General features: G+C 60.4%; 52 protein-coding genes and 1 pseudogene (1 of these 53 cut by a window edge). 27 read left to right on the forward strand and 26 right to left on the reverse strand.

The annotated features are described in order from the left end of the window. Window positions 1-24 precede the first annotated feature (24 nt). Window positions 25-1,641 (reverse strand): hypothetical protein, encoded by a 1,617-nt coding sequence (locus HB633_RS03995; RefSeq protein ID WP_346730258.1) that lies wholly within the window; start codon window positions 1,639-1,641, stop codon window positions 25-27. Window positions 1,642-1,672: 31 nt separating this feature from the next. Here HB633_RS03995 and HB633_RS30765 point away from each other — a divergent pair, with 31 nt between their 5' ends. After that, window positions 1,673-2,011, forward strand: a complete 339-nt coding sequence (locus tag HB633_RS30765) for a hypothetical protein (RefSeq protein ID WP_255580776.1) — start codon at window positions 1,673-1,675, stop codon at window positions 2,009-2,011. A gap of 1,206 nt (window positions 2,012-3,217) precedes the next feature. On the opposite strand, the gene HB633_RS04000 is transcribed toward HB633_RS30765, so the two are convergent. Both HB633_RS04000 and HB633_RS04005 read right to left on the reverse strand, forming a co-directional pair. Beyond that, the gene (locus HB633_RS04000) at window positions 3,218-3,817 is read right to left on the reverse strand and encodes a GNAT family N-acetyltransferase (protein ID WP_213776775.1); all 600 of its coding nucleotides are present in this window, start codon (window positions 3,815-3,817) and stop codon (window positions 3,218-3,220) included. A gap of 81 nt (window positions 3,818-3,898) precedes the next feature. Continuing rightward, a complete protein-coding gene (locus HB633_RS04005; RefSeq protein ID WP_213776776.1) occupies window positions 3,899-4,969 on the reverse strand; it encodes a hypothetical protein in 1,071 nt (356 codons plus the stop codon). Window positions 4,970-5,279: 310 nt separating this feature from the next. On the opposite strand from HB633_RS04005, the gene HB633_RS04010 reads away from it, so the two are divergent. Together HB633_RS04010 and HB633_RS04015 are read left to right on the forward strand one after the other, a co-directional pair. Then, window positions 5,280-6,374 carry a glycosyltransferase family 4 protein gene (locus tag HB633_RS04010; RefSeq protein ID WP_213776777.1) on the forward strand — a complete coding sequence of 365 codons (1,095 nt, stop codon included), beginning with the start codon at window positions 5,280-5,282 and terminating at the stop codon, window positions 6,372-6,374. Continuing rightward, on the forward strand, window positions 6,371-7,201 hold the full coding sequence (locus HB633_RS04015) for a polysaccharide deacetylase family protein (RefSeq protein WP_346730259.1): 831 nt from the start codon (window positions 6,371-6,373) through the stop codon (window positions 7,199-7,201). Before HB633_RS04010 ends, HB633_RS04015 begins: the two co-directional genes overlap by 4 nt. 27 nt (window positions 7,202-7,228) lie before the next feature. On the opposite strand, the gene HB633_RS04020 is transcribed toward HB633_RS04015, so the two are convergent. Together HB633_RS04020 and HB633_RS04025 are read right to left on the reverse strand one after the other, a co-directional pair. Further along, entirely contained in the window at window positions 7,229-9,331 is a 2,103-nt protein-coding gene (locus tag HB633_RS04020) for a DUF6600 domain-containing protein (RefSeq protein ID WP_213776778.1), read from the reverse strand. A 243-nt stretch (window positions 9,332-9,574) separates the two neighbouring features. Then, the gene (locus HB633_RS04025) at window positions 9,575-11,038 is read right to left on the reverse strand and encodes an MFS transporter (protein ID WP_213776779.1); all 1,464 of its coding nucleotides are present in this window, start codon (window positions 11,036-11,038) and stop codon (window positions 9,575-9,577) included. A 127-nt stretch (window positions 11,039-11,165) separates the two neighbouring features. Between HB633_RS04025 and HB633_RS04030 the strand changes: the two genes are divergently transcribed. Both HB633_RS04030 and HB633_RS04035 read left to right on the forward strand, forming a co-directional pair. Beyond that, window positions 11,166-11,768, forward strand: coding sequence for a helix-turn-helix domain-containing protein (locus HB633_RS04030; protein ID WP_213776780.1), 603 nt, complete (start codon window positions 11,166-11,168; stop codon window positions 11,766-11,768). A gap of 8 nt (window positions 11,769-11,776) precedes the next feature. Beyond that, the gene (locus HB633_RS04035) at window positions 11,777-12,193 is read left to right on the forward strand and encodes a VOC family protein (protein ID WP_213776781.1); all 417 of its coding nucleotides are present in this window, start codon (window positions 11,777-11,779) and stop codon (window positions 12,191-12,193) included. On the opposite strand, the pseudogene HB633_RS04040 reads toward HB633_RS04035, so the two are convergent. Then, a pseudogene (locus tag HB633_RS04040) lies at window positions 12,193-12,591 on the reverse strand (TIGR02594 family protein); the annotation flags it as partial. The gene HB633_RS04035 and the pseudogene HB633_RS04040 overlap by 1 nt on opposite strands. 43 nt (window positions 12,592-12,634) lie before the next feature. Further along, window positions 12,635-14,089, reverse strand: a complete 1,455-nt coding sequence (locus tag HB633_RS04045; RefSeq protein WP_213776782.1) for an MFS transporter — start codon at window positions 14,087-14,089, stop codon at window positions 12,635-12,637. Between the two features lie 270 nt (window positions 14,090-14,359). On the opposite strand from HB633_RS04045, the gene HB633_RS04050 reads away from it, so the two are divergent. Beyond that, window positions 14,360-15,187, forward strand: a complete 828-nt coding sequence (locus HB633_RS04050) for an IclR family transcriptional regulator (RefSeq protein WP_213776783.1) — start codon at window positions 14,360-14,362, stop codon at window positions 15,185-15,187. 50 nt (window positions 15,188-15,237) lie between these two features. On the opposite strand, the gene HB633_RS04055 is transcribed toward HB633_RS04050, so the two are convergent. Beyond that, on the reverse strand, window positions 15,238-16,374 hold the full coding sequence (locus HB633_RS04055; protein WP_213776784.1) for a porin: 1,137 nt from the start codon (window positions 16,372-16,374) through the stop codon (window positions 15,238-15,240). Between the two features lie 330 nt (window positions 16,375-16,704). Between HB633_RS04055 and HB633_RS04060 the strand changes: the two genes are divergently transcribed. Then, window positions 16,705-16,959 carry a hypothetical protein gene (locus tag HB633_RS04060; RefSeq protein ID WP_213776785.1) on the forward strand — a complete coding sequence of 85 codons (255 nt, stop codon included), beginning with the start codon at window positions 16,705-16,707 and terminating at the stop codon, window positions 16,957-16,959. 11 nt (window positions 16,960-16,970) lie between these two features. Here HB633_RS04060 and HB633_RS04065 read toward each other — a convergent pair whose 3' ends face one another. Continuing rightward, window positions 16,971-18,086: a porin gene (locus HB633_RS04065; RefSeq protein ID WP_255580765.1), complete on the reverse strand. Its 1,116-nt coding sequence runs from the start codon at window positions 18,084-18,086 to the stop codon at window positions 16,971-16,973. A gap of 302 nt (window positions 18,087-18,388) precedes the next feature. Between HB633_RS04065 and HB633_RS04070 the strand changes: the two genes are divergently transcribed. Then, entirely contained in the window at window positions 18,389-19,108 is a 720-nt protein-coding gene (locus HB633_RS04070; RefSeq protein WP_213776786.1) for a response regulator, read from the forward strand. An 11-nt stretch (window positions 19,109-19,119) separates the two neighbouring features. Continuing rightward, entirely contained in the window at window positions 19,120-20,505 is a 1,386-nt protein-coding gene (locus tag HB633_RS04075; protein WP_213776787.1) for an ATP-binding protein, read from the forward strand. Here HB633_RS04075 and HB633_RS04080 read toward each other — a convergent pair. Next, window positions 20,485-21,423 (reverse strand): LysR family transcriptional regulator, encoded by a 939-nt coding sequence (locus HB633_RS04080; RefSeq protein WP_213776788.1) that lies wholly within the window; start codon window positions 21,421-21,423, stop codon window positions 20,485-20,487. The two genes, HB633_RS04075 and HB633_RS04080, sit on opposite strands and share 21 nt — an antisense overlap. 105 nt (window positions 21,424-21,528) lie before the next feature. Here HB633_RS04080 and HB633_RS04085 point away from each other — a divergent pair, with 105 nt between their 5' ends. After that, window positions 21,529-22,311 carry a class I SAM-dependent methyltransferase gene (locus HB633_RS04085; protein ID WP_218626663.1) on the forward strand — a complete coding sequence of 261 codons (783 nt, stop codon included), beginning with the start codon at window positions 21,529-21,531 and terminating at the stop codon, window positions 22,309-22,311. A 10-nt stretch (window positions 22,312-22,321) separates the two neighbouring features. Here HB633_RS04085 and HB633_RS04090 read toward each other — a convergent pair whose 3' ends face one another. Further along, entirely contained in the window at window positions 22,322-22,597 is a 276-nt protein-coding gene (locus tag HB633_RS04090) for a DUF3253 domain-containing protein (protein ID WP_213776789.1), read from the reverse strand. Between the two features lie 95 nt (window positions 22,598-22,692). Here HB633_RS04090 and HB633_RS04095 point away from each other — a divergent pair, with 95 nt between their 5' ends. From HB633_RS04095 to HB633_RS04105, 3 genes are read left to right on the forward strand one after another with little or no spacing between them, the layout of a single operon-like run. After that, a complete protein-coding gene (locus HB633_RS04095) occupies window positions 22,693-23,406 on the forward strand; it encodes an ABC transporter ATP-binding protein (RefSeq protein WP_213777185.1) in 714 nt (237 codons plus the stop codon). Further along, window positions 23,399-25,969 carry an ABC transporter permease gene (locus tag HB633_RS04100; RefSeq protein WP_213776790.1) on the forward strand — a complete coding sequence of 857 codons (2,571 nt, stop codon included), beginning with the start codon at window positions 23,399-23,401 and terminating at the stop codon, window positions 25,967-25,969. Before HB633_RS04095 ends, HB633_RS04100 begins: the two co-directional genes overlap by 8 nt. Next, the gene (locus HB633_RS04105) at window positions 25,969-27,069 is read left to right on the forward strand and encodes a carotenoid 1,2-hydratase (protein WP_213776791.1); all 1,101 of its coding nucleotides are present in this window, start codon (window positions 25,969-25,971) and stop codon (window positions 27,067-27,069) included. The genes HB633_RS04100 and HB633_RS04105 overlap by 1 nt, the downstream gene beginning before the upstream one ends. Before the next feature lie 76 nt (window positions 27,070-27,145). On the opposite strand, the gene HB633_RS04110 is transcribed toward HB633_RS04105, so the two are convergent. Beyond that, window positions 27,146-27,541: a DUF3597 domain-containing protein gene (locus HB633_RS04110; protein ID WP_213776792.1), complete on the reverse strand. Its 396-nt coding sequence runs from the start codon at window positions 27,539-27,541 to the stop codon at window positions 27,146-27,148. Window positions 27,542-27,888: 347 nt separating this feature from the next. Here HB633_RS04110 and HB633_RS04115 point away from each other — a divergent pair, with 347 nt between their 5' ends. From HB633_RS04115 to maiA, 3 genes are all read left to right on the forward strand, one after another. Further along, window positions 27,889-29,322, forward strand: a complete 1,434-nt coding sequence (locus HB633_RS04115; protein ID WP_346730260.1) for an MATE family efflux transporter — start codon at window positions 27,889-27,891, stop codon at window positions 29,320-29,322. A 178-nt stretch (window positions 29,323-29,500) separates the two neighbouring features. Then, complete coding sequence (locus HB633_RS04120) at window positions 29,501-29,776, forward strand: hypothetical protein (RefSeq protein ID WP_213776794.1); 276 nt, start codon at window positions 29,501-29,503, stop codon at window positions 29,774-29,776. Window positions 29,777-29,919: 143 nt separating this feature from the next. Then, complete coding sequence (gene maiA, locus HB633_RS04125) at window positions 29,920-30,582, forward strand: maleylacetoacetate isomerase (protein WP_213776795.1); 663 nt, start codon at window positions 29,920-29,922, stop codon at window positions 30,580-30,582. Window positions 30,583-30,586: 4 nt separating this feature from the next. On the opposite strand, the gene HB633_RS04130 is transcribed toward maiA, so the two are convergent. After that, window positions 30,587-31,495: a LysR substrate-binding domain-containing protein gene (locus tag HB633_RS04130; protein WP_213776796.1), complete on the reverse strand. Its 909-nt coding sequence runs from the start codon at window positions 31,493-31,495 to the stop codon at window positions 30,587-30,589. Window positions 31,496-31,659: 164 nt separating this feature from the next. On the opposite strand from HB633_RS04130, the gene HB633_RS04135 reads away from it, so the two are divergent. The 5 genes from HB633_RS04135 to HB633_RS04155 all read left to right on the forward strand — a co-directional run bounded on the left by HB633_RS04135 (window position 31,660) and on the right by HB633_RS04155 (window position 36,752). Further along, the gene (locus HB633_RS04135; RefSeq protein ID WP_213776797.1) at window positions 31,660-32,982 is read left to right on the forward strand and encodes an FAD-binding oxidoreductase; all 1,323 of its coding nucleotides are present in this window, start codon (window positions 31,660-31,662) and stop codon (window positions 32,980-32,982) included. Between the two features lie 112 nt (window positions 32,983-33,094). Beyond that, window positions 33,095-33,859: a transporter substrate-binding domain-containing protein gene (locus HB633_RS04140; protein WP_346730273.1), complete on the forward strand. Its 765-nt coding sequence runs from the start codon at window positions 33,095-33,097 to the stop codon at window positions 33,857-33,859. Between the two features lie 32 nt (window positions 33,860-33,891). Beyond that, window positions 33,892-34,680: an amino acid ABC transporter permease gene (locus HB633_RS04145; RefSeq protein ID WP_213776799.1), complete on the forward strand. Its 789-nt coding sequence runs from the start codon at window positions 33,892-33,894 to the stop codon at window positions 34,678-34,680. A 35-nt stretch (window positions 34,681-34,715) separates the two neighbouring features. Beyond that, entirely contained in the window at window positions 34,716-36,056 is a 1,341-nt protein-coding gene (locus HB633_RS04150) for an FAD-binding oxidoreductase (protein ID WP_213776800.1), read from the forward strand. A gap of 12 nt (window positions 36,057-36,068) precedes the next feature. Further along, window positions 36,069-36,752 (forward strand): SDR family NAD(P)-dependent oxidoreductase, encoded by a 684-nt coding sequence (locus HB633_RS04155; RefSeq protein WP_213776801.1) that lies wholly within the window; start codon window positions 36,069-36,071, stop codon window positions 36,750-36,752. On the opposite strand, the gene HB633_RS04160 is transcribed toward HB633_RS04155, so the two are convergent. The 3 genes from HB633_RS04160 to HB633_RS04170 form a co-directional block, all read right to left on the reverse strand. Continuing rightward, window positions 36,749-37,345, reverse strand: coding sequence for a histidine phosphatase family protein (locus HB633_RS04160; RefSeq protein ID WP_213776802.1), 597 nt, complete (start codon window positions 37,343-37,345; stop codon window positions 36,749-36,751). The genes HB633_RS04155 and HB633_RS04160 overlap by 4 nt on opposite strands. A 76-nt stretch (window positions 37,346-37,421) precedes the next feature. After that, window positions 37,422-38,669 carry an FAD-binding oxidoreductase gene (locus tag HB633_RS04165; protein ID WP_213776803.1) on the reverse strand — a complete coding sequence of 416 codons (1,248 nt, stop codon included), beginning with the start codon at window positions 38,667-38,669 and terminating at the stop codon, window positions 37,422-37,424. 180 nt (window positions 38,670-38,849) lie between these two features. After that, window positions 38,850-39,626 carry an SDR family oxidoreductase gene (locus HB633_RS04170; protein ID WP_213777186.1) on the reverse strand — a complete coding sequence of 259 codons (777 nt, stop codon included), beginning with the start codon at window positions 39,624-39,626 and terminating at the stop codon, window positions 38,850-38,852. A 125-nt stretch (window positions 39,627-39,751) separates the two neighbouring features. Between HB633_RS04170 and HB633_RS04175 the strand changes: the two genes are divergently transcribed. After that, on the forward strand, window positions 39,752-40,330 hold the full coding sequence (locus HB633_RS04175) for a TetR/AcrR family transcriptional regulator (RefSeq protein WP_213776804.1): 579 nt from the start codon (window positions 39,752-39,754) through the stop codon (window positions 40,328-40,330). 25 nt (window positions 40,331-40,355) lie between these two features. Here HB633_RS04175 and HB633_RS04180 read toward each other — a convergent pair whose 3' ends face one another. Beyond that, window positions 40,356-41,234, reverse strand: a complete 879-nt coding sequence (locus HB633_RS04180) for an SDR family NAD(P)-dependent oxidoreductase (protein WP_213776805.1) — start codon at window positions 41,232-41,234, stop codon at window positions 40,356-40,358. Window positions 41,235-41,337: 103 nt separating this feature from the next. Here HB633_RS04180 and HB633_RS04185 point away from each other — a divergent pair, with 103 nt between their 5' ends. Continuing rightward, window positions 41,338-42,201, forward strand: a complete 864-nt coding sequence (locus HB633_RS04185; RefSeq protein ID WP_213776806.1) for a LysR substrate-binding domain-containing protein — start codon at window positions 41,338-41,340, stop codon at window positions 42,199-42,201. On the opposite strand, the gene HB633_RS04190 is transcribed toward HB633_RS04185, so the two are convergent. From HB633_RS04190 to HB633_RS04205, 4 genes are all read right to left on the reverse strand, one after another. Continuing rightward, window positions 42,198-42,521 (reverse strand): AzlD domain-containing protein, encoded by a 324-nt coding sequence (locus HB633_RS04190; RefSeq protein WP_213776807.1) that lies wholly within the window; start codon window positions 42,519-42,521, stop codon window positions 42,198-42,200. The two genes, HB633_RS04185 and HB633_RS04190, sit on opposite strands and share 4 nt — an antisense overlap. Next, entirely contained in the window at window positions 42,518-43,192 is a 675-nt protein-coding gene (locus tag HB633_RS04195) for an AzlC family ABC transporter permease (protein WP_213777187.1), read from the reverse strand. Before HB633_RS04195 ends, HB633_RS04190 begins: the two co-directional genes overlap by 4 nt. Window positions 43,193-43,343: 151 nt before the next feature. Continuing rightward, window positions 43,344-44,180: an AraC family transcriptional regulator gene (locus HB633_RS04200; protein ID WP_213776808.1), complete on the reverse strand. Its 837-nt coding sequence runs from the start codon at window positions 44,178-44,180 to the stop codon at window positions 43,344-43,346. 86 nt (window positions 44,181-44,266) lie between these two features. Next, the gene (locus tag HB633_RS04205) at window positions 44,267-45,346 is read right to left on the reverse strand and encodes an acyltransferase (RefSeq protein WP_213776809.1); all 1,080 of its coding nucleotides are present in this window, start codon (window positions 45,344-45,346) and stop codon (window positions 44,267-44,269) included. 353 nt (window positions 45,347-45,699) lie between these two features. On the opposite strand from HB633_RS04205, the gene HB633_RS04210 reads away from it, so the two are divergent. Together HB633_RS04210 and HB633_RS04215 are read left to right on the forward strand one after the other, a co-directional pair. Beyond that, window positions 45,700-46,512, forward strand: a complete 813-nt coding sequence (locus tag HB633_RS04210; RefSeq protein WP_213776810.1) for a transporter substrate-binding domain-containing protein — start codon at window positions 45,700-45,702, stop codon at window positions 46,510-46,512. Between the two features lie 449 nt (window positions 46,513-46,961). Continuing rightward, window positions 46,962-48,704 (forward strand): CocE/NonD family hydrolase, encoded by a 1,743-nt coding sequence (locus HB633_RS04215; protein ID WP_213776811.1) that lies wholly within the window; start codon window positions 46,962-46,964, stop codon window positions 48,702-48,704. Window positions 48,705-48,771: 67 nt separating this feature from the next. Here the strand turns inward: HB633_RS04215 and HB633_RS04220 are convergent, their stop codons facing one another. Further along, a complete protein-coding gene (locus HB633_RS04220; RefSeq protein WP_213776812.1) occupies window positions 48,772-49,827 on the reverse strand; it encodes an AraC family transcriptional regulator in 1,056 nt (351 codons plus the stop codon). 295 nt (window positions 49,828-50,122) lie between these two features. Here HB633_RS04220 and HB633_RS04225 point away from each other — a divergent pair, with 295 nt between their 5' ends. Continuing rightward, the gene (locus tag HB633_RS04225; RefSeq protein WP_218626664.1) at window positions 50,123-52,084 is read left to right on the forward strand and encodes a glycoside hydrolase family 3 N-terminal domain-containing protein; all 1,962 of its coding nucleotides are present in this window, start codon (window positions 50,123-50,125) and stop codon (window positions 52,082-52,084) included. A 53-nt stretch (window positions 52,085-52,137) separates the two neighbouring features. Here the strand turns inward: HB633_RS04225 and HB633_RS04230 are convergent, their stop codons facing one another. The 4 genes from HB633_RS04230 to HB633_RS04245 form a co-directional block, all read right to left on the reverse strand. Next, entirely contained in the window at window positions 52,138-53,739 is a 1,602-nt protein-coding gene (locus HB633_RS04230) for a peptide chain release factor 3 (protein WP_056366970.1), read from the reverse strand. Window positions 53,740-54,120: 381 nt separating this feature from the next. Next, window positions 54,121-54,339 carry a hypothetical protein gene (locus HB633_RS04235; RefSeq protein ID WP_213776814.1) on the reverse strand — a complete coding sequence of 73 codons (219 nt, stop codon included), beginning with the start codon at window positions 54,337-54,339 and terminating at the stop codon, window positions 54,121-54,123. 173 nt (window positions 54,340-54,512) lie between these two features. Continuing rightward, window positions 54,513-55,739 (reverse strand): multidrug effflux MFS transporter, encoded by a 1,227-nt coding sequence (locus HB633_RS04240; RefSeq protein ID WP_213776815.1) that lies wholly within the window; start codon window positions 55,737-55,739, stop codon window positions 54,513-54,515. Next, window positions 55,736-56,692, reverse strand: coding sequence for a zinc-binding alcohol dehydrogenase family protein (locus HB633_RS04245; RefSeq protein ID WP_213776816.1), 957 nt, complete (start codon window positions 56,690-56,692; stop codon window positions 55,736-55,738). The genes HB633_RS04240 and HB633_RS04245 overlap by 4 nt, the downstream gene beginning before the upstream one ends. 106 nt (window positions 56,693-56,798) lie before the next feature. On the opposite strand from HB633_RS04245, the gene HB633_RS04250 reads away from it, so the two are divergent. Further along, a protein-coding gene (locus HB633_RS04250; protein WP_213776817.1) for a LysR family transcriptional regulator crosses the window boundary here: on the forward strand, window positions 56,799-57,409 show its 5' portion. Its footprint extends 286 nt past the window's final position; 611 of the gene's 897 nt are visible here — the first part of the coding sequence; it begins with the start codon at window positions 56,799-56,801; its stop codon lies off the right edge, out of view.

The raw sequence follows: 57,409 nt of genomic DNA on the forward strand, positions 1-57,409 counted from the left end.
ATTCCTTATCCACTGCCTGGCTTCTTATTGCCCCGTATATCCGACAGGCACGGTCGAATTGGCCTTGGCGACCGTCGCATTGTTCGAGACGATGTATTGCGGCACCTCGGTAAGTGTCAGCGTCGCCTTGCCGTTGGTATAGGGAACCGTGCTGACGTTTCCATAGCCATCGATCTTGGTGACGTTGCCCGACGTTCCAGCATTGTCGACTTGCAGTGAATAGGCGCTCGTGTACGTCTGGCTGTACTGGCCATTGCTTGCCGGCCACTGAGCATTGCTATGCGTCCACGCTGCGGTCACGACCTTGCCGTTGCCCAGTTGCTGGAACGAGTAGGCGAACGTTCCCGACGGCGTGCCGTTGACCCGGCCCAGCGTATTCGTGCCGTCCAGTGCGCGCGTCATTGCGGCGAATGCCATTGCTTCAGGCTTAGGCGACAAGTTCGTTGCACCGAAAGAACCTTGTGCGTTGTTCAAATCGAAGAACGATCCGTAGCCTACTTCGCCCGGATAGTCCGGACCGAAGAACAGCGTTGTGACTTGCGCGCCGCCACCCAGCGTGATGATGTGAGCACGCGCGCCGACTGCCGCATGAGCGAACAACTGGTTCGCTGACGGTACCGTAGGTCCGTAGTTGAGACCCGGATCGTAGCTCACGCCTGCTTCCGTAAAGAACAGCTTCATGTTCGGCTTGCCTGCCTGCATGACAGCGCGCAACTGCGTCATCTGGTTGTCGAGCGCGTTGGCCTGGTTCGCCGGATTCGGATCCGAGTCCTGCAATTCAGGCGGATGCGACGGGTATGTTCCCGCATTCCAGTAGCCATGCGTCGAAACCGCATCGATGTAATTCCACAGTCCAAGCGCACCAAATTTCTTCAGATAGCCCGTCGTGCACGTGTCGCAATTCGAGGCGAACGGGTTACCCGTGCCCATCACTACTGCGTTCGGATCGGTCGAGTGAATGCCTTCGTATGCGGCCTTGTACATGGCTACGAAGTTGGCGTCACTGTCTGCCCAGCCAAGACTCGGCTCCCACGTCACCTGATAGTAGTTCTTCTGCTGGTTCGGGTAATTCGCAGCACGAATCAGGCTGGTATCGGTCCCGACCTTGGCCATGAATCGCTGGAACTCGGGCATGTTCGACGGCGCGTAATAGCTGTCGTTGAACTGGCCCGTCTTCGAATCCCACGCCGGCAGTCCGTCAAGACGCACAATGCGCATCTGGTCAGGGTTGGCCTTGTAGAACGGGTCGAGATCGTTGACGCTCGGCGTGTACGTATCCGGACCGTTCGGTTCCATCGCCGACACCTGGCGATCGTCGATGGTCCACGAAATTCCCAAGGCACGCAGCGCGGCGATATTACCGTTGAAGCCCTGCATACCGAAGCGATGCTGGTCTTGATGCGCATACGTGACCGTGCCGAGCACCGAACTCAGGTTCGGCAATACGCCGAATGTCGCGATGCCCATCGGACGCGTGCCGCTGTTCGGCAACGTGCCGCCATGCGATTGCAGCGTCGCTGTCAGTGCGCCGTAGCCCGACCATGTCGATGTACATGAAATGCTGTTCGTCTGCGCACCGGATTTCACCGGGAAGCTGCCTTGCGTCTTGATCGAACCATTCGCGTCCGCAACGGACCACACAACAGTATCGGCTGCCGGCGAGTTCGTTGTGATGGCGAGCTTGAACGGTGCGTTGTTTTGGAAGATACGCAGCCCGTCGGTGGTCGGCGTATCCGCGCTGATCAGTCCGCTGCCCGAGCCGCCTGCTGTTTGCGTGGGCGAACCGCACGTTATGGCCGATGTGCTCGGCGTAGGCGTCGATGTAGACGGCGTGGTCGTGGCGGGTGCTGTAGTGGCGGGTGCCGTGGGAGCCGGAGTCGCCGTTACCGGTGTTGTCGTTGCTGGAGGCTTGGGTACGGGCGTGCTGGGCGCGGGGGTGCTGGGCGCAGGCGTTGTAGTGGCAGGCGGCGTAGTCGCCGATGCCAGGCTGACCCAGCACGACTTGCCATAACCGTAAGCGGGATCGGATTGCGAAACCGCACCGACATAGCATCCCACTCCATTGCTGAAGGTCCGCGGGCTCGTCAACATATTTGACGGTGCATTCGGCGGGACCGCGCCAAAGACAACGGAGCCCGTACCTGAGAACGTGCAGTTATCGTTCTCTTGGCCGCACAGCTTGTATTGCGTGCCGGAGACCGTAATGCTGGATTGCGCTTGAGCGCTCTGAACGCCAAATGCTGCCACCATTGTTGCGGCCGCAACCGGAAGTAGTCTTAAGTATCTCATCATTGTCCGTGTGTATCGCTAAAAGCAGGTTTCCCCGAGGAGTCAGCAAGATCGATCAAAGCCGTCCAGCGTATGCGTTATTGAGGTACTGAAAGAGGTGAAGCTGAAAACGCGATGATCGCGTTCGGTGCTGATGAATCTGAAGCTCTCACGCGTTCCGCCATCAAACAGGCATGACCAGTCCCTGCCTTTTAACCGGCATCAGTAAACGCATAAATCCTATGTGATCCTAAATAACCTAAAACGTCGCGTGGATTTCGCGACATGTTGCTGACCTACCCGTTCAAAAATTAGAACACCTGACTGTTCAATCTATTCTTGATCCGTCCATGACGATCAAACGGCTTTTCCCCTCTGTGCCGCATGGCGCCACGGCCCACGCAGACAGTCGAATTTCACGGCTTACGTGTTTTCGACTGAGGCAAATCCACGTGCGCCGCCACCCACGCGCTCATGTAATTACTTCTGCGCACGGAGGCGCATTCCGATTTCTCAGGTATTACTTACGGCTACGTCGAGGCAGACGAATTATATTCGCAAAAAAACGTTTCATCCGTGTAACGTGGCGGAAAGAGTCGGAAATAAGTAATAGTTCCTCGCCCACCGAATGATGCACTGCATCTTTCCCCGAGAATGTAGCTGTCGAGATTTTTATTCTCACGTGAAACAAAATCCACGCAGCTTTCGTTATTCAAACGAACGCTATCGTATGAAGTTACCTTTTGTTAATATTTTGGGTAAATACTACTGAAGACATTATTTTGTCTGATTATTGGATTATTGTTTTGAGGCCGATTTATTGACCGATGGTAATAGAACCAATAGCCCATTTATGCGAGAGAAGTCGCACAAATGGGCTATGAGCAAGCTGGAAGCTTGCATCAGCCAGTTAGATAGAGACACGGCGGCGCCACGCAGCGATGGTTGTCTATCGCGCCATCATCCGTTGCAGCGACTCTTTGACCAGCGGCCATTCAGTATCGATGATGCTAAAGCGCACTGAATTTCGCTTACGACCATCAGGCATGATGCGTTCATGCCGAACGATGCCTTCCTGCTTCGCCCCGATCCGCAAGATAGCCGCTCGCGATTTCTCGTTGAGCTCGTCGGTTGTGAACTGGACTCGCACTGCGCTCATGACATCGAATGCATGAGTAAGTAACAGATACTTCGCTTCGGTATTCACACCCGAACGCTGCGCGGAAGCGCGCAACCACGTGTGCCCTATCTCCAGTTTCCTGTTGATACGATCGATCTTCCAGAAGCGCGTACTGCCAAGGACCTCGCCGCTCTCACGCCTGACAATCACGAATGGCATGACCGACCCGGTATCGCGTCCTGCCAATGCGGTGGCAATGTAGCTATCGACCGTGTCCGGTCCGGGAACCACCGTCACTTTCATGTTCCACAACTCGCCATCCGCAGAGGCTTCGAGAAGCGCTTCCCGGTGCGCTTTCTCGAGCGGACGGAGTTCGATGGTTGGACCACTCAGCGTGGGTCGGTCGTTATGTGAAGCGTCTGTGGTCATCGTATGCGGACTGGCTTTTTAGAGGCATCAATCATAAATCAACCCATGCCACGATCACTCACAAACCCCTCTAAGCGAACGCTAGCGTTGTGTTTTTTGCATCCAGTCAACAATGCCATCTACGACTTGCTCTCTAATGCCGTAGTAGCCATGCGGAGACAAGGAACCGCAGTTATCTTGCGAACGTTGAACACCACCACTCACTCTTAGCACCGTAACGGGCGCGTCACGAACGGATTGCGCGATCGCGTTTGCCATGAACGGCAGCGCGACCTTGCATTGATCGTCACGGTTCGCAACGATAAGCGAAGGAACACGAACGTTCTCGGGATGCGCATCGAACACGGTTTCGTGCGATCCACCAAGAATGGAAACCGACTCTGTCAGGATCAAGCCCGCGATCCCGTTTCGCCCTGCGTGCGATGCGGCATTCATCGCAGCGATAGACCCCTGACTCGTGCCCAGAACCCATAGCGGCGTGCGCGTCGTCTCACGCGCGAACGCAAGTACTTTTGCGATGACCTCGGCATACGCTGCAGTACTTCGCTGGCCTCGCAGCGATTGATGATCGAGCGCATCGACCAGCAACACACCATATCCGCGATCGCGCCAAAGATCGCTAGAGCGCACGACGAAATTCTTTGCGTTCTTGATGTCCCCGTTTTTCTCGATATCGAGTTCCCCCGTGCCTCCGGCAAACATGACCATCAGGCCTTTGGCATCGCGCGATGGTGGCAGGTATAACACGCGTTGGAAGCCACCGCCCGGCAAAGGCAGATCGCTTACCATGCCGCCTTCTGGCTTGGGCGATTCTTCGGACTGGGTGCTTATCGGTTGAGTGTGATTGCGAACCTCGCGAGCCATCGCGTGAGATCCAAGAAGACAGAACAATGTTGTCAGGAAGATGCGCGCATACAGGCGTTGAAGCATTGACCCTCCTTCGGGGCTGAACGGCGAGGTTTGATTGATGGCATGAACAATGCGCAAGCGAATCGACTGGGCACATAGCCGGCCCATAGGATATAAGCCTCCAGACCTGAATGTAAAATATATTCGATCTGCACCTGTCATATCTATAAAGTATGGAACATGAGTCTTTAGCCGGTTACGGCGAAGTCGCTCATACCTACCAATTTTATTTGCGAGTCCCAACTAACTCGTTGCTGGAGATTTTCTGCGGCGCAATGGGATTGCATAACGATCGGCGTTTTAGATAAACCATTTTCGCCAACCTGTCGCAAACGTTTGCTTATCTTTTGTCGATGCCGACATGCTGAAAGCCTCGTCACCATTGGCTTTCTAGGTGGCACACCCCTGCGCCAACAAACCGGCCAACCGACTTTTCATTACGTATTGACAGCTAAGTTTTTTTCAACAACAGCTATAAATCGGGCGGATTATTACGATATATTACCGACCAATACGATCCAGTTACATGTTGCCCATAGCGGAAAAGCAGACCATGAAGTCATTGCGCGTACTACACAGCGAATCATCCACTGGATGGGGCGGCCAGGAGCATCGAACGCTCAAGGAAATGATCATATTGCGCACGCGAGGACATACGGTCGAGGTGGTCTGCCCGAAGGAAGCGCGTCTTGGCGTCCGAGCCAGGGACGAAGGCTTCGTTGTTCACCACGCTCGCATGAAGGGCGGCGCGGACGTGAAGTCCATGCTGACCATCAAGTCATTGCTCTCGCGCCGCAAATTCGATGTGCTCAACACACATAGCGGCCATGACAGCATCGTGGCCGGCACCGCCGGACGCCTCGCAAGCACCCCACTCGTTGTGCGTACGCGTCACCTTGCGCTGCCTATCAGTTCGCTTGCGACCTATACGTGGATACCGCATCGCGTGATAGCGGTCAGCCGGCATGTGCGCGAGTACCTGATCTCCGCGGGTGTACAGAAGGGCCGTGTCGAAACGATTTATGACGGCATCGTGAAACCTGAAGCGCTTTCTCATTCCACCTTGCGCGCAGAGCTGGGGCTTAATGCCGACACGATCATCGCAGGCATGGTCGCAATCGTGCGCGACAAGAAAGGTCACGAGGATCTGATCGACGCAGTCCAGCCGATGCTTGCGGAACGGCCGGATCTGCACGTCGTCATGGCTGGCGACGGTCCCTGGTTCGACAAGATCAAAAATATCGTGGACGGTATGGGTCTGTCTGACCGCATCCATCTCCTGGGCTTTCGCACCGACATTCCGAATGTGCTGCGCGGCTGCGACTTCTTCGTGCTGCCGACGCATCAGGAGGCGTTGGGACAATCGTATATAGAAGCCATGGCTGCGGGCTTGCCGGTGATCGGCACCAATGTGGATGGTGTGCCCGAGCTGATCACGCATGGCGTGAACGGCCTGCTCGTGCCGCCGCATGACATCCCCGCGTTGCGCGCGGCCATTGCGCGGCTTATCGACAACCCCCGGCTGCGCGTGCAGCTCGGCGTGGCTGGCCGCCTCCTGACCGATGCAAGCTTCACGGTTGATGGCATGGCCGACGAAACCATCGACTTCTACCGGCGCGGCATCCGCGAACGCCGGTCCAACGGGTGACGCTGCGGGCCCGTGCGGTGCCGGTGCTGATGTATCACCACGTCAGCACGTCGCCCGGCATGATCACCGTTTCGCCTGATCACTTCGCTGCTCAAATGGCGTACCTCGCAGAAGCGGGCTACAGGACGGCTGGCGCCGCGCAGTTAAGCGCGTTCCTTGCGGGTGAGCCGTTGCCGCCGAGATCCGTGGTTCTAACGTTCGACGATGGTTACCTTGATAATTGGGTCCACGCCCACCCGATCCTGGAGAAGCACGGCTTCACTGCGCTGTGCTTTCTTGTGACGAGCTGGCCCGGTGAAGGCACGCCCCGTCCGAACGCGCAGACAGGTGGCGCGCTGCCCGAGTTGCTGGGGCATCGTGAGGGAGATCTGGCGATAGAAGGCGGCGAACCTGATCGCACGATCCTGCGATGGTCTGAGATCGAGGCCATGCGCCGTGCGGGAACCTTCGAATTTCATAGCCACACACATAGCCATGTGCGCTGGGACAAGGTCTCTGAAAACCGCGAGGAAAAATGCGCTGGCCTGAAGCGGGATCTCATCAGCGCTCGCGCAGCATTCACCTCGCGTTTGGGCGAGGTGTCGGATCACTTGTGCTGGCCGCAGGGTTTCTACGACGACGACTACAAACAAGTCGCTCGCGAAGCGGGCTTCCGGCACTTCTACACGTGCGATATGGCGCCCAACGTCAGCAACAGGCACGCTGCCGGCGGGCACTCCATCTACAGACTTGAAGTGCGTGACAAGCCGGCGTCATGGCTTGCATCAAGACTGTGGGTGCACAGCCGGCCTCTCCTGAGCCGCGCGTATCTGAAACTCAAGCGTTGAGTCGCAGCGCGGCAAGCCAGCCTGCTCTCACTTTGCGTGTTCCTCGTGATGCTCTTGATGCTCTTGATGTTGCTCATGTTCAGGAGGCCGCGCCGGCTGCGGACGTGACTCGGCGTGCTGAGCAGGTTGTACAGGATGCGGCCTGTCTTCGTGCGCCGCTGGCTGTTGCGCGGGATGCGGGTGTTGCGGTTCGTGCTCGAGTTGGGGCTCGTGCCTAGGTTCGGGTCTCGGTTCGTTGAGCGCATGCGGTGCCGGTTCATTCGGTGCGTGCGCCTGGGGTTGCCCTGCGGCCGGCGCCTCGTTCTGCTGCTCGGGCCTCGGCGCATGGGGTGCAGGACTATTTGCAGCATTACCGATAAAAGGCCGGCGCGCGGTGTCTTGCGCGGCCAACGGTGCACCGGGCTGTACCCGCTGCCCCGATTGCGAGCCATGCGACTCTTCCCGCGGCAGGTTCGCTGGCTCGTTTCGACCGGGCGCGTTTTGTGGCGTAGCCACCGGGTGACTTGGCGACCGGCTCACAAGACGATAGCCCTCCGGTGCCGCCCCCACATTCCGGTTTATTGGGCGCGTGAATGCGGCCGGAACAGTGGTCCGCACGATCGGCTCGCCGGCACCCTGCACACGGGCGCCTCCGCTCGCGAACCGTTGCGCGAGCGTGTCGCGATAGGCTGCGGGCACAGCGGGCGCTCGTGTTGCGACGACCTGCCGCTGCGCCACCTGATGCGGCACACCGTCCGGAGCCGTGCGCATGCCACCGGTGAAGCTGCCACGTACCGGCGCAATGCCCGGCGTTCCCGCACCAACCTGCGCGCGGCCGATCTGCTCTGCCGTAAGACCATGCGCCGCTTGCGCCACAGGTTGCCCGTGCACGAACGTGTTCGCCGGCACCGCGATGACCGCGCCCGGAACGCGCTGGTTGATATACGTGTTGTGAACGTTCGTGATGTTATTGACGATCGTCGTGTTATGGACGTTCACATAGTTGTTCACGCGGTTGTAATAGCTCGGGCTATAACCCGAACCCGGATGCCACGGTTCATGCGGTCCCAATGCAAACCACGCAACGCCTGCGCCCACCGCACCGCCTATTGCGAGATCGACGCCCCAATGCGAACCACCGCCACCTACGAACGCCACGAGCGCTGGCGCATACACGGGACGCGCGGCGACGACCGGACCCGGAACCCACGCCCATGCATTGCCGAGGTACGCCCAGCGTCCATAGTGGAAAGGCGCGAATCCCCATGGCGCGTCATCGACCCAGGTCCAGCCCCAGGGCGCAATCCATGTCCAATGTCCTTCGCGGTAAGGCGCCCAGTTCGCTGATACCGCAACCGTCGGCACCCATACCTCGCCATACGATGGATCGCTGCGCCATGTACCGTTCGCATCGAGGTCTTCGTAGCCGGGAATTTCCCGCGATACATATCGTGCGGAGACCGAAGCATCTTCCAGACGATCGCGGCTCACGATCCACTGGTCGAATGCGTCGAGTCCCGGCGCCGGACCGCCCGCTTGTTGCTGCAGGTTCACGCCGGTGAATCTGATCTGTTGGCCGGCAGTCATTTGCAGCGAGCCGCCGTCGCCATAAACCATGGCGTTGCCGCTTCGCAGCGTTACCGTGGTCGAGTTGCCATCGGGCGCGACGTCGACACGAAATTCGCCCGCACTCGACGCCTGCAAGGCAACGTTCGGCGTATCGATCTCGATGGTCTGCCCCGGAGCCCACGCACGCACGCGCGAAGAGAGCGATCCTTGCGTGAGTTTGAGCTGCAGGGTTGTATCGTCGATATCGACCATGCTCAGCGCCGTTTGCTGATCGAGTCGCAGCGCCGTGGACCCGACGTGCAGTTCCGCACGCGCGCCGTTGTCCGCCCAGATCTGGTCGCCCATCGTGAGCGGCCGGTTCAGTTGTGCATAGGCCCATTCGGTCTCGCCCGCGGGTTCCATCGTCACGTTGCCAGTGAAGTAGTTCAGGCGCGCAACGCGGCCGGGCGGGTCACTAGCCGCGGAACCCGGCGCGGTAGGAGACGGTACGGCCTGCTGGGACCATACCGGAGTCGATAAAACAGCAATCAACGCGGCGGCGGTCAATACGGCGGCGTGGGTTCGGCACAAGCGCAGGGGCATCGAGCATCTCCGGGATCATGATTTTGCCGGGTCGACGTTTGAAGAGCCTCGCCCGGACGCGTACGTATATAACGTCAACGCGAGACGCGCGGATGACCGGCTTCACAATTCATACATTCAGTTGCAATCGATGACGTGACATTCGCTATGACCGCTTGCATCAGGGCGCAAAGCTTACGCGGTCGAACACACCATATTTCAAAGTGCTGACACGTCCTTTCCCCTGCGCAAGGAACAGTAGCTCTAGCGACGCTCACCCGCAATCCTTCGCGCGAGTAGGAACGCCAGCGCAGGCGCAATTGCAAAGCTTGCGAACAACCAAGCGGCAGCAGACCGCGCGCCCTCGATCCCGCCCGGGCTAAGTAGTCCGCCGGCATTCGCCACGAGTCCCGCGACAGCCGCGCCTATTGCCATGCCGTAGAGTTGCACGGTCGTGATGGCTGCCGATGCCGTGCTTTCCTCGCCCGCCGGCGCAAGCGTCAGGACGCGTGTCAAAAGATGCGGCCAGCCGATGCCAACGCCGGCACCGGCACCTGCCAGCGCAAGGCCGCAAAGCAACGTGCGCGTGTTCGTCGATAAACCTTCGGCGCCCGGCATCAGGATCGCGAGCGCGATCAGGCTTATCGTGCAAAGCGCGGGGCCGGCGCGCAGCACTCGCGCAGCGCCTCGTCCTTCATGACCCGACGACAACAGCGAGCCGAGACTCCATCCGCCGGCCATGGCGGCGGTCAGATAACCCGCTGCCAGCGGCGTATATCCGTGCAAGGTCTGCAGGAAATAAGGCACGAAGATCTCGGTGGTGGTACCAACCAGCAACAACGCGACGCTTGCATAAACGGCGCCCAGCGGCGTGCCGAGTTTGGTGCTGCCCAACGGCAACATGCGAACCGGCGCGCGCCGATCGAGCATAATGGCCGCGCCGCCAAGCGCCAGACCCGCCGCGACGCCCGCGGCCTGCCAGATCAACGCGGCCGATAAACTCGCGGCTGCCACAGCAAGAACGGAGCTCGCCAGCAAAGCAATCTGCCGCCCGGGGACGCGTGGTGCGGCGTCGCCGGACGAAGCATGCGCGCTGGCGTTCGGCTTCAGTTGCGCCGCGACCAGAAGGCCCTGCATTACCGACAAAGGCAATAACGTCCAGAAGGCAAGCCGCCAATGCCCAGCTTCGGCGAACAAACCGCCGACCGCTGGTCCGCATAGCGTCGCAACACCCCACATGCCCGACACGAGCGCAACCGCGCGCGGCCATAACGGCGGCGCGAACACGACTCGGATTACCGCGTAGCTCAGCGCCGCGAGCGTACCGCCGCCAAGTCCTTGCACGCTGCGCCCGACCAGCATCCATGGCATTGACGCTGCAGCCGCGCAAATGGCCGAACCAAGAGCAAATACGAACAGCGCAGCAAGATATGCGGCACGCGGTCCGGAAGTGCTCAACAACCGCACGGACAAGGCGGCGCCGACAATGGATGCGACCACGAACAACGTCGTGTTCCATGCATAAAGGTCGAGTCCGCCGATGTCCTGCACGACCGACGGCAGCACCGTTGAAACGATGTGCACATTCACGGCATGAAGTGCAACACCGCCGGTAAGCGCCAGCGCAATCAAGCCGTTCTTCCCGCGCAACAGGTCGCGCCAGGCGGCAGTCGCCGGCTGCGCCGCGGCGGATTGATTCTGTGCGGCGGGGGTATCGACAGCAGGCATTCGGTCTCCTCGACAGATGTTCTCGTAACGTCTATTATCCAAATACCGTCTTGGATATTAAATCGTCGCCCAAGTTTACACAAGGATTACCTTGGTTAATTCAAGCCCAATTTCGACAGCGGACCGCATGCTCTTTTTCGTCAAGACAAAGGGGCCCGTATCCACCGCAGTGCTCGCGCAGGCGTTCGACCTGACCCCGGAAGCGGCGCGCCAGCAAGTGCAGAAGCTGGTTTCGGCGGGTTTGATAGAAGGCGTTCAGGAAGAAATATCAGGCGTTGGGCGTCCTCGTCAAAACTGGTCGTTGACCGAGGCCGGCAACCGGAAATTCCCTGATACACATGCGCAACTGACCGTGCAACTGATCGGTTCGATCCGCCAGCTTTTTGGCGAAGACGGCCTGGACCGGCTGATCGCGCAGCGTGAATCGGATTCCCGGGCGCTCTACGACCATGCACGCGCAGCTCGAAGCCTGCCCGAGCGTCTGAGGCGGCTTGCGGCATTGCGCACCAGCGAAGGCTACATGGCGCGCGTTGAACGCGAGGGCCGCGACTGGCTGCTGATCGAGGATCACTGCCCGATCTGCGCGGCCGCAAGTACCTGCCAGGGCTTTTGCCGATCGGAACTGCGGATCTTTCAGGAGGTGGTGGGTGACAACGTCGCGATCAATCGCGAGCAGCATATCCTCGCGGGCGCGACGCGATGTGTATATCGAATCTCTACACGTTCATAGGGTGACATATGCTTTCACACATCTTTGTTGGAGTCACGGATTTTGATCGCGCGCTGCGGTTCTATTCGCCCATCATGGAAGCACTGAACTTGCGCCTGAAGTTCGTGGACCGCGACAAGCCATGGGCGGGCTGGGTTGCCGATAACGCGCCGCGCCCGCTGTTCCTGATTGGCGCGCCATTCAACGGCGCAGCTGCAAGTGCGGGAAATGGACAAATGATCGCGTTGCTGGCGCTCGATCGCGATGCAGTCGATAAATGCCACGCTGCCGCGCTAAGCCACGGCGGCCAATGCGATGGACCACCCGGGCTGCGTCCGCAATACCACGAGCATTACTACGGCGCTTATTTTCGCGATCCGGACGGCAACAAGCTCTGCGTGTGCTGCCATGATCCTGTACCAGCCAAACGCAATAAAACCGTTTGAGGCCACCTGTAACCAAGCACGTCGCAAAGCGGGTATGCAAGTTCGCGAACTTCGTCCAGCTGATTCCCGCCGAGCAGATATACGGCGTCGGCATCATGGCGCAGATAGAAGCCTACATGTCCCTTCCAGCTCGCTGGATCCTCACGCGAAAGAACTGCGATGCACCCATACACGGGCGCATCGATCGCACGGCCCCAATCGAGCCACGAACGTGCGAGCGCCGACCCGGTCCCTCCATGACCCGCATTCACCATGCACCAGTTGACGAACGATGCACACCACGAAACCTTGTCGTCATAGCCGGCGAGATTGGTATGCGCGTTGTATTCCACGATCCGCGGGTTCGACTCTCCCGGCCCGAAGCGCCGCACACCGCGCTCGGCCAGCGCCAGTGACATCCACGCATGCGAATCAGTTTCCCGGGTCATGTGCCCTGCCACGTCAGCTGCTTTTCTGCGATGCATCCTGACGCATCGACCCGCCGCCTACGCTCTGCCCTGCATCGCGTGCGACCTTGAAATATCCATAGACGGACACCAGGGTCAAAACGCCCGCGAAGAGGAACGCGAGCCGGAAGTCATCGAGTGAAAAGTGGAGACCCTCCGCGCCCGTCGATTCGCCGTTGATCGCGGCCGCTGCGCGCAGTGCCACGGCGCCGTACGCAATACCCAGGCCGATTGTCATTTGCGCAGCCGCGCTCCACAACGTGCTCGCAGCGCTCATTTGCGGCTGGCCTACATCGGCATATGCCAGCGTGGCGAGCAGCGAGAACTGCATGGAACGCGCAACGCCGTACACAAACACTACGAGCAAAACCCACGCAAGGGGTGAGTCGGGCGTAAGGATGCCGCACGCGATCGTAAATATCCCGGCCGTGGCGACCGCTACGATCGATACATTTCTGAACCCGTAACGCCGGAGGATTCGTGTAGTCAGCGCCTTCATGCCAAGGTTGCCCAATGCGCTCGCCAGCAGCAACAGGCCAGACTTGAATGCGGAAAGCCCAAAGCCGATCTGGAACAGCAATGGCATCAGATACGGTACGGCGCCAATGCCAATACGCGTGAGCGACCCCGTCAAGACCGTGACCGAATAAGTCGGAATTTTCAGCGTGGAAAAATCGATCAGCGGATGAGGGTGACCCGCAGCATGACGAACGGCGACATACCCGATCAAGAAACCGGCGAGCACGATCCCGCCCGCGAGCCACGGATTGCTGGCGGGCTGACTGGCGAGTTCCGCGCCGTACAGGACGGCCGTCAGCGCCGCGCCGCTAAGCACAAGTCCCGCTACATCCAGCGGCTTGCGCCCGGCGCCTTTCAGGTTCGGCACGAGCATGGCGACGGCGACCAGAGCGCACAAGCCGAAGGGCACGTTGAGCAAGAAGATCCATCGCCAGGAGGCGTAAGTCGTAATAAAACCGCCAACCGGCGGACCGATGACAGGCGCGGCAATAGCCGGCCACGTGATGGTCGAAATGGCCTGCATGAGACGGCTTTTCTCGGTGCTTCGCACCACGATCAGCCGGCCGACGGGGACCATCATTGCGCCGCCAGCGCCTTGAAGCACTCGCGCCGCAGTGAATTCAGCGACCGAATTCGACATGCCGCACAACACCGAAGCCACGATGAACACAACGATCGCGCCAAAGAACACCGTGCGCGATCCGAACCGGTCCGCGACCCAGCCGCTGACCGGAATGAAGATTGCAAGCGCGAGCATGTAAGCCGTCATCCCGAGGCTGAGCGCGTTGGGCCCGACTCCGAACGACTTCGCCATTTGCGGCAACGCGGTGGCAATGACCGTTGTGTCGAGGTATTCCATGAAGAATGTCCCCGCCACGATGTAAGGCAGCCAGCGAGCGGCGGACTGTGCAGGCAACGCGTTGTTGCTCATTAATAACCCCGGGGTTGTGCGGCGCAACTTGGCCGCTGCGCCGCATCGGCGACACGTGATAGCGAGTGGTCAGAGGGCTTGAGCGGATGCTCGCGTGCCCGCCTCGCATTATTACGTATCCCGAAGCCGCGTGTCATCCGGTCTGCGCGCTATAGGCTTGCCGATCGGGCAATGCTCGCTTGCCATTAGCGAAAAACGCTCCGCTATAATCGTCTGCGACACCGCTTGCGCTATTCACGGCCTTGCGAGCCGCCCAGTTCTTTCGACGCCATGCCTAAACCATCCTCGAACGCCATCGATCAGCCGGCTACGCCCAACGTCACCGACGACGCCAAGCCAACCGGCACCGCCGCATTCTCGAAGTTCCTGGCGGTCCTGCAATGCATCGCGGACGCACAAACGCCTCCGGGCATCGCGCAACTCATTGCGCTCGCCGGTTATCCGCGGCCAACGGTGTACAGAATTGTCGGTGCGTTGATTGCCGAAGGTCTTGTTGTCGAGAGTCCGCACGGCGGCGCATATTCGCTCGGGCCACGTTTATTGTCTTTGGCCAGCCGTAGTTGGGAACGCTCTGACTTGCGTGTCGCGGCAAGTGAACCGCTTCAGGTATTGCGCGATGCAACCCAGGAAACCGTGCACCTCGCGGTGCGCAGCGGCTCGGAAATGGTCTATATAGAAAAGCTCGAAAGCCCTCAAGCCGTGCGCATGGCATCGCGGATTGGTACGCGTGTCACGCTCTATTCAAGCTCGGTGGGCAAGGCTTATTTGTCGTCGCTTAAACGCGCCGAACGCGATGCATTGCTGGCTCCGCTGCAGTTCGAACGCTTCACGCCGAATACCATCGTGGAGCGTTCCGCACTCGACGCGGAACTCGACGAGACGCTGGCACGCGGCTATTCGGAAGACCGTGAAGAAAACGAAGAACAAATCTTTTGCTACGGCAGCGCGATTCTCGGCTCGAATGGCGAACCGCTTGCATGTGTCAGCATCAGCATTCCGCTTTATAGGAAAAGCGATTCGCCGCTTAGCACCTACATTGCGCCGCTCAAGGACGCGTGCCGCGCCATAGCCGAAGGCATGGGTCCGGGATCGCGCTAAGCTTAAGCACAGAGCCGGGATATGGTCCCGGCTCCATCCACACTTCCCGCTTAGAAACGATGACGCAAGCCGATCGTTCCCGCGACTTGACTATTCGTCGATGACGCGCTAAGACCGTTGATATCCGCCGTCAGTCCAGAATCACCCGTTCCGCTCACATGCTGATACACGCCCTGCAAATAGACGTCGGTGCGCTTTGACAGCGCATACGCCGTTTGCAGTGTTACCTGGTTGTATTTCGGGCTGACGCCATCCAGCTTTGCGTCGGTAAATGTGTAGGCGCCCGAGAGGGTCCACGCAGGCGACAGGTTGTAGCGGCCGTTCACTTCATAGTTGGTGAAGCGCGCGCTTCCGTCAGTCAACGTCAAGCCGTTTGTCGTACCCGACGCCGACGCGCCGATGCCGGTCGCGCCGTCGAGATGCGTTTGCGAAAACACGAAGCCCACATTGGCAGGACCAAACGCATAGCTCACGCCTGCGCCGTAAGTGCGCTGACGAGCTGCGGCGAAGGTTGCATCGCTCGTTACGGCACCCGACGAATTGAGCGTCGAACCGGCGCTGTTCAATTGCATATAGCTGGCGGCAAAGTTCAACGGGCCGTAGTTATATGACGTGCCGAAGCTGTATGCGCGGTTATCGGAGAAGCCGTTCGCCGCGTTCGAGAAACCGTAGAGACCGCCGAACTTGAGGCCGCCGTAATTCACGCTCTGGTACTTGACCGAGTTGTTGATGCGAAACGAATTGTCGAGGTTGTCGTTGTCGAACGGGTGCGCTGCTTGCGTGCCGCCGAACGACGTACCGGTCAGAGCGAGGGGACCGAGATAGTCGACCACTGAATCGTACTGACGCCCAAGCGTAACCGCACCTGCCCGATCGCTCGACAAGCCCACAAAAGCCTGACGTCCGAACTCCGCGCCGTTCTGACCGAACTTGCCGCTATCGATACTGAAGCCGTCTTCCAGCACGAAGATCGCTTTCAATCCACTGCCCAGGTCTTCCGATCCGCGCAGGCCCCAACGGCTGCCGTTGACCTGACCGCTGGTTGCCTGGACGTTTTTGCTGCCGCCCTGGTTGTTCGTGTACGTAATGCCTGCATCGATCAGGCCGTATAACGTCACGCTGCTTTGTGCGTTGGCCGCGCCGGCGAAGCCGCCAAGCACGCCAAGAGCCATAAGGGTTTTCTTCATTTCTGTTTCTCCGAATAAACGATGCTTAGCCAGTTGCCAATCGATGTCGCCGTGCATCGAATGGACGGAGGCCATTAAACCGCAGCGTTTCGTGCGGCCCGTTGGAAAGCGGCAACAAGCTCCATTACGAAGCGTTGCCTTCGGGCGAAATGGTTACGAGTCGGAACGTCCCGATGTGATGCGTCTTCCTGATGAAGAACGCCGGCAAAGCGTTACAGGTAAATGCTTTGCTCGAGCTTCAATGAAGCGCCGGTACGGTTTTCGGGAGTTGGTAATTGTTGAGCCGGTGTTGTACCGACACGATGGGGAACAGATTGGAACATTTGAATAGTGACAATCTGCGTGCTCGCACTTGGCTGCGAGCATCGGCTGAAAGAGGCGAAGGATGGCGGTGAGCTGACGCCTGACGCAGACGGTCGCGCCGCCATGCTTTCCCTCATGACGACGCTTGCGGGCATCAAGGTCAACGCGAAAGGCGGCGCCGATGCAAAGGCCCTGCGCAGTATCGCGGCATTTGCAATGCGCAGCCTCATGGCATCGGCGGCCAAGACCGCGGCTGTAAAAAAGCCGCGTGTCAGCCGTTAGAGCTCAGCGCATCAAAACCGGTGCCGCAATCCCGCTGCGACCACCACCTGTTCGTTTTTCGTCGATGGAGTTTGCCCGCTGACATCGGCGGTCAGTCCCGAGCCATCGCTGGCAATGTGCTGATACGTGGCCTGAAGGTACACGTCGGTACGCTTGGAAAGAAAGTAATCGGCCTGCACCGATACATCCTGCCATGCCGGCTCATGCTCGCCTGTTGCGTTGGATATCACACCCTTCGTGTAGGTGTACGCGCCGTTCAATGCGACTGAAGGCGTCACCAGATAACTCGCATTGAACTCGAAGTTGTTGAAGCTTGCGCCCTGACCGTTCTGCTTGAGGCCAAGGCTGTTTGAACCGTTGATGGTTGCAAGTCCGCCGAGTTGCGTGCGCGTCCAGACGAAGCCGAGCTTGCCCGCGCCAATCACGTAGTTGAGACCAGCGCCGTACGTCCGCTGCAATGATGCAATGAACGTGCGGTCGGTCAGCGTGATCGCGCCGTCGGTATTGTTCACGCCCGGGTTGTTCGCCTGCAAGTAACCCGCCGCGAGGGTGAACGGTCCGGTTTCATACGATGCACCCGCGCTATAGAGGCGGTTGTCACTGAAGCCGCCTGCCTCATTCGAGAATCCGTAGAGAGCGCCGAACTTCAGGCCCGCATAGGGAACGCTTGCGAATTTCACGGCGTTATCGATGCGAAACGAATTGTTCAGATTGTCGTTGTCGTAAGGATGCGGCGAGAGATTGTTTCCGCCCGGATGACGCCCGGTGAAACTGAGCGGCGCGAGGTAATCGACGACCGAATCATACTGGCGCCCGAGTGTCACCGTGCCGAACCGGTTATTGCTCAAGCCGGCATACGATTGATAGCCGAACTCACGGCCGCCCTGCCGCAAGCTGCCGTTCATGATGCTGAAGCCGTTTTCTATTTGAAAGATCGCCTGATTGCCTGCGCCCAGGTCTTCGCGCCCAAGCAGGCCCCAATGACTGCCCGTTACGGTGCCGCTTCCCGCCTGAATGTTCGAGTGGCCTTGCGCGTTGTTCGTATAAATCAGGCTCGCGTCGATCACGCCATAGAGCGTCACACTCGACTGCGCGTGTGCTGCCTGACTGCCCAAGGCGCCCGCCATGAGCGCGATGACAAACACTCCATGCGAACCGGGACACGCTGCCGGAAGCCCGGAGAGCAAGCTGGAGGTCGATAAAAGAGGGAAACGCAAGGAAGCTCCGATGGTCATCATGTTATAGTCGCAAATGCGAATCAATGTCATTACGCGGCATCACTTTAGTGTCGGAATGTAATGGTGATGTGTTGAAACACGGGCCATTTGTAATGGAATGTGTTGGCTGTTTTTCGGCTCTGCATGGACCAACAACGCTTGCTGAATACGCCCTTCGCCTCCCTTCTTCCCGCCTGAACGCATCCGAGCAGATGGACCACATACTCGTAGTCGACGACGATCCGAATATCCGCGACCTGTTACGCGACTATCTTCAAGGCATGGGATTCGGCGTCTTCGTTGCGACTGGAAGCGCGCAGATGAAGCAGATCATCGGCACGTCGCGCATCGATATGGTCGTACTGGATCTCACGCTCGATGGCGAAGACGGACTCGATGTCGCGCGTGACCTGCGTCGTCGCAACACGGTGCCGATCATCATGCTGAGCGCGCGTGGCGCGCTGCTTGACCGCATCATCGGACTGGAAATGGGCGCCGACGACTATTTGCCCAAGCCCTTCGATCCACGCGAATTGCTCGCGAAGATCAGAAGCGTGCTGCGCCGTACGCGCAACGCTCCGGCGCCGCGAATTCCGGAACCATCGGCGCATGTGAGCTTCGCGGGCTGGCGGCTCGATACCGCCACGAAGCAGATGCTGTCGCCGGACGGCGTGATGATCACGCTCGGCGGCTCCGATTACCGCACGCTTCGAACGCTGCTCGACAACCCCAACCGGCCGCTCTCGCGCGACTACCTGCTGGATGAAGTATTCGGCAAGGAAGGCACGCCGCTCGACCGGTCTATCGATGTATGCATCAGCCGCTTGCGTCAGCATCTGAAAGACACCGCACGCCAGCCGAAGCTGATACGCACCGTGCGTCACGAGGGTTACATGCTGACGGCGAGCGTGGTGCACGAACGCCAGGCATGAACATGTCGCGCATGAAACTCAGACTTTGGCCCGATGCGCTCTTCGGGCGCCTTGCGTTGATCCTGGTGATCGGCATGTTCGGCGGACAGTTGCTGACCAGTACGATCTGGTTCGAGACGCACGACCATCGGACGCTGGAAATTCCGTCGCGTGTTTTCGCAAGCCGTCTCGCCGATACGCTGCGCCTGATGCAGGACGCGCCCGATAACGCAGCGCGCGAGGCACTTGCCAAGCAACTTGGCGGCGAGCGCTACACACTTCGATGGATTGACAAGCCCGGTGTCGCCCCGGCGCCTTCAGTCGCGCAGCGCACGGTTGAAGATCTGCTACAGGACGTCCTTGCGCAGCGTTTGCATCGGCAAGTTCCGCTTCATCTTATGGATGCCGAACTAATCGATGATTCAGGCCGGTATCGCGGCATCTTCAGTCTGTTCGATTCACGCATGCCATCCGGCGACTTTCATGTGCAGGTTCAGGCGCCCGGAGGCGCATGGCTCGATGTCACCGCGCAAGAAGGTCAAGCCGGCCGGCAAAGCGAGCCGCACACCCTCTTGATCGAATATTTGCTGCGCATCTACGCAATCCGTTTTGTCGCAGCGCTGCTGTTTGCGCTGGTCGCGGTGCGTATTGCAGTGCAGCCGTTGCGGCGGCTCGCGGTTGCCGCCGAGGCGCTGGGCAAGAATGTGTACCGGCCATCGCTTGCGCTATCCGGCCCGCGCGAAGTGCGCGTCGCCGCGCAGTCGTTCAACGTAATGCAGCAGCAACTGATTCGCAGCATCGAGGAACGCACGCGCTTGCTTGCATCCATTTCGCATGACTTGCGCTCGCCGCTCACGCGCCTTCGCTTGCGCACAGAGATGCTGCAAGACACGGCATCGCGCGACCGCTTGAGCGCGGATCTCGATGAAATGGATGCCATGGTCCACACCACGCTCGACTTCGTGCAAGGCGTGGAAATCACGGAGCCGCGCCATCAGATCGATATCGATTCCATGCTCGGCGGACTCTGCGACGACCTCGCGGAAACCGGCGCGAAAATCGAACTCAGTGGTCACGCGGGCGCGCCTGTCAGCGGCTATCCGCGCAACCTGAAGCGCTGCTTGCAGAACCTGCTCGACAACGCAATCCGCCATGGCGGCAGCGCGTCGGTGCATATCCGCGATGAACGCGATACGGTGCACATCGTCATCAGCGACGAGGGTCCCGGCATTGAAAGCGAAGAGATGCTGGAACGCGTCTTCGAGCCTTATTTCAGGGCGCAGCCGGGGAAGACGCACGGCTCGGGATTGGGGCTGACCATTGCAAAGAGCATCGCCATGGCGCATGGCGGGACGCTTGTGTTGCGCAACCGTTCAACGCGCGGACTCGATGCCGTTCTAACCTTGCCGCGCGGTTGAAATCACCTGCGCCTTCGCCCGTATCAGCACGCGAAAACGCGTGAGCGCCGGAGATGGCGCGCGGCGCCGCATCGCGAGGTACAAGGGCGCCGCAAGCCCCGGGCAATCACTCAACGTCCGGTACGCGACGCCGTCGGTATTCATCCGGCTCATCGACGCAGGCACGATCGATACACCCAGGCCCGCCGCGACCAGACTCAGCGTGGACGGAAGCCGGGGCGCTTCCTGCTTCACATTCGGGCTGAAACCGGCCGCCTTGCACGCGGCAAAGATCCCATCGTAAAGACCGGGACCCGCCGGCCTCCGATACAACACGAAGGGTTCGCCAGCCAGGCAGCGCAAAGGCAGCGGCGCGTTGTTATCGGCTGCAAGAACTGCTAAAGCGTGACCCAGGGGCAATGCAACAAGCATCGGCTCTGTCAGGACCGGGTCGATCAACAACTCCGGCGTCGCGCTCACATCCGAGCGTACGAACGCCGCGTCCAGCCGTTCGCGCAACAGCGCATCCACGAGTTCGCCCGTGCCGGCTTCTTCGAGAACCATATCGACGCCCGGCACGCTCTCGCGATACTCCCGCAACACGCCCGGCACGAACGGATGATGCGCCGACGAACTGGTGAAACCAACGGCAAGCCTGCCCTCTTCACCGCGGGCCACGCGTTGCACGACATCGGCGATTCCGTCGGCGCGTGCAAGCACGATGCGCGCTTCATCCAGCAGTGCGAGCCCCGCTTCGGTGGGCCGGACGCCGCGCGGCAAACGGTGCATCAGGACTACGCCGAGATCATCTTCAAGTCCCCTGAGCAGACGCGTGAGCGGTGGCTGTTGCATGTCGAGCCGTTCCGCCGCCCGGGTGATATGGCTTTCTTCGGCTATCGCGACAAACGCGCGCAGCCGGCGCAGATCGATGGTCGCCATACTTTCAAGGTATCGATAATGACAATGACATGCATGGTAAATCATGGCGCAATTATTTATGCTGTCCGCAATCGAACGACTGAATCACTAAAGCAGAGAGAAAACATGAGCACAGGAATTCACGGCGTACATCACGCGGCTGCCGACGGTTATGCAAGCCTGGCGAGCACCTACACGCGCGGACGGCCGGACTATCCGCCGGAAGTCGCCGGATGGTTGCGTGACCACCTCGGCCTCGAAGCCGGCAAGACGGTGCTTGATCTCGGCGCGGGAACGGGCAAATTTACCCCGCGTCTGATCGATACCGGTGCGCAGGTGATCGCCGTTGAACCAGTGTCAGGGATGCTCGAAAAGCTGGCTACGAGCTTCCCCCATGTCGATGCCCGCTCCGGCACCGCCGATGCCATTCCGTTACCCGATGCATCGGTCGACGCCGTCGTGTGCGCGCAATCGTTTCACTGGTTCGCAACGCACGCGGCGCTGGCGGAGATTCATCGCGTGCTGAAACCGGGCGGCAAACTCGGCTTGATCTGGAATCTGCGCGATGCACGCGTTCCCTGGGTCGCGAAGCTCGACGCCATCGTGAATCGCGTGGAAGGTGACACGCCGCGCTATTACACCGGCGCGTGGCGATCGGCATTTCCGTTCAACGGGCTGGGTCCCCTCGATGAACATCATTTCAAGCAAGGCCATACCGGTTCACCCGACGATGTGATTCTCAACCGCGTGCGCTCCACGAGTTTTATCGCTGCGCTCGGCGCAGATGAACGCGCGGCGATCGATCGGGAGGTGAATGCGTTGATTGCATCGGAGCCGGAGCTGGCGGGCAAGGACGTCGTGACGGTTCCTTATGAAACCGCTGCGTTCTCTGTGCAGAAGATCGGCTGACGGGGACCGCTCAATCCGCCACGAAACCGCGCCCTCGACGCAACCTGATCGGTCCGTGATCGATCTCACTGGGTAAAAGCGTGAGCTCGCCGCGCGTGATGCGCACGATGCCGGCTTCGGCTAGCCGCGCGGCGACCTGGCGTACCACAGGCATGAGGGCGCGCCACGCGGTTTCATCGGATACGAGCGTGCGCGCAACGTCCGACGGGCAGATGGACGACTCCGCACTGCGCTCGGCGAGCAGCTTCATCATGCAGCGCTCGATAGTCGTATCGTCGATGTTCATGGTCATCCGGGAAAATAACGGCCATACGCGCAGCGCCGTTCTCTGTCACAGTAATGGACCGCAGCACAGTTCATACCGGCGACCCTCTGTTCTATATGACCATCAGCAATAATGACGCTCCGGCCGCACTCGAATGCCGCGGCTTGAGCAAGGCTTACGGCACGGGCCGGATCGTGCTGGCAAATCTGGATTTTTCGCTCGACCCGGGCGAGTTCGTCGCGGTCATGGGTGACTCGGGCGTCGGCAAATCGACATTGCTGAACCTCATCGCCGGTCTCGATTCCGCCGATAGCGGCGAAGTGCTGATCGACGGCACGCCGATCTCCCAACTCGACGACGACGCAGCCACCCGCCTGCGTCGACAAAAGCTCGGCTTCGTCTTCCAGGCTTTCCACGTGCTGCCGCACCTCACGCTGGCGCAAAACGCCGCGCTGCCGCTCTTGCTCAACAACACGCCGCCGGCGCGCGCTCTGGAGATGCTGGCGGCGGTCGGACTCGGCGGACGCGGCAACGACTTCCCGCGGCAACTGTCGGGCGGCGAATTGCAGCGCGTCGCGATTGCGCGGGCGCTCGTGCATCGTCCAAGCCTGATTCTCGCCGACGAGCCCACAGGCAACCTCGATCCCGATACCGCGCACGAAGTCCTCGCCTTGTTCCGCGCCGAAATCAAGGCGACGGGCGCGGCCGCGATCATGGTCACGCATTCAACGGCGGCCGCGGCCAGCGCCGACCGCATCCTGATCCTGAGCGACGGCGGCCTGCATGGCGCGAAACAAGCAGAACGCTTCGCGCGCACGGCCAATGAATGATCGCGCAGCGCCACCCGTCGAGCGCATCGCGGGAAGCCGGCTGCTGGCGCGCTGGCTGTTGGGCGCGGAATGGCGCAGCCACCCGGCGCGCGCAATCGTGGCCATCGCGACGATCGCGCTTGGCGTCGCGCTCGGTTACGCAGTCCAGTTGATCAACAGCGCGGCGTTCAACGAGTTCTCGGCCGCCGCCAAAAGCCTCTCGGGCGAAGCGGATCTGCAAGTACGCGGCGCCCAGCCCACCTTCGAGGAAACCTGGTACCCGCGTCTCGCACGCGAATCCGGCGTGGCGCTGGCGAGTCCTGTGCTCGACCTCGATGTCACCGTACCCGGCGAAACGGCCGCGCTGAAAGTGCTGGGCATCGACGTGTTCCGGGCAAGCCGGATCACGCCCGAGCTGATCGGCGTGCCCTCGGCGCAGAACCCGCTCGATTCCCTTTCCACCGATGCCATCTTCCTCTCGCCCTCAGCGCAGACGTGGCTGAAAGCGCCGCCGGGGGCCAACGTCGCGCTGCGCAGCGGCACATCGACAGTGAAGTTTCGCGTGGCGGGTGGGATTGTGAGGACGCGGCCCGGGCAGCGCATTGCGGTCATGGATATCGCCGCCGCGCAGTGGCGCTTTGATCTGCAAGGAAAACTCTCGCGCGTCGACCTCCAGCTCGAACGCGGCGTGGACCGGGAAAGCTTCAAGCGGCAACTTCAGGCACGGCTTGGCAACCAGCTCGTCGTGGCCGAAACCCGCGACGATGAAAACCGTACCGACCGGCTTTCGCGCGCGTATCGGATCAACATGAACGTGCTTGCGCTCGTCGCACTTTTCACAGGTGCGTTCCTCGTGTTTTCAACGCAGGCGTTGGCCGTCGTGCGCCGGCGCTCGCAATTCGCGATGTTGCGGGTTTTGGGCGTGACGCGTACGCAGTTGCTGCGGCAGGTATTGATGGAAGGCGCGTTGCTCGGGGTTATCGGCTCGTTGCTGGGGCTTGCGTTGGGATATGCGTTATCAAGCATTGCATTGCGGTTTTTTGGCAGCGATCTGGGCGGCGGTTATTTCCCGGGCGTCCAGCCGCATGTCAGTTTCGAACCCATCGCGACGACGGTATTCCTGATTTTGGGAATTGGTGTATCGGTGCTGGGCAGCCTTGTTCCCGCGCTCGAAGCCGCGCGCGCACGGCCCGCCGCTGCATTGAAAGCCGGCAGCGAGGAAGGCGCGCTTGCAAGACTTGCGACGCCGTGGCCGGCCATTGGATGTCTGGTCGTCGCGCTGATCCTGACGCTGCTGCCGCCCATATTCGATGTCCCCGTCCTCGGGTATCTCGCCGTCGCGCTGTTGCTGATCGGCGGCATTGCGCTGATGCCGCGATGCACGGCAATCGTCTTCACAGCACTCAGCCGATGGCGCGCAAAACGTCGAACCCACGCCCCCGCGACGCTCGCGCTCGCCCGTCTCGCCAATGCACCGGGACAGGCATCCATCGCGATGGGCGGCGTGCTGTCGAGCTTCGCGCTGATCGTTGCGATGGCGATCATGGTCGCGAGTTTCCGCGTGTCCGTGGATGAATGGCTCATGCATCTTTTATCGGCCGACCTGTACGTGCGCGTCACGCCGAACGGCGACACCGGAAGCCTCGCGCCCGCCGAACAGGCGACGCTCGCCGCCGTGCCGGGCATCAAGACCGCTGCATTCACGCGCACGTCGCATCTCACGCTCGATCCCGCCCGTCCGGCCATCGCGCTGCTCGCACGAGAAATCGATGCCAACGATCCCGGCGCCACGCTGCAAATGACCGGTCCCATCCTGCCGATGTCATCCGTGCATCAAGGCGAGACGCCCATATGGGTATCGGAGGCGATGGTCGATTTGTACGGATATCGACTGGGCCAGCGCGTGCGGCTGTCGGTCGGCGCGCATGAATCGGGCTTCGTCGTCGCAGGCGTATGGCGCGACTATGTCAGGCAAACCGGCGCGATCCAGATACGGCTCGCGGACTACCGCAAGCTTACCGGCGACATGGGCGCAACTGACGTCGCGGTCAGCGTGGCACGCGGAACCAGCGTCGACGACGTGATCGCAAGACTACGCACGCTCCCCTTCGGGCCCGCGATGGAGTTCGCGCAGCCCGGCGACATCCGCGCTAAAACGCTGACGATTTTCGACCGCAGCTTCGCGGTCACCTATCTGCTCGAGGCGGTGGCGATTGTGATTGGATTGTTTGGCGTCGCCGCGACGTTTTCAGCGCAGACGCTCGCGCGCGCCCGCGAATTCGGCATGTTGAGACACGTTGGCGTGACGCGCCGCCAAGTCCTCGCAATACTCGCCGCCGAAGGCGGGATGCTGACCGGGCTCGGCATTACCGTGGGCTTTATTCTCGGTTGGGCGATCAGCCTGATCCTTGTGTTCGTCGTCAATCCGCAGTCATTCCACTGGAGCATGTCGATGCACATTCCATGGTCCGTGCTCGGCACGGTCGCGGCGGTGATGCTGGTTGCATCGTGCGCGACGGCCGTGGTCGCGGGCCGCAAGGCGATATCGCTCGATGCTGTGCGCGCCGTCAAGGAGGACTGGTGATGCGCCTGTTCAAGCAGCTTGCGGCCATCGCCATATGTGTTTGCACGATCACGCCGTCGATTGCTGCCGACTTCGCAGCCGTCGAGCCCGGCCATCGACTCACGTTCCCGCAGGACACTGGCGCGCATCCGGCCTTTCGCACCGAATGGTGGTACGCCACAGGCTGGTTGAATCAGCCCGATGGCAAGCCGCTCGGTTTCCAGATCACGTTCTTTCGTTCGGCGACCGGCCATGATCCCGCCGATCCCGGTGCGTTCGCGCCAGCGCAATTGATCATCGCGCACGCGGCGCTCAGCGACCCTTCCTTTGGACGGCTCGTGCATGATCAAAAGATCTCGCGACAAGGTTTCGATCTGGCCTACGCAAAAACCGGCAACACCGAGGTCAAGCTGGATGCGTGGCAACTTCATCGAGCCGCCGATGGCCAATACGCAGTGACGGTCAACGCCACCGATTTCACGCTGAACCTGACGTTGACGCCAACAGCCGGACCATTATTGCAAGGCGATAACGGCTATTCGCGCAAAGGTCCGTTACCCGCTCAAGCAAGCTATTACTACAGCGAACCGCAACTGCGCGTCACCGGCAAGGTGACTCGGGCTTCGGCACAAAACGGCAAACCGGCGCTCGACACTACCGTCACCGGTTCGGCGTGGCTCGATCACGAATGGTCCAGTACGGTGCTCAGCGCCGACGCGGTCGGCTGGGACTGGCTCGGCGCGAACCTGACCGATGGTTCGGCGTTGATGGCGTTCAAGGTTCGTAGCCACGACGGCAGCGCGGTCTGGACGCACGCAACGCTGCGCGACCCGCAAGGTCACACGACATCGTTCGATGGAAAACAGGTGGACTTCACGCCGCGCCGCACATGGCGCTCGCCGCGTACGGGGACGTCCTATCCGGTATCGGAGACGGTAAAAACAGGCGATGTAACCTGGTCGCTCGATCCACTAATGGACGATCAGGAACTGGACTCGAGTCAGTCGACAGGCGCGGTGTACTGGGAAGGCGCAGTAACAGTGAGCCGTGACAACAAGAGCGTTGGACACGGCTATCTTGAGCTTACCGGCTATAACAAAGCGCTGAAAATGGAAAAGTAGCCGCACGGACTTTCGGGCGACTACTCCGTGCGACTACTCCGTGCGGCTACTCAGTCACGCGCTATAAAAACAATGCTCAGTTCTTCAAACTATCCGGCACTTTCCCGCCGTTGGCCGCAAGTTGCGCCATGACGGCTTTGTGCAGCCAGATATTCATGGATGCCGAATCGTTCGTATCGCCAGGGAAATGCAGTTCGCCGGCAAGTTCCTTGCGCGCAGCAAGACTGCTGTCCAGGCCAAGCAATTTCATCAGATCGACAATCGACGTCTTCCAATTCAATTGTTCCGACGTTTTGGTTTGCAGGTCGGTCAAAACTGCTTCGACATCGACCGGGGGAGCTGCCGCGACCTCAGGCGAAGGTGCAGGCGCGGCCGCTGCCGGCGTACCCGGTGCTGCTACAGGTGCGGGCGCTGCAACGGCCGGATGGCTGGAAGGGAAAATCTTGCTCAGGATCGTGCCGAAAATGCTCATGATGGGTATCCCTTATTCGATGGTGGAAGCAACTTGATTGCCGCTTCAAGCAGCCTGCCCGCAAGCTCCATTCCCTGAAACGTTTCGCAGGACAAAGAAGATTGCAAACAGATGCGGCTGCACGGACATTGTAGGTGAGCATCAATGCGTTTAAGCAACCTCAGCATGTGAAAAAACGTCTTTACTACAACGGCGTGTGCCTTGATTTTGGTCCTTGCAACGAAATCGTCACGGACCCGCCGTCATGAATCGCACATCATTCGTGCGATGATTCGCGCACTGAAATCCCACGCTTTGCCATGACATCAAGACGACAGCCTGACTTCGCACGCTCATCCGCACGCTTCGTGACAGGTTCCACCCTGCGGCACGTAGTCGTAATGGCGGGCACCGGTGCGATCGGACTAATGGCGGTATTCGCCGTCGATCTCGCCAATCTCTTTTATGTCTCCCTTCTCGGCGATACGTCCATTGCCGCCGCCGTCGGTTTTGCCGGCACGATCAACTTTTTTATCACCGCCATTTCGATTGGCATGACCATAGGCGTGAGCGCCACCGTCGCGCGCCTGCTCGGCGCGGGGCAGCGGATGAAGGCGCGGCAGGTTGCGTCTGCCAGCCTTGTGTTGATGATCGCCGTGACGATCGCATTGAGCGCGGCCACGCTGTTGTTCCTCGATCCGATCTTGAGCGCGCTGGGCGCAGCAGGCGAGACGCGCACACTGGCCCACAGCTTCCTGATGATCACCGCGCCAACGTATGTGTTCCTCGCCATTGGCATGTGCACGGCTGCGCTGATGCGTTCCGTCGGCGATGCACGGCGCGCAATGGCCGTCACGCTCGTGGCCGCAGTGGTGACGGCGGTGCTCGATCCCATCCTGATCTTTGGTTTTCATCTCGGGCTGACCGGCGCGGCGATATCCAACGATATTGCGCGTCTGGCGCTCGCGGCGGTCGGCCTGCATGGCGCAATGCGCGTCAACGACCTGATCGGTCCCATACGCCTCTCGCGGCTTTGGGCGAACAGTCAGCCGGTGATGAAAGTCGCGCTGCCCGCCGTGCTGACCAACCTCGCCACGCCCGTTGCAAGCGCTTACGTCACGCACGCGATGGCGCGTTTCGGCGCCGCCGCCGTGGCCGGTCAGGCGACCGTCGACCGGATCACGCCCGTGGCCTTCGCGCTGATTTTCGCGCTTACCGGCGCGGTGGGTCCGATCATCGCGCAGAATCTCGGCGCCGGCCGCGCGGACCGGATTCGCGAGACGGTCCGCAACAGCCTCGTGTTCGTGTTGCTGACGGTTGCGGTGGCGTGGCTCGTGCTGGCGCTGGTTCAGAACGGTCTGGTCCGCGCGTTTTCCGCACGCGGCGACACCGCCATGATCATCCGCGTATTTTGTTCATGGCTGGTGGCGAGCTATGCGTTCGTCGGGTGTCTGTTCGTTGCGAACGCGACGTTCAACAATCTCGACCGGCCCTTGTTGTCGACGTTGTTCAACTGGGGACGCGCGACGCTCGGCACCTTGCCCTTTGTTGCGGTGGGCGTCAAGTACGGACCGGTGGGCGTGCTGATTGGCATCGCCGCGAGCAATGCAGTGTTCGGCACGATGGCCATGCTCGTTGCATTTATTGTCGTCAAACGTCTGCCGATGGGTGATTGCGCCGCCATGGCGCGCAAGGACAGCAACCGGCTGGAGCAATCATCGGTGAATGTCCCCGGAGCCGCCGTGGGAAATACGGTCGCGCCGGACGTCGAGTTGAAGGAGCTTCCCGTGCAGAGACGCTAGCGTTTAAAAGTCAAAAACACGCTCCGATTATTCGTTTTCGATGGATTCACTTGTCACCACTATCAGTACAATATTTCGATAGTGCGCGCATATACTGATTTCCATCGACGCAGCGCACTGAGCAACAACCCGCTGCGTAGCCCATGAACGAAATCACTGATACACATCGGAGCACATCATGAACAAGACCCTTATTGCATCGTTATTGATTGCCGTTTCTGCCGCCGTCGCAGCACCCGCATTCGCAAGCAGCGGTTATGGCCCGGCACCGTCGTATAACCCGCTGGTCGGCGCACCGGAATCGCAGCGCGGTCAAAGCGCGCAAACCATCGCTGCACAAAACGCGCAGCAAAATGGCGATTCACGCGCTTATGGTGGCGTGAAGAACACGAATACCGAATCCGGTAGCCGCGTTCAAACCAACGAGACACGTTCGATTTATTCGCACAATTGATTCAGGCTGACCCAAGCAAATGCCCGGTGAATGCAAGTTCGCCGGGCATTTGTGTTTCGTGCTTCGTGTTTCTCTTTCGTGCATCGTATAAAGTCGATGGATCAAACCTTCTTCTATGCAACCAACCCGAAAGGAAGCACGTCATGTCCGAGCAAGCGCAATTCGAACTCTATGCATTCTGGCGTTCGTCCGCCGCATTTCGCGTGCGCGTCGCACTCAATCTGAAAGGCTTGAGCGCGCATGAGCAGAACATCGATCTCGATGCCGGCGAACAACGCAGCGATGAATTTCTGAAGATCAGTCCGCTTGGATCGATCCCTGCGCTCGTGCAAGACGGGCACGATCCACTCACGCAGTCGCTCGCGATCCTCGAATTCCTCGATGAACTTCAGCCCTCGCCGCCTTTGTTGCCAAGCGACTTGTATGCACGCGCACGCGTGCGTTCCATTGCGTCGATGTGCGCCGCCGACACCCACCCCATGGTCGTGCCGCGCGTGAAAAAGTATCTGCAGACAACCGGCGGTTTTGACGATGCTGCGTGGCGCGGGTGGCAAATCAAGTGGCTGACGACCGGTCTGACCGCGATCGAAGCGCGTCTTGCGGGGTCATCGGAGACGGGCGTTTATTGTCATGGCGATCAACCCACCATGGCCGACATTTGTCTCGCGAGCATCGTTGCGATCACGCGCGTGTTCAAGATCACCGTGCCGGATATTCCGACCATCGACAGGATCATGGGTGCCTGCGATCAACATCCGGCCTTCATGAAGGCGGATCCGAAAAAGCAGGAAGGCGCGCCTACGTAAGCGCCTACACGAGACCCTGCATACGCGACGCTTCAATCGCCATCGTCTCGCGTGTGAGTTCGAGGAACGTGCTCACCAGCGGATTCGGATGCTGCAATTGCGGACAGACCGTGAAGCCGCGAAACATCACATCGGGCGAGAAAGGCCGGAAGACGATGCGCGTCGGATTCGCGTCGAACGTGGCAAGCGGGTTCACCACACCCACGCCCAGACCGCGCGCGACCATCGCGCAAATGGTCGCGCCGTAGGGCGTCTCGATGGTCGGCACCTGGTTCACGCCGGCCTGCCGCAATGCGCGATCGAGCGATGAACGGGTGTCATCGGCATAAGACGGCAGGATCAGACTCTGGTCTTTCAGGTCACGCGCATGGATGCGCTCTCGCGCGGCAAGCGGATGGTTTGCGGGCAGCGCGCATACGCCCGGCAGCCGGTACAACTCCGCGCTCGTGACGCCGAATGCGTCGGGCGTGATCGTCCCAAAGCCGACGTCGCAATATCCCGATGACGCCCACCGCTGGATCGTGCCCTCGCTGCGCATTTCCAGCGATATCGCAATGCCCGGATACGCCGCCAGAAAGCGCTCGATCACAAGCGGCACGAACGATAACGCAACCACCGGCGCCGCGACCAGCCGTAAGCGGCCACTGCCGAACTGGCGGATTTCGCGCGCGGAATGCGCAAGCTTTTCAATGCCGACGAAACTCCGGTCCACCTCACGATAAAACGCGCTGCCTGCATCGGTCGCCTGAATGCGGCCGCCGTTGCGCGTGAAAAGCGCAAGTCCTGTCGATGCCTCCAGTTCCGATATCAACCGGCTGATGCTGGGCTGTGACGTGCCGAGTTCCTCGGCGGCGGCTGTCATCGATCCACGCAGCATGACGAGCCTGAAGGCCTCGATTTGCCGTTGGTTCATGGATTTCCCCCGAGTCATTCTCGTAGTGACACCCAAGCTTGCCATATCAAAAATGAATAGAAGCCGTTTTTGGCCGTATTTGACCGGATAGCGGAGACGCTCCTAGACTGAAAGCCACGTAAAGCAAGATAAAGCCAACCCCGCCGTCATTCATTGCGAGATCCATGCGAGCCGACTCACTGCTGTTCCACGATGATTTTCGCATCGCGCCTTATTGGTGGGACGAGGCGCCGCCCGAGACGTCGCGCGTGGCGCTGCCTGCGAACGTGGATGTGGTGATCGTGGGCAGCGGGTATTGCGGGTTGTCGGCGGCGGCGGAAGCGGCGCAACACGGCGCGGCGGTCGCTGTTCTCGACGCGGCCGAGCTTGGCGCGGGAGGCAGCACGCGCAGCGGCGGCATGGTGTCGAGCGGACAGAAGCTTGCGCTGACGAATGCGATTCGCGGGGTATCGGCGGAACGGCTTGGCCGTCTGATGGCTGAATCCAACGCGAGTTTTGATTATCTGAAACAGCTTATCAATACGGAATCGCTCGATGCCGGTCTGCAGATCACCGGCCGGTTTTTCGGTGCGTTCACACCCGGTCATTTCGAGCGGCTGCGCAAACAAGGCGAACTTTTGCGCGACAAAACCGGCGTGACCGTGCACGTGGTGACACGCGCGGAACAGCGTGCGGTGGTGGGATCGGATTATTACTACGGCGGCATTCTCGTCGATGAATACGGCGGCCTGCATACGGCCAAATATCATCGCGCGTTGCGTGAACTTGCGCGGCGGCGCGGCGCGACCTTGCACTCGCATGCGGCGGTTGAGCGTATCGAACGAACGGGTTCGCGGTTCATCGTGCATACGGCGCGTGGCAAGATAAACGCGAGTCGCGTTCTGGTTGCAACCAACGGCTACACGGGCCGCCTGACGCCGTTTTTCGCACGGCGCGTGCTGCCCGTCGCAAGTTATCAGATCGCAACAGAGCCGCTGCCGCCAGGGCTCATGGATGTATTGAACCCTGGGCGCCGCATGATCAGCGACTCGAAGCGCAACCTGTTTTATACGCGGCCATCGCCCGATGGAACCCGCATGCTGTTCGGCTCGCGGCCATCGTTCAGGGAAGTCGGCGAACGCGAAGCCGCCCGGATCTTGCGCGCGAAAATGATCGAACTGTGGCCCGCATTACGCGACGTGCGCATCACGCACGCATGGAAAGGATATGTCGCGATGACAGGCGACAAGCTTGCGCACATCGGCGAGCGTGACGGCGTGCATTATGCGCTCGGCTGCAACGGCAACGGCGTCGCGCTCATGTCGTATCTGGGGCAGCGCATTGCGAAGTCCCTGCTCGGCCTTGAAGCCGCGCCCGGCGCGTTCGGCGAAGGACCGTTTCCGCTAAGTCCCGCCGGCATCGCGAGTACGTTGAGCGTGCCGGTCGGCGCGGCGCTTTATCAACTCGATGATTGCTGGAACGGCCGCGTGCGCGGCGCATTGTCCTGACACGTGCATTTTTGAGGCTTTATCCTTATTCATTGCTGTTCTTTCTGGAGCGACCAACATGCGGTTTCGACATTTACTCAGCCTTCTCTCGATCGTCGTGCCTCTTTCGTTGATGACCGCAACAAGCGCTCATGCCGATGACCTCGGCACACTCGCGCCGGGCAAATTGATGGCCGGCGTGGATGCGAACAACAAGCCATATTCGTACATCGATAACGGCAAGATGACGGGCTTCGATGTGGAACTGCTGCGCGCCATCGGCGCGAAGCTGGGCCTGAGTGTCGACTTTCGCGCCCAGGATTTCAGCGGCCTGTTGCCGAGCGTAACGAACCAGCAGATCGATCTCGCGGCCGGGTCCATATCGATCACGACGGACCGCCTGAAGATGGTCGACTTCTCCGAAGGCTATCTCACCGGGTTGCTCAGCGTCGCCGCGTTGCCGGGCAGCTCGATCACGAGCGACAAGGCATCGGTCAAGGGCAAACGCATTGGCGTAGTGCAAGGGACGATAGAGGATACGTACTCGGACAGTTACTTGCCGGGCGCGCAGATCGTGCGTTTTCCGAACGTGAACGCCGGATTTCTTTCGATGCGTTCAAAATACATCGACGGTTATTTCATCGATAAATCCCTTGTGGACGGCCTGCAGGAAAAGTACCCGGCCTTGAAGATCGAAGACCGCCTGGACATCTCGGCGATCAATCTTCCGGCGGGTTTTCCGATGCACAAGGGTAACGCCAAGCTTGAAGCCGCAGTCAACAAGACCCTCAACGATCTGGTCGCGGACGGCACGTGGCTGAAGCTTTATACGCAGTTTCATCCGGGTTATCCGAAACCAGAAAGCCTGCCGCCGTACGCGATGAAAACCGGTAGCTGATTCTTCAAGCCCGCCTTTTTCCGGAGAGCGCCATGAATGCATTCCTGCAGAACTTCCTCGACTGGCAGTTGCTTACGGGATCGCTGCCTGCGCTGCTTGAAACCGGGCTCGTGAACACGCTGGTGCTCTCGCTGTTTTCAACCGTCCTTGGGATCTTCGCAGGGATGGTGCTGGCGCTGATGGCCGTCTCGCATATGCGATGGCTCGAAGTGCCCGCGCGCATCTTCGTGGATGTATTCCGCGGCTTGCCGGCGGCGCTCGTGATCCTGCTGGTCGGGCAAGGTCTTGCGCCCGTCGGCCTTGCGATCTTCGGGCCAAATCCGTATCCGCTTGCAATCGTGGCGCTGGGGCTGATTTCATCGGCGTATATAGCCGAGATTTTTCGTTCGGGCATTCAAAGCGTGGGCAAAGGTCAGCTCTCCGCATGTCAGGCGCTCGGCATGAACTACTGGACGGCCATGCGTCACGTGATCGTGCCGCAAGGGATCCGGCGCATCTTGCCCGCGTTGGCAAACCAGTTCATCTCCATCGTAAAGGACTCGAGCCTCGTCTATTTCCTTGGCTTGCTGACCTCGCAGCGTGATCTCTTCACCATCGGGCAGAACACGTCTGTGAACACGGCGAACCTGTCGCCGCTCGTCGCCGCAGGCCTCGTCTATTTGCTGATCACCGTGCCGCTTACGCACGCAATCAATCATATCGACCGATGGACCAACCGGCATTCGAATCCACGCGCGGGCGGTGCGAGCGCGACCACGCGCAAGCAACTCAAGCGTCAGGCTGCAGCCGCACGCACCAGCATGACCGGACAGCATAATTAACGCATTTCGAAAACCACGCGGGGATAGAACACCTTATGGGACCACAAGTCGAGACCGTTGCCGACGACACCACCCTGCCCGCCGAAGTGGACGTCGTCGTAGTCGGCGGCGGGATCATCGGCGTGAGCACGGCGCTTTACCTCAGCGAAAAAGGCCTGCGCGTGGCGGTATGCGAGAAGGGGCATATAGCGGGCGAACAGTCGAGCCGCAACTGGGGCTGGGTGCGCGTGACGCATCGCGACATGCGCGAGTTCGAACTCAGCATCGAGAGCCTGAAGCTGTGGCGCAAGATGGATGAAACGCTTGGCATCGATACCGGTTTCAAGCAATGCGGCATCCTGTACATGGCCAACGACGACGCGAAGATGGACGCGCATCGCGTATGGCTCGAGAAGGCGCAGGCACTGGCCGGCAAGGACGCATTCGATACGCGGGAGATCGACGCGAAGGCAGTGGCGAATTTGTTGCCGGGTGCATCGCGCTCGTTCAAGGGCGGTTTATACACGGCGGGCGATGGTCGCGCCGAGCCGCAAAAAGCCGCGCCTGCAATTGCAAATGCATTGCGCAAGCGGGGCGTCAAAATCCTCACGCCATGCGCGGTGCGTGGCATTGAAACCAGCGCGGGTCGCGTGAGCGCCGTCGTCACGGAACTCGGCACGATCCGATGCAAGAGCGTGGTCGTCGCGGGCGGCGCTTGGTCGCGACTGTTCTGCGGGAATCTGGGTATCGATGTGCCTCAGTTGATGGTCAAGGCCTCGGTTCTGCGCACGGCGCCTATCGAAGGCGGGCCCGCCGTGAGTGGCAGCAACAAGGAGTTCGCGTTCCGCAAGCGCGCGGATGGCGGCTACACGATCGCATTCGGCTTTCGTACTTACACGGATATCACGCCCGACAGCTTTCGTCTCTTTCCCAAATACATCCCTGCGCTCAAGAGCCAGCTGGGTGCACTGCGCGTTGGCGTGGGCGAGCGTTTTTTCGAGGAACTTCGCCGGCCGCGCAAATGGGCGCTGGATAAACGCACCGCGTTTGAAGACGTCCGCACGCTCGATCCCGAGCCAATCCCTCAATACACCGATGCCGGTTTGCGCGAGTTCGTGAAAGTCTTTCCGCATATGAGCGGCGCGCGTATTGCCCAGCGTTGGGCGGGTTTGATGGACGTTACGCCTGATGCAATTCCGGTCATTTCAGGCGTGCAGAGCGTACCTGGGCTGTTCATAGGCACGGGGTTTTCAGGGCATGGGTTCGGCATAGGGCCGGCGGCGGGCAAGTTGATGGCGGACCTGGTGACCAATGACAAACCACTCGTCAATCCCCACATGTTCCGGCTGAACCGCTTCAGCGACGGCACGAAGATCGTGATCGATGCAGGTTTCTAAGGACCCATGGCAATGAATAAAGTAGCGATGATCTCAGGCGCGAACCGCGGCATTGGACTGGCTGTTGCGACGGAGTTGCATAAGCGCGGGTATCGGTTGTCGCTTGGAATGCGTGATCCTTCATCGACGAAATTTCCATTCGATGCATTCACGTTCCCTTACGAAGCCCGCGATCCGCTGAGCGCTCGCCGCTGGGTAGACGCCAGCATCAAACACTTCGGACAACTCGACGTTCTGATCAGCAACGCCGGAATCTGCACGCATATCACGCTGGAAGACGGCACCGACGAAATGCTGGAAGAGACCCTCGACATCAACGTCAAGGCGCCGTTCCGATTGATCCAGGCCGCCCTGCCGCATTTGCGAAAACCCGGCGATGCACGCGTGGTACAGATCGCTTCATTGTCTGGAAAGCGGGTGAAGAACCTGAACGCGGGTTACCAGATGTCCAAGCACGCCGTAATAGCATTGAACCACGCGGTGCGCCGCGCCGGTTGGGACGACGGCATTCGTGCAACCGCAATCTGCCCCGGCTTCGTGAATACGGACATGGCGGCCGGAATAGCCGATCTCGAACCGCACGCAATGACACAACCCGAAGACCTGGCTGTGCTCATTGCCAACACGATCGAAATGCCGAACACCGCAAGCGTTGCGGAAATCCTCGTGAATTGCCGTCACGAGGATCTGTTCTAGGCCGGTCGATGCGTCACGTTCCACTGCCTGAGCGCGCGGGATTCGCGATCGAAACCGAGCACGCTGACGGACGCGGTATCGAGTAGCAAATGCGCGCCGAGCGCGGCCGAATCCGCCATCCAGCATGCGCCTAGCACGCGCAGGAAATGCGCGTGGGAGAAGAGCGCAATCCGGCCGCTCGCACCAAGCAAACGTTCGATCAACGATTCGGCGCGCGCCTGGATATCCTGGAGACTTTCGCCCTGCGGTATAGGCGATGTCCACACGGACCAGCCCGGCTCGTCTGCCTGGATATCCACCGTCTTGCGGCCTTCGTAAATGCCATAGTTCCATTCGCTCAAGCGCGGCTCTTCTTCAGCATGCGCGATCAGACCGGCTTCTTCACACGTATCTCGCGCGCGGGTCATCGGGCTGTGCAGCACGAGGTCGAAGGTCTGCGCGGCGAGCACCGGCCGAAGCGCCCGCGCTTGCTCGCGGCCATGATCGGTCAGCGGAATATCGGTGCGGCCGGTGTGCTGGCCCGACTTGCTCCATTCTGTTTCGCCATGACGGATCAGCCAGATTTCAGGTCGGTTCGTAGCGGTTGCGTTCATTGTCGGCCATTAGAAAGAAAGGGATGCGCTTGGCTCAAGCTACAACGATTCTACGGCCTCACGCACGCAACTGCTTTTATGCCGCGAACCGGTCCGCCCTGAACGGCGTCGTATCGATAAACGGTTCTTCGCCCGTCATCATCGAAGCAATCAGCCTGCCGGTTACAGCGCCAAGCGTGAGCCCGTGATGCGCGTGGCCAAACGCGAACCACATGTTCTTGTGGCGCGGCGCCGGTCCGATGATCGGCATCATGTCCGACGTGCACGGGCGACGGCCCATCCACGGTTCATCGTCCACGCGCTCTCCGAGCGGGAACAGGGTCCGCGCCACGGGCTCGGCGCGCATCAGTTGCACGGGCGTCTTGGGCGCATCGCGATCGGCAAGCTCCACGCCCGTTGTCAGGCGAATGCCACGCGCCATCGGCGCGAGCAGGAAACCGTTGTCGACATCGAGTACCGGATGATTCAGGACGGTGCCCGCCTGCGGCATGTAGTGCATGTGATAACCGCGCTTGACCGCGAGCGGTAGCTTGTATCCTAGCGCCGTTGTCACGTCTTTCGCCCACGGACCCAGCGCAATCACCGCATTCGATGCACTCACCACGCCCTCTTCCGTCGTCACGCGCCAGCCGTCGCCGTCTTCAACAAGCGTGGTTGCATCGCCGTTGAAAAAGCGGCCGCCGAGCCGCTCGAAATACGCGGCATAACCCGCGACCAACGCGCCCGGATCATTGACCGATACCGCGTCCGTGTAGTGCAGTCCGCCGACGAGCGAGCGGTCCAGATGCGGCTCGGTTTTTTGCAACGTTGCGGGATCGAGCAGCTTGTATTGCACACCGTATTCACGATGCCAGCGCTCGGCATCGCGGGCTTCGTCGTCTTGCGCGGCGTTTGTGTGGAAGACCTTGATCCAGCCGGTTGGCTTGAGCAAGGATTCGACGCCCGCATCGCGCGCGAGGATCTCGTGCTCGGTCACGCAATGTTCGATGAGCGTTGCGTATTGACGCGCAATGGCCGCATGTTTTGCGGGCTCGGAGTTGCGCCAGTAAGCCCAGAGAAACGGCGCGAGCGCGGGGAGCGCGTCGCGATGGTAATGGACGTCGATTGAATCATTGCGCGCGTAATGCATCAATGTGCCGATATCGCGAGGAAGCGCGTACGGATAAACGCCTTCGCGCTGCAACAGTCCGGCATTTCCAAACGATGTCTCGAGGCCGGGACGCTTACGGTCCACGAGCGCGACCGCCCGGCCGCACTTTTGCAAATGCACTGCGATTGACACGCCTACAATGCCCGCGCCCAGCACAATGGTGTCGAACTTCATGCGCCTGATATCTCCCTCTGTTAGCTGTCTTCTTACTTTCAGAGATAGATCATACGCGTGGGTTCGTTCCCGAACCGCGTGGCAAGCCGCTACTTCAAGAGGTGTGCCGATATCGGCAAGTTTGATGCGGCCCCGGGCCTGATGCGTTGCGACCAGGCATCGGCCAGGGACCGTCTTTTATCACTTCGTGCGGAAAGCAGGCGCGCCGAAGGGCGAACCGATCGTGCCGCCATCGACGACGATTTCCGCCGACGTCATCCCCGACGCCGCGTCCGATGCCAGGAACACCGCGGCCTCGGCCACTTCCTCAGCGGTCGCGAGACGCTCCATCGGAATGTGCGGCGAAAGCCGTGCTTCAGTTGCATCGATAGTCGCGCCCGCGCGCGATCCACGCGTCCAGATCGACGTGCGCGTCGCGCCCGGGATCACCGTGTTCACGCGAATGCCGCGTTCCACCAGTTCGGACGCAAACACCTTCGCCATGCCCGTGATGCCCGCCTTCGAAGCCGAGTAAGCTGCCGAACCCGGCGACCCGAGTTCGCGCATGACCGAGCCGTTCAGCACGATCGCGCCGCCCGAACGCATCAACGGCAACGCGCCCTGCACTGTCAGGAAAACCGCCGTGAGATTCGTCCGGAGAATGGCCTCGAACGCGGCGGCGGTTGTATTGCCAAGCGGCGTCGCGCCGGAGATGCCTGCGTTGGCGAACACGATATCGAGCGAACCGAAGGTCTCGGTGATCTGCTGGAAAACGGCGTCGATGGCGGCAGGATCGTCGAGATCCGCCTGAATCGCCAAGGCGTTCTGGCCCAGTTCCGACACTGCTTCATTGAGCTTCGCGCGGTCGCGGCCCGTGATCGCCACGCGTGCGCCTTCGGCAATCAACAATTTCGCCGCTGCAAAGCCGATACCGCCGTTTCCGCCTGTGATCAGCGCGGTTTTACTGGTGAAACGCATGTCCTCCTCCTGTTCGATGCCGCCCACATGCGGCGAAAGATCAGGCAACACGCAATCTGCATGTTGCTCATAATCCACGCGTTCAGTATTATCGTCGTAATTCAGATTGTCAAGCGAGGCATGCGATGGGTTACTCACAGGCGAGCAAGGCCGAAAGCCGCAAACGCGTTCTCGATACGGCGGCGCGGCAGATTCGGGAGAACGGGATCGAGGCGCTGGGCGTGGCCGATTGCATGAAAAACGCCGGGCTGACGCACGGGGCGTTCTACGGGCATTTCGATTCACGCGATGCATTGATCGCGGCGGCGGTTGAACACGCATTGCAGCAGGGGAAAGCGCGATTTCAGGCGCGCGACGAGGACCCGGCTACGCCACCGGAATCGCCGCTGAATACAATCGCCGATGTGTACTTAAATGAGGAACATGCCGATAACCCCGGCAACGGCTGCGCGTTATGCGCGCTTGCCGGCGATACCGGTCACGCCGATGGCAACGTCAAAGCCCTTTACACCGACTCCTTGCGACGATTGGCAGAGCGTGTGGCTCGTGCATCGGCAAAGGGAACTGACGGTTTGGCGGTCGTGGCAACGATCGTGGGCGCAATCACCTTGGCTCGAGCCGTCGATGACCGCGCGCTCGCGAAGTCGATTCTCGCCTCCGCGCACGCGCTCGTGATGACGCAGGATGAAGGCGATCGGGATTGATTTTCCCGATCGCCAAACCTGCGGCCTAGTTCGCCGCCCACTCCTTCGCGGTTTCAAGTGCGAAATCGCGATACGACCGTGGCGGGCGGCCCAGCAACTCGGTCATGCGTGCAACCGCGCGCTCGTTCGCGGCCATGCCGTCGCGCTGAAAACGGCCGAGCATCAGGCGGATATCGCGCGCCATCCAGCTCGGTGCGCGGCTGGCCATCTGTGCTTCGAACGCATCGAGATCATCGCCGCCGTAGTTCACCGGCTTGCCGAGCGCCTCCGTCCAGATCGCGGCCAGCGCGCTGCCGGTCATGGCTTGCGGACCGACTACATCGACCACTTCGCGCGGCAACGGCGTAGCCGAGCGTTCCCGCTGCAACAAGCTGATGGCCGCGATTTCTGCAATGTCACGCGTATCGGCCATCGAAACCCCGACGCTTCCTACCGGCATCGGATAAACCGACTTGCCGGCAATGACCTCTTTCATCGATGCGTCGTTCTGGATGAAATAACTCGGGCGCAGGATCGTGGCCGGAAGGTCGAATTCCTCGATCATGCGTTCGACCGTGTACTTGCCCGTGAAGTGCGGCACGTCGGTGAAGCGGTCCGAGTTGAACACGGAGAAATAGACGATGCGTTGAATGCCGGCGTCGCGCGCAAGGCTCAGCGTGAGGATCGCCTGCGTCACCTCGTCGGCGACAACTGCGTTCAGGAGGAAAAGCGTATCGACGCCTTCGAGTGCCGCGCGCATCGACGCGATGTCGGTCATATCGCCTTTGCGCACATCGACGCTGGCTGGCAGATTGGCTTTTTCCGGCGAACGGGCGATTGCGCGCACGTTGGCGCCCTCCTCAACGAGGCGATGAACAATTTGCGAACCGATAGCGCCCGTGGCGCCGGTAATCAGGATAGTCATGGTGAGTCCCTCAAATGGTGTTGGTGTGAATTCATTCTGAGCGTTCCTTTGACGGGACGAAAGCCCTATTATTGAGACAACTCGTCTCATCGATGGAACAGCCATGGATTTGCACGCACTATCGGATTTCAACGCGGTCGTCACGCATGGCGGATTCGGCCGCGCAAGCCGTGCGACGGGGCGGCCCAAGGCGAGCCTTTCGCGACATGTGATGCAGTTGGAAGAAGCCATGGGCGTGCGCCTGCTGCAACGTGGTTCAGGAACGCTGATGCTGACCGAGGAGGGACAGGCGCTGCACGCGAGTACGGCACGCCTGCTGGCCGAAATTGAAGAAGCCGCGGACGTTGTCGGCATGAGCTCGCGCCGCCCGAGTGGACGCTTGCGGATCAGCGCGCCGACCTTTCTGGCCTATGAAACCATGGGGCGGCTCGCGGCGGCGTATGTCGCGCAATTCCCGGACGTTCGCATCGAGGTGATCGCGGAAGACCGGTTCGTCGATCTCGTCGCGGAAGATTACGACGTTGTGATCCGCGCAAATCCGGCCCCCGATACGGCGCTGGCCGGCCGGTGTTTTCTCCGCAGCCCGCAGGTCGTGGTGGCATCGCCGATGATTGCCGAAGCCGTCCAGAACGAGAGCGTCATCCCGGCCGTGGGACTGCTTTCAGCGCCGGACGACGTCTGGCATATCGATGGACCACGAGGTGCGCGCACGCTGCATCCGCGAACGGTTGCGCGTTTTTCATCGATATCCATGGTTCGCGATGCCGCGCTTGCCAGCGCCGGCGCGGCCGTATTGACCGAATATCTGGCGCGCGCCGCGCTGCAAAGCGGCCGGCTCGTGAATCTGGGAACGCTGCAGAGCCGCCATGTGGAGGTGTGGGCGCTTTATGCCACGCGCCGCCAGCTCAGCCCGAAGATCAGCGCATTCGTAAAGCTGTTGAGCGAAACTTACGCCGACGCTGGTTAAGCCACCACGACAAGCTGCCAGAAGAAAAACACCGCGAGCGATACCGCGATGGTCAGCAACGGCTTGCGCGTCAGAGCGCAAACCACCAAGGCCACGATGGCCGCAACAAGTTGCGAGTTTCGCCACGTCAACTCGGCGCCGCCGCCGTGAGGCGCGAACGTCATCGGCACGATGATCGCCGTCAGCACGGTCACCGGCACAAAGCTCAGCGCGGTCCGCACGATCGGCGGGAAACTCAGCCGCTCGCCGAACACGAATACCGCCGAGCGAATGGCGTACGTGATCAACGCCATGCCCACGATAAGCAGGAAATCGTTCATTTGGCGCGCTCCAGTTCCGTGGGATTTCTTCTTTCATCGCGCATCGATAAAACCATGCCTACCGCCACGCCCACGACGACCGCCGCCAATAACCCGAGCTTGTAGGGCCAGCCGTTCCACGCAAACGCCAGCACGCCGGCCGTTACAGCCGCCGCCACGAATCGCAGCGCAACCAGTTGCGGCACGATGATCGCAATGAACGTGGCGACCATCGCAAAGTCGAGTCCCTTGGACTGCAGGCCGGGAAACGCCGACCCAAACAGCAAGCCGATGACCGTCCAGATCTGCCAGTTGACGTACATCGACACTCCGGACCCGAGGAAATAGTACGGCCCCGTTTGTCCTGCCGGCTTCTTCTGATAATGCGCATACGAGACGGCGAACACCTCGTCGGTCAGGAACGCGCCCAGCGTCCAGCGCCAGCGCGCGGGCAAGTGCGCTACATACGGTGCGAGCGTCGCGGAATACAGGACATGCCGCAAATTGACGACGAACGTCGTTGCCCAGATCACTGCAAAACTCGCGTGCCCGGCAATCAAACCCAGCGCGATGAATTGCGCCGATCCTGCGAACACGGCCAGCGACATGAACTGCACCGTCCACGCGTGCAACGGTCCCGTGGCCGCGAGCGTGCCGTAGATGACGCCGAAGGGCGCGGCGCCGACCATCATTGGAATGGTGTCGCGCGCGCCCGCGCCGAATTCAGCGAGATTGCCTGCCTGAAGCGTTGTTTTCAAGGTTTCCTCCGTGAACTGGGAGGATAGGACGCGAAGCGCGAGCGGCGCTTGTACGTTCTTGCGGTATGCGTATGTTTGCGTGGGTCTATCGCCAGCGGCCTGGCGGCACGCCGAACGTCTTCTTGAAGTGGCGCGTGAAATGGCTTTGATCGGTGAAACCGCTGGCCGCCGCGACGTCCGTCACCGACGCCCCCGCCCGCAGCGCCTCGAGCGCGCGATTCAGGCGCATCTGGTTGCGCCACGCGTGCGGCGCGATGCCCGTTTCGCGGGTGAAAAGGCGCGCCGCGTGAAACGTCGAAAGGCCGACCGTCTGCGCCAGTTCCGTCAGTGACAAAGGCGCGGTCATGTCGTCGGCGAGACGCGATTTCATCGACTCCACGCGCGCCGTATCGAGCCGCACGCGGCCAACGGGCGGGCGCTGTCCAGCGTGGCGTACGAGCAGCGTGGAGACGGCGTCGAAAAGCGCGTGTTCCGCCGCAAGCGGGTCGCCGCCCAGCGGGTCTCCGCCCGCCTCCAGCGCCTGATGCGCGCGCTGCACGCGTCGGGCGACATCGGCGTCGCGAACAATATCCGCTGGAAACCAGGGCATGGGCTGGGCGCGGCCGGCGATTTCATCGGCAACCGACTGGACGAAATCCACCGGCAGATAAAACACGCGATACCGCCAGCCCACATCCACCGCCCGCGCGCCCGTGTGCAGCTCACCGGGATTGATGATCGGCACCGACCCGGCTTCGGCCACATATTTGGACCCGCGATAGTCATAGCACTCCGCGCCCTCCTCGATCACGGGGATCGTGTAGGCGTCGTGCCAGTGCGGCGTGAACTCGTGGTCGTAATATTCGGCCGTCAGCATGTCCGCGTCCGGCAGGAGCGGCGAGCGCCAGTAGCGTGCGGTATTGCTAAAACGGGTGGCGGTCATGGCTTGCGGTGCCGGAAGGAAACCGCAAGTTTATCCCGGCCGATGCACGGATGTTTTCAGCAGTCTGTGAAAACTTCTTCCAGGCGTCAGGACACTGCCGCAGCGGAAGGCTTGCGAAAACTCGTCAGCTTGCGCCGCAGTTCCAGATCGGCACGGGCGAGCAGCAGCGCCAGCACGATCGAAACCGCCGCCACGATCAGCGTCTGCGCGACGGGATTCAAAGACCGGACATCGAACGATTCGAACACGAGCCGGTAGATTGGAAAATGGATCACATAAAGCGGGTAAGAAAGTTCGCCCAAGACCTTGCAAATCCGCTTGCCCAGACCATCGATGGAAACCGAGCACAGCAACGCCACCGACAAAGGAACCAGCGTCAATGAATTGATAAACGCAATCTTTGGATCGTGGATGGTAAATGCCAGCAAGGCTGCGCCGGTGACAACGGCCGTAAATAGCCGATGCGGATGCTTATGCTGAAGCCCGATGGAAAAAATGAATACGCCCGCAAAGAATTCCGCGATCACGCGCGGAAAACCCACCATGAAACTCTTCGCGCCCCAGCCCGGATTGATCTTGTGGAAGACCAGTGTGCAAACAATAAACGCAACGAAGGCGAGTATCGAAACCGTCGCGTTCGGCAATTTGCGGACCTTCGCCAGATACGCAAAAAACACGACGTTGACGAACAACTCGAAGAACAACGACCACGACGGATCGTTCAACGGAAACGCCGCGCCATACACCACGTCCTGACCAAACGGCCATGCGATGTCATTGAAATACGGCAACCAGAACGCGCCGAGCGCCGTGGCGCTCAGCAATTGCGAACTGGATATCTGCGGCATTCCGGTCTTGGCAATCGACAGCAATACCGCGCAGAGACCCAATGCCAGGCCGAATAAATAAAGCGGCCCGAGCCGCGCAAGACGCACGAACGCGAATTCGCGGAAAGACATCCCGTTGAGGATTTTCTTGCTATAGCTGTGCGCGATCACAAAGCCGGAGAGCACAAAAAACAGGTCGACCGCGACCCATGCGCCGCCGAACCAGTCCCAGCCCGTGTGCTGACTATAGTGATGAAGCATGACGGCAATTGCAGCGATGCCTCTCAGGCCGTCGAGCAAGTCGAATCGTGTGGACTTCATGGCGTTCATCGCGTTCATGATTTCCGGATCGTGATTTTCGAGCGCCCAGTGTAGGGTGGAAAAAATGCAATTCCGGACGGGAAAAATATCGGTATTCCGCTGGGCGCCAGGAAAAAAATGGAAAATAAATCGAGAAATGAGCGCGGCGGCGGTACTTACCCTTACGTTTGCGAACGTCCCTGAGCCAGCTTGCACCGGCGCCTGCCCCGCGCGCCATGGAAGCGAATTTTGAATCGTTTAGAAAACAAAAGACTTGCTAATAGACTTTGGAATGCCGGGCCTCCGACACACGCCGTTGCACGCGCTGTGGCACACGCCGTTGCACGCGCTGTTGCACACGCCGGCATACCCCTCCACGTTTCAGGGCAAACATGAAAACTTCGAAGCTGTTGATGACACTTGGCGTGGTTGCGCTCAACGTGCTCGGGCACGTCGCGCCTGCGCACGCAGATGCACTGGATGACATCGAAAAGCGCGGCGTCTTGCGCGTGGCAGTTCCACAGGATTTCGCGCCGTTTGGGTCGGTTGGTCCGAGCATGCAGCTCGAAGGACTCGATATCGATATTTCCGCTCTGCTCGCCAAAAAGCTCGGCGCGAAACTCGAACTCGTTCCGGTTACGAGCGCCAATCGCATTCCCTATTTGCAGACGAAGAAGGTAGATTTGATCGTCTCGACGCTTGGCCGCGATGCCGAGCGCGACAAGGTCATCGATTTCTCGCAGTCGTATTCGCCGTACAACAACAGCGTGTATGGTCCGGCGAGCATGAAGATCGACGGCCCGGCGGACATGGCCGGCAAGACGGTCGGCGTTGCACGCGGGACGTTCGAGGATTTGATGCTGACCAAAAGCGTGCCGCCGTCGACTAATATCAAGCGGTTCGAGGACAACAGCGGCATGATCTCCGCGTACCTTGCGGGTCAGGTTCCGCTGGTCGGGACAGGAGACTTCGTGGCAACCAAGATCGCCACGACGTTACCGGCATCGGCGCCGAACAAGCCGGCGCTCAAGTACGTGATTCATGAGTCGGCGTGCCATGTGGGCCTGAACAAGGGCGAGCCGAAGCTGCAAGCGAAAGTCGATGCGATTCTCACCGATGCCAAGAAAAGCGGCGAGCTGAACGGCATTGTGGAGAAATGGCTGCACGTGCCGTTGCCGGTGAAGATGGCGCAGAGTACGGATTGAGAGTGGCCGCGCGGTTCGCCGGGACAGTTGGCAGTTTCATAGGCCGATGACGTGTCCGTGCCCAGTTGCAAATCGCGCGCCGTTTCTCCGGCTATGCCTGCGAGCAGTTCTGCCGTAGTCCGGAAATAGTTGCAGGACGTTCCCCGCGCAATCCCTGCGCGGCCACGATTGAACAAGCACACTTATACGGGACTACTACGTATTTTTTAGCACAAGAGGAGATGCGCGACGTACAGGCACTCGAACGGATCTCGAGTCACGGCTTTCACTCGCCGGAGCCCAAGCAAAAGTTAAACAATAGGAACCTTTGACACTCACTTGATAGTTAGTCGACGTCCTTCCCTCAAGCGCTCCAGACCTGCTAGGATCGGCGGTTGCTGAATCGAAAGCGAACCTACCCTCGCCAGGGCAAACACCGCCCTCGCACGCAGAGAACGGAGCTGTGCACCATGAGCGTCGACCAGAAAATATTCATGCCATCCCATCCTCTGGAACCCGGTCCGAGGTATGGAGTGCTAAGTGGCTTCGAGCCTGGAACCAGTATTCTCAAGGCGGGTTCTCGGATTGCGCCGCCGTTCCAGTCGCTGCCGGTCGACGTCGTACTCGAAAAGGACGTAGCGGTCACATTGCGTGACGGTGTGACGATCTATGTCGACGTTTTTCGTCCAGCCGGGCCGCAAAAGGTTCCGGTCATCGTGGCATGGAGTCCCTACGGCAAGGGCCAGGGAACCTCCCAGAGCGTGGTCGGGATATTCGGCATGGTTGGACTGGACAATGGGATCCTGTCCGGCCTTGAGAAGTTTGAAGGTCCGGACCCCGCCTACTGGTGCGCGCATGGTTACGCGATCTGCAATCCCGACATTCGCGGAGTTGCCAATTGCGAGGGAGATAGCGTCGTGTGGGATCGCCAGGAAGGCCGGGACTGCCATGACCTCATTGAGTGGCTGGCGGCCCAGGCGTGGTGCAGCGGCAAGGTCGCGATGAGCGGCACGTCCTACCTCGCAGTCTCGCAGTGGTTCACCGCGGCGGAACAACCACCGCACCTGGCAGCGATCAACCCGTGGGAAGGTGTCAGCGACGTTTATCGTGATCTGGTAATGCGGGGCGGCATGCCCGACACCGGCTTCGCCAGACAGCTCCAGGACAACAGCTTCTGGGGCAACGGCCAGAAAGAGGACCTCCTCGCCGAAGCCGAACGCTACCCTCTCATGAACGAGCTGTGGGAGGACAAGATTCCTCGCTTCAAGCGGATCACGGTGCCGGCGTATGTTGTGGCGAGCTACTCGAACACGCTGCACACGGCCGGGACCTTCCGCGCGTGGCGCCGGATGGCCTCCGAACAGAAGTGGCTGCGAATCCACAACACCCAGGAATGGCCCGACTACTACGACGAAGCGAACAGGCAGGACCTGCGCCGGTTCTTCGATCATTTTCTGAAGGATGAAGACAACGGATGGGAGCAGACGCCCCGGGTCCGCTACGCCGTGCTCGACCTGCAAGGCGGGGACAGGGTCGCCGTCGCAGCCGACGAGTTCCCTCCAAAGAATGTCAGCTTGACGAAGTATTACCTGGACGGCCGGTTTCGCACCTTGGGCATCGCCGCGCCATCGCAGGGGGCTACGGCTGCCTATGAGGTCGAATCCAACCCTGACCTCGTGTCCTTCGTCATGCGATTCGAGCAGGAAACTACGCTTGTCGGTTACCCGAAGGCGCACCTTTGGGTCGAGGCGCGGGGATCAGACGACATGGACCTGTTCGTCCTGGTTCAGAAGCTCGACGCCCACGGCACCCCGCTGCAGCAATTCACCGTGCCCAATCAGAGCGCACTCGTGCACGACATCACCGAACATGGCGCCTCGATTCTTCGCTACAAAGGGTCCGACGGACGGCTGCGCGCCTCCATGCGATGCCTGGATCGGGCGCTTTCGACGGATGCAGTGCCCGCGCACACTTTTGACCGGATCGAGAAACTTTCAGCGGGCGAAGTTGTGGACCTCGAGATCGACTTGCTCCCGGTCGGGCTCGCGTTCTCACCCGGCGAACAACTCCGTCTCGTCATCAGCGGCCGAAGCCTCCTGGGCACGATGATGCCCGGAAACCAGGAGTACGTTCCCGCCAACAGCGGAAACCACATCATTCACACTGGCGGAAACAACGCCTCCTACCTTCAACTACCCGTGTTGGTGAAGTAACCTGCTTGGCAGGCATCGGCGTGCCAGCACCCTGCTGCCGCGCGCCGTCTTTGCTCGACCAGCTTTATCAGCCAAGTTGCGCGCGTTGACGAAACGCCAGCGGCGGTACGTCATGCCGCGTGCGGAAGAACCGCGTGAAAGCGCTCTGCGACGAGAAACCCAGTTGTTCACTGATATGTCCGAGACTTAAAGTTGTCTCGCTGAGCAATCGGCACGCTTCTTTATATCTGACGCGCGATTCGAGTTCGGTGAAATGCAGTCCCTCGGATTGCAATCGCCGGTGCAATGTCCATCGCGAGGTATTCAAACGCTGGCATGTCTGCGCAAGCAGTGACGACGATGCATATCCCTCTTCGCCTGGGTCCCGGATAATTTCGCTGATCAGGTGCTCGACGCTGTATGAAAACCGATGTCCCCTTTGAATGCGCAGAAGCTCATGCTGAGCCTGTTGCCGCAGAAAAGGCGCCAGCGTTGCGTTGTAATGGACAAGCGGCGCGTCCAGCAGCGCGCTTGCAAACTGCAACCGGTTTGCATCGGCGCTATACCGCACTGCTGCGCCAAAGTACTCGCCAATATCGTTGGCTCCGGGGACGGCGGGCCCCATGAGCGAAACCCGAAACACCGTTTGCTCCAGACCGTCGTAGGCCCTGATCAAACTGGCAAGTACCTGAAAGTTGGACAGCGCCTGGAAACCGCTCGCCGGCGCAAACTCCGCGATGTATTCGAACTGTGCGTGCTCCGGGGTCTCCCGGTAGCCGAGAAAATCGAACTCGCCGATTAACGGACGAAACGTCTGATACGACTCCAGCGCTTCACGCAGTGTCCGGGCATTGAGGCATAGGTTGCCCAGTACAGGGAAATCCGGAAATAACATGTGCGGCAGGTCAGGCATCGCTCGCGACGAAACGCCGACATGCGCCATCAATTCGACGACCCGCCTGTGCCGTGCGGCGTCGATGCGACCGCTTCTGTCGACGAGTTCCTGCGGGCTGATTCCGGTGCGGGTGGTGAACAATTGCGGCGACACGCCGGCACGCTCGGCGGCGTCCATTGCGAAAACGGCGATGCGATTGGAAACAGTACGGCTGTGGCCGCTGAAGTGTGACGACGTTCTGGATGACATAGGCTCACGGGGCGCTTTCACTTCGTAATGATGCTTAGAGATCGACGCTCACGCCATCAGGAATTCCCATAGCTTGCTGCCCGAAGACCGGGAAAGTTACGCCCGCTTACACGCCGCGCTCCAGAAAGATAAATGGTGCACCCCACGGTAAAACGTCGATTGAAATCGGTCGGTAAAGTGATGAACGCCTTCTTGTAAGGTCGTCACAGTAGCCAAAAAAACCTAATTTCAGGAGACATGAGTGAGCCTCAATTCCCGGTCAGTTTTCCCCAGATCAGCGTTGACAGCGTCGAGCATGACGCTTGCGCTTGGCCTGTTCGCCTGCGGCAGCGACGATCCCGCTACCGCCCCCGTCGCCCAACCGGATTTCGGCCAGACCACGCTAAACCTGATTTCGAGGGACGGCCTGAAATTCAAGGATATGGACAAGAGCGGCCAGCTCGAACCCTTTGAAGACTGGCGGTTGAGCGCCGACGTCCGCGCGCGCGATCTGGTGAGCCGCCTGACGCTCGCCGAGAAAGCCGGCTTGATGATGCACGGCACGGCTCCTGTCCTGAACGATACAACCGGCGCGGGCACAGGCACGGCCTACGACATGGCCGCGCTAAAAACGTACATCAACGACCGGCACATCAGTACATACATCACGCGCATGAGCGGCAATGCGAAGACGATGGCCGATCAATACAATCAGCTTCAGGCACTCGCCGAACAGTCCCGGCTCGGCATTCCCGTATCGATCAGTTCGGACCCGCGCAATCACTTTCAGTACGTGCTCGGGGCGAGCGCGGGCGATAGCGGGTTTTCGAAGTGGCCCGAAACCCTCGGCTTTGCCGCGATTGGCGATACCGCGCTTACACGCAAATTCGGTGACATCGCGCGTCAGGAATATCGCGCGGTGGGCATTACCGAAGCGCTTTCACCGCAAGCCGATCTGGCTACCGAGCCGCGTTGGGCCCGCATCAACGGGACCTTCGGCGAAGACGCCGACCTGACGCGCGCCCAGGTGCAGGCCTACATCGAAGGCTTCCAGGGCGGCAGCAACGGCATTCAGGCGAACAGTGTTATCGCCGTGGTCAAGCATTGGGCCGGATACGGTGCGCAGAAGTCCGGGTTCGACAGCCACAACTACTATGGCCGCTACGCGACTTATCCGGGCAACAACTACGCCTATCATCTGAAGCCGTTCGAAGGTGCATTCGCCGCCAACGTCGGCTCCGTGATGCCGACTTACTCCGAACCTGACGGACCGGTCACCATCGACGGAATCGCGCTCGAGCAAGTCGGCGCTGCTTACGACAAGGCCCTCCTGACCGATCTGCTGCGCGGCAAGTACAACTTCAAGGGCGTGATCGTTTCGGACTGGCTTATTGCCTCCGACTGCGACGCGAACTGCATGAACGGCGCCTCTTCCGGCGCACCGTCTTTTGTTGGGCTGGGCATGCCGTGGGGAATGGAAAGCGCGACTCGTCTGCAGCGTTTCGTGAAAGCGGTCAACGCGGGCATCGATCAATTTGGCGGGGAAGACGACCCGAGTTTCATCATTCAGGCCGTCAACCAGGGCTTGCTGACTGAAGCGCGTCTTGCTGATTCAGCGTACCGCGTGCTTCTGCAAAAATTCCAGCAGGGGTTGTTCGATCATCCGTACGTCGATGCCACTGCTGCGGGCGGAATCGTGGGCAACGCCGACTTCCAGGCCCAGGCGCTCGATGCGCAACGCCGGTCGATGGTGCTGCTGCAAAACAACGACAAGCTGCTGCCAATGGCGGACGCCGGCAAGAAAGTCTGGCTGTATGGCATCGACCCTGCGGTTGCGCGCAAATATGGCTATCAGGTCGTCGATACGCCACAGGCTGCGGACGTAGCGATACTGCGCGTGAATACGCCATACGAGACGCTCCATCCGAACTACGTATTCGGCGCGATGCAGCATGAAGGCAGCCTTGCGTTCATCGACGGCAACCCGGACTACGAGGCGATCAAACAGGCCGCCAGTGCTCCGAAGTCGATCGTGTCGGTCTATATGGATCGTCCGGCGATCCTGACCAATGTGCAGTCAAAGGCGACTGCCATCCTCGCGAATTTCGGCGCGAGCGACACAGCACTGTTCGATGTGTTGACGGGTAAAGGCAAGCCTCAAGGGAAACTCCCGTTTGAGTTGCCTTCGTCGATGGCAGAGGTGGCGGCGCAGTTGGAAGATCTCCCGCACGACACCGCGCACCCGCTGTATCCGTTCGGGTTTGGCCTGACGTATTAATTATTGGTGTTGACTAGGTGCGGCGCGCGCAAAGACTACAGCGCGCGCCGCGCTCAAATAGACTTCTGAAACGGCGCGCCCGAATGCTCCCGCAATTCATTGAAGACGATCTTGGGCCAGGCCTTCTGCGCGACATCGATTTCAGAAACATGGGAAGCAAGATACGTCGGCGCATTCGATGCATCCAGCGCAATGCGCGCCGCATAGGCATCGGTGAAACGACGCAACTCCGCCGCGTCATCGCACGTCACCCATCGCGACATGCGGTAGCGCGCCGGCATGATCCGTACATCGACCTTGTATTCCGCCGACAATCGATGCGCCACCACTTCGAACTGCAACTGCCCGACCGCGCCCAGAATGGTCGAGCCGCCGAGCACGGGACGGAATACCTGAATCGCGCCCTCGTCGCCGAGCTGGCGTAGCGCCTCACCCAACTGCTTTGCGCGAATCGGGTCGACGACTTCCACCGTCTGGAAAATTTCCGGCGCGAAGAACGGCAAGCCGACGAACTGCAGCATCTCGCCTTCGGTCAACGTATCGCCGAGACTCAAGGTGCCATGATTCGGAATGCCGATGATATCGCCGGGATAAGCCTCGCTCACCGTCTCGCGTCGCTGCGACAGGAACGTCACCACGTTGCTCGCGCGAAACGTCTTGCCCGAACGCGTCACCTTCAAGGCCATGCCGCGCTCGAAATGCCCGGAACACACACGGATAAATGCCACGCGGTCACGATGCGCGGGATCCATGTTGGCCTGCACCTTGAACACCACGCCCGTAAAACGCGGCTCTTCGGGCAACACCGGACGTTGCACCGACATCCGCATGGCAGGCGGCGGCGCCAGTTCCACGAGCGCGTCGAGAATTTCCTTCACGCCGAAATTGTTGATCGCCGATCCGAACAACACGGGCGATTGTTCACCGGCCAGAAACGCCGCGCGATCGAATGCCGGCGTTGCGCCCGTGATCAGATCGATCTCTTCTTTCGCACGCGCCCAGCTCGGGCCGAAACGGCGTTCTCCGTCGGCATCGTCGAGGGCGTGCACGGTTTCCACCGCGCCGCCGGCTGTGTCCTGCCCCGCGCGAAACACGCGCACCTGGTCGTGCTCGATGTCGTAGACGCCCTGAAATTCCTTGCCCATGCCAATGGGCCACGTGAACGGCACGGCGGCGACGCCAAGATGCTGTTCGATCTCATCAAGCAATTCGAGCGGCTGACGCACTTCACGATCCATCTTGTTGATGAACGTGAGAATCGGCGTGCGGCGGCTGCGGCACACTTCGAGCAACTTGAGGGTCTGGGCTTCGACACCGTTTGCGCCATCGATCACCATCACGGCAGCGTCGACAGCGGTCAGAACACGATAGGTGTCTTCGGAGAAGTCTTCGTGGCCGGGGGTATCGAGCAGGTTGATGACGCAATCGCCGTATTCGAACTGCATGACGGAGCTGGCGACGGAAATGCCACGCTGCTTTTCGATTTCCATCCAGTCGGACGTTGCGTAGCGATTGCTCTTGCGGCCCTTCACCGTGCCGGCAATCTGGATCGCGCCCGAAAACAGCAAGAGCTTTTCGGTCAGCGTGGTTTTGCCCGCGTCAGGGTGGGAAATAACCGCGAACGTGCGGCGCCGTTTGAGTTCGGAAAGTGCCATCTGTACGGAAAAGAGCTGAAGGTTGCGCGTTCGGTTCAAGCGCGCGTAAGGCGGCGGGCGCGGAATTGTCGCAATGACCCCGGCAACCAGCGCAATGAAGGAACGGCGGCGCAAAAAGCCGCGTGGTGTGGATGATACACGTCGCCGCGCGCGAACACGGGAAAGGACCCGGCGGATCGGGGATTAAAACGGTCAGGCCGTACGATTCATTGAACCGTACACGGGCTGCGAATCCCCAACGAAAACGGCTCGAACGCGCAAACATGCGCATTCGAGCCGTCAATTCAAAGCCCCGCGTTACGCCTTTCGATACCTCGAATGAAGGTATTTCTCTAAAACAGCGCCACGGTCAGACAGGGCTTTTTTACTGCCCCTTGAAACTTAAGGCTTTGCTGCGGACGACGGGATCGCCGAAGCGGCGGTCGTGTTCTTGTGATGCTTCTTGTGATGCTTCTTGGCCTTGTGTGCGCTGGCAGGTTGCGCTGCGTCTGCCGTGGTTGCAGCCGGAGCTGCGGGCGCTACAGCGGGAGCCGAAGCTTGTGCGAACACAGCAGCGGAAAACAGAGCGGCGAGCGATGCAGCAACGAGTTGCTTTTTCATGGCGGTAAGACCCTTCGTGGTTGTTTAACAGTGTCGCGGCTTGCGATGTCGCGATTACATGTTTAACGCCTCACCGCTGAGTGTGTTGACACGGTTTCAAAGAAAACTTCGAGCTGAGCTTAGATAAGTGCGTGATTTACCGGTCAACGAAAAGCTGCAGCATATGCCGCGATTTACGCCATGACGTGGCGCGCTTCATTGCGTCCCTTTTTCCCTAGCCATGTCCACGCGATTGCGCACAACATCGCGCACGCGAACATGACGAGGCTCATCGCCTGCGCGCCGTACGTCGAGAACATCAACGCAACGAGCGAACTCGAAGCCGCGCCGCACAGCATCTGAACCGATGTCAGCAGCCCGCCCGCCACGCCCGCAAGCTCGGGCAGGGGATCGAGCGCGCCGCGCGTTGCAGTCGGCGCGGCCAGCCCGAAGCAGAAAGTACATGCCACGAGCAACGGCATGATCGCGAACAAGGTTGCGAGATGCAGCGCGTTCAATGCAGTGAGGGCGAGCGTCGCAGCCAATGTCACGCAAATCGCAACGGCAAGAATGCGCCGCGCCCCCACGCCGCGCGATGCAAGCAATCCGTTGACTGTCGCACCGGCGACAATGCCGAGGCCGGTCATCGCGAACATCGCGGCATAGATGGCTGGTTTGACGTGCAGGACATGCAGCAGCTCCAGCGGCGATCCGGCCACGTATGCAAACATCCAGCCGAATCCGAAGCCATTGACCAGGATGTTGCCAATGATCGATCGATGCGTCAGCACGCGCCAATACTGTTTGCGCAGCCCGGCAATGGCCCGGTCCTCGTTTCGTCGCGGAGCGGATTCGTCGAGGCCCGTCCATGTGGCGATGGCCGCCAACAAACCGCACGCCGCCATGACACCGTAGATTCCGCGCCATTCGATCGCGGCAAGCAATGCAACGCCAACGGAAGGCGCGACGATCGGGGCAACATTGGCGACGACCGTGATGGCCGCAAGGCGATGCTGCATTGCGTTGCCTTCGAAGCGATCGCGCACGATCGCCAGCGCCACCGTCATGCCCGCACCCGCGCCAACGCCCTGCAGCATGCGCGCGCCGAGCAATACGTATATGCCGGGCGCAAGCGCCGACACGATCCCGCCGACCGTGAACAGCGTCAGGCCAAGCAGAAGCGTGGGCTTGCGGCCACGGGCATCGGAAAGCGGACCGTACACAATCGGCCCGAGCGCGAAACCCGCCATGAAAAGACTCAGCGTCAGCCCTGCCTGACTCGCGCTCGCGTGCAGTGACCCGGCGATATCGACGAGCGCGGGAAGCGCCATGTCGATGGAAATCGGCGGTAGCGCAGCCAGCGCGCCTAGATAGATAGCGAACAAGACCGATTGCGGCTGCAGCCGCCAGCGCGTAGTCATTTCGCCGGCGTCAGCACCACGCGGCCTTTCGTCCCCGCAGCCACCGCCCGATACGCCGCTTGCGCATCCTCGAGCGCAAAGGTCTGCGCGATTATCGGCGCCTTGTAGCTGCCGTCCTCGAAACCTGCCCGCAGCGCTTCGAGCATCGCGCCCGCTGCGCTCAGATCGCGCTTGAGGGTATCGACACCTAACAATCGACTTTCGTTGTGATAGAAGTCGGCGAGGTTGAACGTGACGTCGCGCCGGTCCGTCGCCGATATTTCCACCAGCCGGCCGCGCAACTTCAGCATGTGCACGGCGGTTTCGAACATGGAGCCGCCGACGGTATCGAACACCACGGCCGCGCCGCCTTGGGTCAGCGCACTAATTTCATCGATGAAACCGGCCGCTTTCGAATCGACCATTGCGTCGACGTACGGACCAGGCGCATTCGCGCCGCGCGCCACGCCCACGACCTTCGCGCCGATCCGTTTCGCGATCTGCGCAGCCGCCCCGCCCACGCCGCCCAACCCGATGATCACGATGCTCTCGCCGGCCTGCAGTTGCGCGGCCTCGACCACGGCGCACCACGCGGTGATGAAGTTCACGCCTATCGCCGATGCTTCTTCGTGACTCAAATTAACCGGCTTGCGATTCAAGCTCGCGACCGGCACGACGAGTTCTTCGGCATGCGTGCCGTCGCGGGTAAAACCCACATCGCCGCCCGAACCCCACACTTCCACGCCCAGCCATTCGGCTGGACCTTCGATCACCACGCCCGAATAATCGCGCCCGGGCGTCCGCGGCAACGTGGTCTGGCTCATGCGGCCTTCGACGTTCTTTACGTCACTCGGATTGATCGATGCCGCGAGCACGCGCACAACCGCTTCATCCGCCGATGCCCGCAGCGACGGCAACTCCTCGATAACGAGCACGCCCGGATCGCCGTGCTGGTTGAAGCGCAATGCTTTCATGGTGGTTTCTCCGTTGGGATAAACGCATTATTGCCTCGTCGTGGCATGGCGAGAAGGGGTTCAGTCGCATAGAATCGTTGCGTCAAGTGGAAAGATGGAGCAATTCATGCCAGACGAAATCAACGACTTGCGGGTCTTTGCGCAAATGGTCGATGCCGGGAGTTTGTCAGCGGCAGCGCGCCAGACCGACGGATCGACCGCCGCCATGAGCCGGCGCCTCGCAGCGCTGGAAAAACGGCTGGGCGTGCGGCTTGTCACGCGGACGTCGCGGCGTTTCGAGCTGACAGTCGAAGGCGCGCTGTTTCACGAGCGCGCGCTCGCCATCCTGCAAGCCGTCGATGACGCCGAAGCCGAGATCAGCGCTCAGGCGCGTGTGCCGCAGGGGCTGGTGTGTATCGGCGCGCCGTCCGAGATCGGGCGCAAGCAGATCGCGCCGCTGATCGAAGCGTTCTCCGATCAATACCCGGAGGTCGAGGTTCGGCTGGTGTTATCGGATATTGGACTGGACGTGATCGATGACAACCTCGATGTCGCGTTGCGCATCGGCTTGCCGCCGGATACGGGCGTGATCGCAAAGCGCCTGTTGTCGAGCCGCCGGATCGTTTGCGCCGCACCTGATTATCTGGCGCGGTGCGGCACCCCGCATACGCCTGACGACCTCGCCGGGCATGATTGCATCCGGTTGGTTCGCGGCCAGCGTGTGTTCGACAAATGGTT

It is taken from the genome of Caballeronia sp. dw_276 (assembly GCF_018449635.1).
GTDB lineage: Bacteria > Pseudomonadota > Gammaproteobacteria > Burkholderiales > Burkholderiaceae > Caballeronia.

Coding starts and splice junctions, on each gene's coding strand:
- HB633_RS04000 (WP_213776775.1), bottom strand. CDS start 3,817: ATGACCACAGACGCTTCACATAACGACCGACCCACGCTGAGTGGTCCA.
- HB633_RS04135 (WP_213776797.1), top strand. CDS start 31,660: ATGCGAGCCGACTCACTGCTGTTCCACGATGATTTTCGCATCGCGCCT.
- HB633_RS04190 (WP_213776807.1), bottom strand. CDS start 42,521: ATGAACGATTTCCTGCTTATCGTGGGCATGGCGTTGATCACGTACGCC.
- HB633_RS04075 (WP_213776787.1), top strand. CDS start 19,120: ATGAAACTCAGACTTTGGCCCGATGCGCTCTTCGGGCGCCTTGCGTTG.
- HB633_RS04200 (WP_213776808.1), bottom strand. CDS start 44,180: ATGACCGCCACCCGTTTTAGCAATACCGCACGCTACTGGCGCTCGCCG.
- HB633_RS04145 (WP_213776799.1), top strand. CDS start 33,892: ATGAATGCATTCCTGCAGAACTTCCTCGACTGGCAGTTGCTTACGGGA.
- HB633_RS04080 (WP_213776788.1), bottom strand. CDS start 21,423: ATGGCGACCATCGATCTGCGCCGGCTGCGCGCGTTTGTCGCGATAGCC.
- HB633_RS04120 (WP_213776794.1), top strand. CDS start 29,501: ATGAACAAGACCCTTATTGCATCGTTATTGATTGCCGTTTCTGCCGCC.
- HB633_RS04245 (WP_213776816.1), bottom strand. CDS start 56,692: ATGAAAGCATTGCGCTTCAACCAGCACGGCGATCCGGGCGTGCTCGTT.
- HB633_RS04035 (WP_213776781.1), top strand. CDS start 11,777: ATGCTTTCACACATCTTTGTTGGAGTCACGGATTTTGATCGCGCGCTG.
- HB633_RS04230 (WP_056366970.1), bottom strand. CDS start 53,739: ATGGCACTTTCCGAACTCAAACGGCGCCGCACGTTCGCGGTTATTTCC.
- HB633_RS04010 (WP_213776777.1), top strand. CDS start 5,280: ATGAAGTCATTGCGCGTACTACACAGCGAATCATCCACTGGATGGGGC.
- HB633_RS04175 (WP_213776804.1), top strand. CDS start 39,752: ATGGGTTACTCACAGGCGAGCAAGGCCGAAAGCCGCAAACGCGTTCTC.
- HB633_RS04030 (WP_213776780.1), top strand. CDS start 11,166: ATGCTCTTTTTCGTCAAGACAAAGGGGCCCGTATCCACCGCAGTGCTC.
- HB633_RS04130 (WP_213776796.1), bottom strand. CDS start 31,495: ATGAACCAACGGCAAATCGAGGCCTTCAGGCTCGTCATGCTGCGTGGA.
- HB633_RS04105 (WP_213776791.1), top strand. CDS start 25,969: ATGCGCCTGTTCAAGCAGCTTGCGGCCATCGCCATATGTGTTTGCACG.
- HB633_RS04150 (WP_213776800.1), top strand. CDS start 34,716: ATGGGACCACAAGTCGAGACCGTTGCCGACGACACCACCCTGCCCGCC.
- HB633_RS04215 (WP_213776811.1), top strand. CDS start 46,962: ATGAGCGTCGACCAGAAAATATTCATGCCATCCCATCCTCTGGAACCC.
- HB633_RS04240 (WP_213776815.1), bottom strand. CDS start 55,739: ATGACTACGCGCTGGCGGCTGCAGCCGCAATCGGTCTTGTTCGCTATC.
- HB633_RS04050 (WP_213776783.1), top strand. CDS start 14,360: ATGCCTAAACCATCCTCGAACGCCATCGATCAGCCGGCTACGCCCAAC.
- HB633_RS04170 (WP_213777186.1), bottom strand. CDS start 39,626: ATGCGTTTCACCAGTAAAACCGCGCTGATCACAGGCGGAAACGGCGGT.
- HB633_RS04020 (WP_213776778.1), bottom strand. CDS start 9,331: ATGCCCCTGCGCTTGTGCCGAACCCACGCCGCCGTATTGACCGCCGCC.
- HB633_RS04090 (WP_213776789.1), bottom strand. CDS start 22,597: ATGAACATCGACGATACGACTATCGAGCGCTGCATGATGAAGCTGCTC.
- maiA (WP_213776795.1), top strand. CDS start 29,920: ATGTCCGAGCAAGCGCAATTCGAACTCTATGCATTCTGGCGTTCGTCC.
- HB633_RS04185 (WP_213776806.1), top strand. CDS start 41,338: ATGGATTTGCACGCACTATCGGATTTCAACGCGGTCGTCACGCATGGC.
- HB633_RS04220 (WP_213776812.1), bottom strand. CDS start 49,827: ATGTCATCCAGAACGTCGTCACACTTCAGCGGCCACAGCCGTACTGTT.
- HB633_RS04165 (WP_213776803.1), bottom strand. CDS start 38,669: ATGAAGTTCGACACCATTGTGCTGGGCGCGGGCATTGTAGGCGTGTCA.
- HB633_RS04110 (WP_213776792.1), bottom strand. CDS start 27,541: ATGAGCATTTTCGGCACGATCCTGAGCAAGATTTTCCCTTCCAGCCAT.
- HB633_RS04140 (WP_346730273.1), top strand. CDS start 33,095: ATGACCGCAACAAGCGCTCATGCCGATGACCTCGGCACACTCGCGCCG.
- HB633_RS04070 (WP_213776786.1), top strand. CDS start 18,389: ATGGACCACATACTCGTAGTCGACGACGATCCGAATATCCGCGACCTG.
- HB633_RS04155 (WP_213776801.1), top strand. CDS start 36,069: ATGAATAAAGTAGCGATGATCTCAGGCGCGAACCGCGGCATTGGACTG.
- HB633_RS04025 (WP_213776779.1), bottom strand. CDS start 11,038: ATGCCTGCTGTCGATACCCCCGCCGCACAGAATCAATCCGCCGCGGCG.
- HB633_RS04095 (WP_213777185.1), top strand. CDS start 22,693: ATGACCATCAGCAATAATGACGCTCCGGCCGCACTCGAATGCCGCGGC.
- HB633_RS04225 (WP_218626664.1), top strand. CDS start 50,123: ATGACGCTTGCGCTTGGCCTGTTCGCCTGCGGCAGCGACGATCCCGCT.
- HB633_RS04180 (WP_213776805.1), bottom strand. CDS start 41,234: ATGACTATCCTGATTACCGGCGCCACGGGCGCTATCGGTTCGCAAATT.
- HB633_RS04045 (WP_213776782.1), bottom strand. CDS start 14,089: ATGAGCAACAACGCGTTGCCTGCACAGTCCGCCGCTCGCTGGCTGCCT.
- HB633_RS04065 (WP_255580765.1), bottom strand. CDS start 18,086: ATGGCGGGCGCCTTGGGCAGTCAGGCAGCACACGCGCAGTCGAGTGTG.
- HB633_RS04235 (WP_213776814.1), bottom strand. CDS start 54,339: ATGAAAAAGCAACTCGTTGCTGCATCGCTCGCCGCTCTGTTTTCCGCT.
- HB633_RS04055 (WP_213776784.1), bottom strand. CDS start 16,374: ATGAAGAAAACCCTTATGGCTCTTGGCGTGCTTGGCGGCTTCGCCGGC.
- HB633_RS04205 (WP_213776809.1), bottom strand. CDS start 45,346: ATGAACGCGATGAACGCCATGAAGTCCACACGATTCGACTTGCTCGAC.
- HB633_RS04195 (WP_213777187.1), bottom strand. CDS start 43,192: ATGATGGTCGGCGCCGCGCCCTTCGGCGTCATCTACGGCACGCTCGCG.
- HB633_RS04085 (WP_218626663.1), top strand. CDS start 21,529: ATGAGCACAGGAATTCACGGCGTACATCACGCGGCTGCCGACGGTTAT.
- HB633_RS04100 (WP_213776790.1), top strand. CDS start 23,399: ATGAATGATCGCGCAGCGCCACCCGTCGAGCGCATCGCGGGAAGCCGG.
- HB633_RS04210 (WP_213776810.1), top strand. CDS start 45,700: ATGAAAACTTCGAAGCTGTTGATGACACTTGGCGTGGTTGCGCTCAAC.
- HB633_RS04160 (WP_213776802.1), bottom strand. CDS start 37,345: ATGAACGCAACCGCTACGAACCGACCTGAAATCTGGCTGATCCGTCAT.
- HB633_RS30765 (WP_255580776.1), top strand. CDS start 1,673: ATGGCGAGCTTGAACGGTGCGTTGTTTTGGAAGATACGCAGCCCGTCG.